The 57,671-nt window shown below is 42.5% G+C and carries 35 protein-coding genes and 1 tRNA gene (2 of these 36 only partly in view); 14 read left to right on the top strand and 22 right to left on the bottom strand.

What is annotated here, in order from left to right:
- The 4 genes from VCM39_RS20760 to VCM39_RS20775 all read left to right on the top strand — a co-directional run.
- Positions 1–1,342 carry the end of a SusC/RagA family TonB-linked outer membrane protein gene (locus VCM39_RS20760; protein ID WP_289291549.1) on the top strand. Its footprint begins 1,847 nt before the window's first position, so 1,342 of the gene's 3,189 nt are visible here — the last part of the coding sequence; its start codon lies off the left edge, out of view; its stop codon occupies positions 1,340–1,342.
- Positions 1,343–1,364: 22 nt separating this feature from the next.
- Positions 1,365–3,014, top strand: a complete 1,650-nt coding sequence (locus VCM39_RS20765) for a RagB/SusD family nutrient uptake outer membrane protein (protein WP_221651514.1) — start codon at positions 1,365–1,367, stop codon at positions 3,012–3,014.
- Positions 3,015–3,160: 146 nt separating this feature from the next.
- Positions 3,161–6,568: a sulfatase-like hydrolase/transferase gene (locus VCM39_RS20770; protein WP_322933873.1), complete on the top strand. Its 3,408-nt coding sequence runs from the start codon at positions 3,161–3,163 to the stop codon at positions 6,566–6,568.
- Between the two features lie 488 nt (positions 6,569–7,056).
- Positions 7,057–8,208, top strand: coding sequence for an ISAs1 family transposase (locus VCM39_RS20775; RefSeq protein WP_007482973.1), 1,152 nt, complete (start codon positions 7,057–7,059; stop codon positions 8,206–8,208).
- 274 nt (positions 8,209–8,482) lie between these two features.
- On the opposite strand, the gene recO is transcribed toward VCM39_RS20775, so the two are convergent.
- The gene (gene recO / locus VCM39_RS20780) at positions 8,483–9,211 is read right to left on the bottom strand and encodes a DNA repair protein RecO (protein WP_221650666.1); all 729 of its coding nucleotides are present in this window, start codon (positions 9,209–9,211) and stop codon (positions 8,483–8,485) included.
- Between the two features lie 287 nt (positions 9,212–9,498).
- Between recO and VCM39_RS20785 the strand changes: the two genes are divergently transcribed.
- From VCM39_RS20785 to gyrB, 3 genes are all read left to right on the top strand, one after another.
- Positions 9,499–9,570 (top strand) — tRNA-Glu (locus tag VCM39_RS20785).
- Positions 9,571–9,609: 39 nt separating this feature from the next.
- Complete coding sequence (gene rpsT / locus VCM39_RS20790) at positions 9,610–9,864, top strand: 30S ribosomal protein S20 (protein ID WP_221650667.1); 255 nt, start codon at positions 9,610–9,612, stop codon at positions 9,862–9,864.
- Between the two features lie 201 nt (positions 9,865–10,065).
- Complete coding sequence (gyrB, locus tag VCM39_RS20795) at positions 10,066–12,033, top strand: DNA topoisomerase (ATP-hydrolyzing) subunit B (protein ID WP_221650668.1); 1,968 nt, start codon at positions 10,066–10,068, stop codon at positions 12,031–12,033.
- 121 nt (positions 12,034–12,154) lie between these two features.
- On the opposite strand, the gene VCM39_RS20800 is transcribed toward gyrB, so the two are convergent.
- A complete protein-coding gene (locus tag VCM39_RS20800; RefSeq protein WP_221650669.1) occupies positions 12,155–12,736 on the bottom strand; it encodes a DUF3109 family protein in 582 nt (193 codons plus the stop codon).
- A gap of 118 nt (positions 12,737–12,854) precedes the next feature.
- Positions 12,855–14,369 (bottom strand): 2,3-bisphosphoglycerate-independent phosphoglycerate mutase, encoded by a 1,515-nt coding sequence (gene gpmI, locus VCM39_RS20805; protein WP_221650670.1) that lies wholly within the window; start codon positions 14,367–14,369, stop codon positions 12,855–12,857.
- 264 nt (positions 14,370–14,633) lie between these two features.
- Here gpmI and VCM39_RS20810 point away from each other — a divergent pair, with 264 nt between their 5' ends.
- The 3 genes from VCM39_RS20810 (at position 14,634) to VCM39_RS20820 (ending at position 19,136) form a co-directional block, all read left to right on the top strand.
- Entirely contained in the window at positions 14,634–15,560 is a 927-nt protein-coding gene (locus tag VCM39_RS20810; protein ID WP_221650671.1) for a magnesium transporter CorA family protein, read from the top strand.
- Between the two features lie 292 nt (positions 15,561–15,852).
- Positions 15,853–17,637: a hypothetical protein gene (locus VCM39_RS20815; protein WP_322933330.1), complete on the top strand. Its 1,785-nt coding sequence runs from the start codon at positions 15,853–15,855 to the stop codon at positions 17,635–17,637.
- 29 nt (positions 17,638–17,666) lie between these two features.
- Positions 17,667–19,136, top strand: a complete 1,470-nt coding sequence (locus VCM39_RS20820; RefSeq protein WP_289291540.1) for a DUF5723 family protein — start codon at positions 17,667–17,669, stop codon at positions 19,134–19,136.
- Here the strand turns inward: VCM39_RS20820 and VCM39_RS20825 are convergent.
- Together VCM39_RS20825 and VCM39_RS20830 are read right to left on the bottom strand one after the other, a co-directional pair.
- Complete coding sequence (locus VCM39_RS20825) at positions 19,125–19,727, bottom strand: ribonuclease HII (RefSeq protein ID WP_289291539.1); 603 nt, start codon at positions 19,725–19,727, stop codon at positions 19,125–19,127. The genes VCM39_RS20820 and VCM39_RS20825 overlap by 12 nt on opposite strands.
- 202 nt (positions 19,728–19,929) lie before the next feature.
- On the bottom strand, positions 19,930–22,134 hold the full coding sequence (locus VCM39_RS20830; RefSeq protein ID WP_221650675.1) for a sodium-translocating pyrophosphatase: 2,205 nt from the start codon (positions 22,132–22,134) through the stop codon (positions 19,930–19,932).
- 481 nt (positions 22,135–22,615) lie between these two features.
- Between VCM39_RS20830 and VCM39_RS20835 the strand changes: the two genes are divergently transcribed.
- The 4 genes from VCM39_RS20835 to VCM39_RS20850 all read left to right on the top strand — a co-directional run bounded on the left by VCM39_RS20835 (position 22,616) and on the right by VCM39_RS20850 (position 26,549).
- Positions 22,616–24,538 carry a heavy metal translocating P-type ATPase gene (locus VCM39_RS20835; protein WP_322933331.1) on the top strand — a complete coding sequence of 641 codons (1,923 nt, stop codon included), beginning with the start codon at positions 22,616–22,618 and terminating at the stop codon, positions 24,536–24,538.
- Between the two features lie 38 nt (positions 24,539–24,576).
- Positions 24,577–24,993 (top strand): Fur family transcriptional regulator, encoded by a 417-nt coding sequence (locus VCM39_RS20840; RefSeq protein ID WP_025866617.1) that lies wholly within the window; start codon positions 24,577–24,579, stop codon positions 24,991–24,993.
- Positions 24,994–25,070: 77 nt separating this feature from the next.
- Complete coding sequence (locus VCM39_RS20845) at positions 25,071–26,129, top strand: PDDEXK nuclease domain-containing protein (protein ID WP_322933332.1); 1,059 nt, start codon at positions 25,071–25,073, stop codon at positions 26,127–26,129.
- 15 nt (positions 26,130–26,144) lie between these two features.
- The gene (locus VCM39_RS20850; protein WP_002558750.1) at positions 26,145–26,549 is read left to right on the top strand and encodes a serine hydrolase; all 405 of its coding nucleotides are present in this window, start codon (positions 26,145–26,147) and stop codon (positions 26,547–26,549) included.
- A 103-nt stretch (positions 26,550–26,652) separates the two neighbouring features.
- Here VCM39_RS20850 and VCM39_RS20855 read toward each other — a convergent pair whose 3' ends face one another.
- The 17 genes from VCM39_RS20855 to VCM39_RS20935 all read right to left on the bottom strand — a co-directional run.
- The gene (locus VCM39_RS20855) at positions 26,653–26,973 is read right to left on the bottom strand and encodes a heavy metal-binding domain-containing protein (RefSeq protein ID WP_002558749.1); all 321 of its coding nucleotides are present in this window, start codon (positions 26,971–26,973) and stop codon (positions 26,653–26,655) included.
- A gap of 88 nt (positions 26,974–27,061) precedes the next feature.
- Positions 27,062–29,272 (bottom strand): RagB/SusD family nutrient uptake outer membrane protein, encoded by a 2,211-nt coding sequence (locus VCM39_RS20860; RefSeq protein WP_322933333.1) that lies wholly within the window; start codon positions 29,270–29,272, stop codon positions 27,062–27,064.
- 36 nt (positions 29,273–29,308) lie between these two features.
- The gene (locus tag VCM39_RS20865) at positions 29,309–30,520 is read right to left on the bottom strand and encodes an aminotransferase class V-fold PLP-dependent enzyme (RefSeq protein ID WP_002558747.1); all 1,212 of its coding nucleotides are present in this window, start codon (positions 30,518–30,520) and stop codon (positions 29,309–29,311) included.
- A gap of 152 nt (positions 30,521–30,672) precedes the next feature.
- Positions 30,673–32,016, bottom strand: a complete 1,344-nt coding sequence (sufD, locus tag VCM39_RS20870; protein WP_322933334.1) for a Fe-S cluster assembly protein SufD — start codon at positions 32,014–32,016, stop codon at positions 30,673–30,675.
- A 114-nt stretch (positions 32,017–32,130) separates the two neighbouring features.
- Entirely contained in the window at positions 32,131–32,883 is a 753-nt protein-coding gene (gene sufC / locus VCM39_RS20875) for a Fe-S cluster assembly ATPase SufC (RefSeq protein ID WP_002558745.1), read from the bottom strand.
- Between the two features lie 110 nt (positions 32,884–32,993).
- Positions 32,994–34,448 carry a Fe-S cluster assembly protein SufB gene (sufB, locus tag VCM39_RS20880; protein WP_002558744.1) on the bottom strand — a complete coding sequence of 485 codons (1,455 nt, stop codon included), beginning with the start codon at positions 34,446–34,448 and terminating at the stop codon, positions 32,994–32,996.
- Positions 34,448–34,948, bottom strand: coding sequence for a CvpA family protein (locus tag VCM39_RS20885; protein ID WP_002558743.1), 501 nt, complete (start codon positions 34,946–34,948; stop codon positions 34,448–34,450). The genes sufB and VCM39_RS20885 overlap by 1 nt, the downstream gene beginning before the upstream one ends.
- A gap of 140 nt (positions 34,949–35,088) precedes the next feature.
- On the bottom strand, positions 35,089–38,148 hold the full coding sequence (gene infB / locus VCM39_RS20890; RefSeq protein WP_289291526.1) for a translation initiation factor IF-2: 3,060 nt from the start codon (positions 38,146–38,148) through the stop codon (positions 35,089–35,091).
- A gap of 145 nt (positions 38,149–38,293) precedes the next feature.
- Complete coding sequence (gene nusA / locus VCM39_RS20895; RefSeq protein ID WP_221650683.1) at positions 38,294–39,556, bottom strand: transcription termination factor NusA; 1,263 nt, start codon at positions 39,554–39,556, stop codon at positions 38,294–38,296.
- Between the two features lie 2 nt (positions 39,557–39,558).
- The gene (gene rimP / locus VCM39_RS20900; RefSeq protein ID WP_221650684.1) at positions 39,559–40,026 is read right to left on the bottom strand and encodes a ribosome assembly cofactor RimP; all 468 of its coding nucleotides are present in this window, start codon (positions 40,024–40,026) and stop codon (positions 39,559–39,561) included.
- A gap of 1,089 nt (positions 40,027–41,115) precedes the next feature.
- Positions 41,116–43,365, bottom strand: a complete 2,250-nt coding sequence (locus tag VCM39_RS20905) for a family 20 glycosylhydrolase (RefSeq protein ID WP_322933335.1) — start codon at positions 43,363–43,365, stop codon at positions 41,116–41,118.
- Positions 43,366–43,405: 40 nt separating this feature from the next.
- Entirely contained in the window at positions 43,406–45,985 is a 2,580-nt protein-coding gene (locus VCM39_RS20910) for a glycoside hydrolase family 3 N-terminal domain-containing protein (protein WP_322933336.1), read from the bottom strand.
- Positions 45,966–48,353 carry a polysaccharide lyase family 8 super-sandwich domain-containing protein gene (locus VCM39_RS20915; protein ID WP_322933337.1) on the bottom strand — a complete coding sequence of 796 codons (2,388 nt, stop codon included), beginning with the start codon at positions 48,351–48,353 and terminating at the stop codon, positions 45,966–45,968. The genes VCM39_RS20910 and VCM39_RS20915 overlap by 20 nt, the downstream gene beginning before the upstream one ends.
- A 10-nt stretch (positions 48,354–48,363) precedes the next feature.
- Positions 48,364–50,640 (bottom strand): glycosyl hydrolase family 95 catalytic domain-containing protein, encoded by a 2,277-nt coding sequence (locus tag VCM39_RS20920; protein ID WP_322933338.1) that lies wholly within the window; start codon positions 50,638–50,640, stop codon positions 48,364–48,366.
- Positions 50,641–50,756: 116 nt separating this feature from the next.
- Positions 50,757–51,755 carry a glycoside hydrolase family 16 protein gene (locus tag VCM39_RS20925; RefSeq protein WP_289291518.1) on the bottom strand — a complete coding sequence of 333 codons (999 nt, stop codon included), beginning with the start codon at positions 51,753–51,755 and terminating at the stop codon, positions 50,757–50,759.
- Between the two features lie 111 nt (positions 51,756–51,866).
- Positions 51,867–57,110 (bottom strand): RagB/SusD family nutrient uptake outer membrane protein, encoded by a 5,244-nt coding sequence (locus VCM39_RS20930; RefSeq protein ID WP_322933339.1) that lies wholly within the window; start codon positions 57,108–57,110, stop codon positions 51,867–51,869.
- A 110-nt stretch (positions 57,111–57,220) separates the two neighbouring features.
- Positions 57,221–57,671, bottom strand: the end of a protein-coding gene (locus VCM39_RS20935) for a RagB/SusD family nutrient uptake outer membrane protein (RefSeq protein WP_221650690.1). The gene runs 1,064 nt beyond the window's last position; only the last 451 of its 1,515 coding nucleotides appear in the window; its start codon lies beyond the right edge, outside the window; its stop codon occupies positions 57,221–57,223.

The raw sequence follows: 57,671 nt of genomic DNA on the forward strand, positions 1-57,671 counted from the left end.
CTCTGCCTCTTTTGCATGGAGAGCTTCCGAAGAGGAATTTATTAAACGCTGGAATGTATTTTCTAATCTGAAGGTAAGACTCAGTTACGGTGCTGCCGGCAACAATCACATCGATAACTACCTTTCACTTTCAAAAATAGGTTCGGTATGGATCCCCTATGGTACAGGTACTCAAAGTGGCTTTGTTAGTAAACAGCTATACAATCCCGACTTGAAATGGGAAACCAATATCACTGCCAACCTGGGACTGGATATGGGATTCTTCGATCAACGCCTGCAACTGACTGTAGATATCTATAACGTAGAAACCAAAGGTTTGCTACTGGACGCTCCTATCCCTCAATTATCCGGCTTTAAAAACATGATGATTAATGCGGGAAAAACCAATAACAAAGGTGTAGAAGTATCTATTACGTCACATAACATCCATACCCGGGACTTTACCTGGACTACCAACATCAACCTTGCACACAACAAAAACAAGGTGAAAGAGCTGTACATGTCCGACTATATGGAAATCGTATCAGGATGGGCACAAACCTCTGAATTCAATAAGAGTGACTACATGATCCGGGTGGGACAGTCGTTGGGACAAATGTATGGCTATCGCCTGAAAGGCATTTATACGATGGATGACTTTACATACGATGCCAATCAACAAAAATATATATTAAAAGAAGGTATACCCTATGATAAGAGCCGTTATCCCAAACCCGGTTATTGGAAGTTTGAAGATATAGATAAAAACGGAGAAATCACCGATAAAGATCGTGAAGTTATCGGGAATGCCAATCCCAAACTCTATGGTGGTATGACCAATACATTGACCTGGAAAGGCTTTGACCTGAGTATCTTCTTGAATTTCTCCATAGGAAACAAGGTATACAGCGCCAATAAAATGTATTATACAAAGTTCAATAACCAGTGGCGCAACACACTGAAAGACGAAGCCCTGAGCCGTTTTACCGTAATGAATGCCAAAGGTGAATATATCTTCAACGATCCGGCACAACTGGCAGAAGTGAACAGAAACAGAAACTACGTATCCATTGAAGGAAGTTCTGATCTTTATTTCCACTCCGGTTATGTAGAAGACGGCTCGTTCCTGAAGATTAACAATATCTCATTGGGATATACCCTTCCACGTGAACTGACAAAGAAAATCAAACTGTCAACAGTACGTTTCTATGCCACCGGATACAATCTTCATACATTCACAAAATACTCCGGTTATGACCCGGAAGTAAACACATACCCTAACAACGGTCTGACTCCGGGAATCGATTGGGGAGCTTACCCTTCTTCTATCTCCTTCGTATTTGGTGCAAACATCGCTTTTTAAACTTAAAAAAAGAACATGTATTATGAGAACAACAACGATTAAGCATATAGTAACCCTGCCACTTATTGTTTTGGGTATGGGCATATTTACTTCCTGCGAAGATTTCCTTACAGAAAAGAAATATGACTTCATTGACGAAGCTGACTTTTATACCAATAATACCGAATTAGAACTTGCCGTAAACGGAGCTTATGAAGTGCTGAGTGAGAAGATGACTTACGGACATTTTATGCTCGTCAACGACTGCGATACTGACCTGAGCCATATCAAAGGTTCGGGTACAGGACAAGCTGCACGAGATATTGGCCACTATAATATCTATGCCGCACATACCTGGCTGGAAGAATCATGGGGGCTTTACTATACAGGTATTGACCGTGTAAACCGTATCATGGACAATAAAGAGAAAGTGGAATTACCGGATGAAGCAAGTAAAGCCACTTTCAAACGCCTGATTGCCGAAGCTCGCCTTCTGCGTGGACTTTGTTACTTTGATCTTGTACGTATGTGGGGCGATGTACCGATGAAACTAACCTCATCCAAGAAGAGCGAAAACTTCCTAATCCCCCGCACTGATCGTGAAAAAGTATATGACCAGATTATAGAGGATATGGAAGCTGCTGTTGCCGACCTGCCCTGGCATGACGAAGTTTCTTATACGGGACGTCCTTCCAAAGGAGCGGCTATGGGATTACTAGCACGTGCTTATCTCTTTCGTGCCGGATACTCCTTGCACCAGGATGGAAAGATGAAACGCCCGGACAATTACAAAGAGTATTACAAACGGGCCAAAGAAGTTTGTAACGAACTGATCACTTCGCATCACCACTCACTGAATCCAAGTTATGAACGGGTATTCCGCAATGTATGCGAGTATAAACTGGAACCGAAAGAGGTGATGTACGAAGTACAGTTCTATAACCCGACAGGAGGTACGGAACATACCGGTAAAATCGGCTCATACAACTCACCTGAGATTGACAGAAACTCTTCTTATGGGTTAGGAAATTCATTTATCAAAACTACTCACATCTTCTATAATTATTTTGATGAAGATGATCCACGCCTCCCAACCGCTATTGCTACATTCAAAATAGACAAAAATGATAAAGTAATCGCTGTTCCCCTTAACGAGAGTTATAATTGGGCACCAGGCAAATGGCGTCGCAACTGGGTAGCAGGTTCTCCAAAAGACCTCGAAAACACAGATGTAAACTTCATCCTGCTACGCTACTCTGACGTACTGCTGATGTATGCTGAAGCTGTAAATGAATACGACGGGCAGCTGGACGATCTGGCTATTGAATGTTTGAATCAGGTACGTCGCCGGGCTTATGAAGCCGACCCTACAACCCCGAATGCAGAGCTGGACTTCACAAAAGCAGACTTTCCCACACAGCAAACCGTCCGTGATTATCTATATATGGAACGTGCACGCGAACTTTGCTTTGAAGGTTTTCGCAGATTTGATCTTATCCGATGGAATTTATTGGGTAGTACGATTGCCGATTTTGCCGTGAAGTTCAAAGCAGCCGTAGCTGACGGTACACTGAAAGCCTATACCTGGGCAGCAGGAAATCGTTTCGAAGCGGGCAAACATGAATTATATCCGATACCAACTTACGAAATACGGGAGACGAAGGGTATCGTGACCCAGAATCCGAAATATTGATAAAACCCCGGGCCGCAGGTTGTATGAACCTATACAAATTATAAACTCTTAAGTCCATAACAATTAGTGTGATTATCTTTTGTTCCGGGTTTGTATAATCTGCGGTCTAAGGGGAAAGCTGATACAGATTTTTATCCCTGACAATTATGAAATACAAGTTATTATCAGCCCTGCCGGGCCTCATCTTACCTCTGGCACACAGTAACGCTACCGGGCAAAAACAGCCCGAACGGCCAAACATTCTCTGCATCGTTTGCGAAGATATCAGTCCTTACCTGGGATGTTATGGCGACGCTGTAGCCGTTACCCCCAACCTGGATAATTTCTCACGCGAGAGTATACGCTACACGGGTATGTACACCACGATCGGAGTCTCTTCTCCAAGTCGTGCAGCACTTATTACCGGGATGTATCCAACCTCCATTGGTGCCAACAATATGCGTACAGCACAAAACAAGTCGAAACCGGCCGGCATACATCCATACGATGTAGTACTTCCGGCAGGTATCAAATGCTATACGGAACAGATGCGTGCCGCAGGTTACTTCTGCACTAATAACTCAAAAACAGATTATCAGTTTGCCGCTCCTCTAACCGCCTGGGATGAACAAGGAGATCGGGCACATTGGAAACATGCTCCCGAAGGAATGCCCTTCTTCTCCATCTTCAATCTCAATGTGACACATGAGTTTCAGGTAATGAAACGTGCAGACCAGCCTTTGAGTGTTCAGCCGGAAGATATCATTCTTCCTCCCTATTATCCGGACGATCCTGTTGTACGCAAAGACATGGCCATTCTTTATAGCAATATCACCGAAATGGACCGTCAGTTTCAGATACTGGTAGACGAGCTTAAAGCATCGGGTAAACTGGACAATACAATTATCATATGGTACTCAGACAACGGTGGCCCCATGCCCAGACAAAAAAGAGAACTATATGAATCAGGGGCACTTGTGCCGTTTATGATACGTTTTCCCGACGGATACAAAGCGGGGACGGTAGACCAGGGGTTGCACATGTTTGTTGATATCCCTGCAACAATCCTTTCACTGGCCGGACTACCTGTACCTGAATATATGCACGGTCGTGCTTTTTTAGGTCAATACAAGCAGAAACCGCGTAAGTATGTTTATGGTGCGCGCGACCGCCTCGATACTTTCTATGAAAAACAAGGCTGTGTACGTGATGAGCGCTATCGTTATATACGCAACTATCGTACTGAACAACCCGACTATCTACCCATCATCTCCCGCGCCGCTATGCCTATGATGGCCCGTATGGCAGAGCTCCATGAAGCCGGAAAACTAAATGCCGATCAGGAGAAATGGTTCAAATATCCTCGTCCCGAAATAGAATTCTATGACGTACAAGCTGATCCGCATGAACTAAACAATCTGGCGGATGACCCTAAATATAAGAAAAAGATAAAAGAACTGAGTGATGAATTTGACCGTTGGATATCAACTTATAATAAGATGTGGAAATACACCGAACCGGAACTCATTGAAATGTTTCGCCCGGGAGGGGTACAACCTGTAGTAGCCCGCCCTGAAGTAAAGATAGAAAACGGAACGGCTACCCTGACTTGCAGTACCGAAGGAGCTTCCATTGCTTACCAGATAAACGGTCGCGGATTGAACGAACATCACTGGTTCCTCTACACAGGTCCGTTCAACGTAAATCCGGGAGATAAAATTTCGGCTATTGGTGTACGTGCCGGATACAAAGACAGCTCTATACAAGCCGAAGCCGATGAGCTACTTACCGAATGGGTGGAAACACTCCTTACCTATCAAGTCAGCCACAAAAATGCCTCATTGAACGGAGGCCTTCTTTGTCCGGCCTGTGCCCGCGTACATGGGCGCTGTGGTGATGCTGTGTTACCTTTAATGTATATTGCCGAGAAAACGTGTAATGAGAAATATGTAACAGCAGCCAAAAACCTGATGCACTGGATGGGCAACGTTCATCAACCGGATGGTTCATGGATGAATGACGTGAACGTGTCGGACTGGAACGGAACAACCGTATTCGCTGCCATCGCTCTTTATGAAGCATTGCATCATCACGGCCATTTACTGGACGACTCGACCCGCAATGCCTGGCGTGAACAACTCTTGCAGGCCGGAGAATTTATCTATGGTGATAAATTCATCTACAGCCGTCGTCGTGAAGGGATGCGCAATATGAATGTAAACTACTCCGCCTCGGCAATCTATGCCCTCTTTGCTATTGGCACAGAATTCAACCGGCAGGACTTCATCGCCCGTGCCCGCGAAACGGCCGGAGATTTAAAAGCCTTCTTCACCACCAATGAATATTTCCTTTTTGGTGAAGGTCCCGAAATAAAGAACAAAACACGCAATGGTTGCCTCCCGGTAGACCTTCTATATAATGTAGAAGAGTCACTTCCCAATATGGTTTACTATGCCCGTATGGCAGATGATAAGGAGCTAATGGCACTCCTGGAAAAATCAATGGATACCCATCTTGAATTTATGCTCCCCGACGGAGCATGGGACAACAGTTGGGGAACCCGCAGCTTTAAATGGACGTATTGGGGAGGACGTACCAGTGACGGTTTCATGGGAGGATACTATACACTTGCCGACCGACATCCGGAATATGCAGAAGCCATACACCGCAACATCGCCTTACTGAAAAAGGCAACCCACAACGGACTATTACATGGAGGTATGAATTATCACGACTGCGGTGTAGAAGCCTGCATTCATCATACCTTCGGACATGCCAAAGCACTGGCTTCTTTTCTCAACCAACCGGTAGTTACTCCGGCCCCCGTTCTACTCCCACGAGATAAGACTTATGGAGTGAAACGTTTCAAGGATATCAACACCTGGCTGGTGAGCGAAGGCGAATGGCGGGCTACCGTCACCGGATTCGATTCGGAGTACAAAGTGAAAGGGACACATCCGATGGGAGGAGTTCTTTCTATGTTATGGAACAAACAGATCGGGCCGGTATTTGCCGCCACCATGAATCTCTACACGCTGATCGAAGCTCCTAATATGCAGGCCTATACACAGCCACACCGTATGGCTGGCAGCCCTCGTATAGAATTAATTGAAAATGGAACGATGTATAGTAACCTCGACGATCTGGACACCAAAATAACTTATCAGAAAAAGGGGAACGCCCATCAGTTTCATATTGTAACACATCTGGTAGATAGCAAACAACAATTTTCTTCTGCCGGAAAAGAAGCTGTGGAGATTGATTATATCTTCCAGGAGAAAGAGATCGGCATTCACTGCTCTATCCCGGAACCACTAAGAAAAGCCGGTGTGCAACTAACGCTGCCCATCATTGCCGCGCCGCAGGAAAAAGAAAATATAACCGAACATTCTGTTCAAGTAAATAAGGAAGGAGGAGTTTTAGTACTCAATAGCCCGCAAACGCTTACAATCGCTCCAACAGATGAAAACGGACGTATTTTCAACCCTGTCCCCGGATTTTGTTTTATCCCTGTGATTGTACAACCCAATGAAAAAGGGGAAGTAGAAATAAGTATCCGTATTACAGCACCTTAAAAATCCCTACTTATGCGAATCAGTTCACCACAGAGTAGCACAGAATTCCACAGAGTACTATTTATCTGATAAAACGCGGATTAACACAGATAAATGCAGATTAAAAGACTGTAGCTCTTTATCATACATTTGTTTCCCTTTGCGAAAATCTGCGTTCATTTGCGTTTCAATAAAGATTTAAACTCTGTGGAACTCCGTGTTACTCTGTGGTGAAATAGATTCATATCCATATAAGAACAAAGATTATGGCCCTATCCTTTCGGTAGCGGAAGTGCCCCTAAACGGCATCGCCACCGTTGCCCGGTGTTGTACTTTGTCTTTCTCAGAAAGGAACGTTCCTTTCCCCGGTGCAGGGCCGACGCATTAAATAATTTACTATTGCATATGTACTTTTCTTATTGTTATTTAATTGAATATTAATTATTTAGTATTATTTTATTTCGTTTATATTTCGTATATTTACATGGTAATATTAAACAGTAATTGACATGAAAATAGGTATAATTGACATTTGTAAGCAAATAGAGGACCCTCGGATGGATCGTAAAAAGTTACATAAAATGGAAACGATCATATATGTATCCATTGCTGCTGTCATCTGTGGTGCTCAGTCTTGGAATGAGATTGAAGAATTTGGCCATGCTAAATTCGATTTTTTTAAAAGTAGAATACCCGATTTAGAAGTTATCCCCAGCCATGATACTTTTAATCGTTTCTTCAGCATTATAAAACCATCCTATTTTGAGTTGATTTTCCGCAATTGGGTGAAACAAGTGTGTCAGGAGATTAAAGGTGTTGTAGCCATCGATGGAAAACTAATGCGTGGTCCTAGCAAATGTAATGATGAACATACTACCGGCAAAGAAGGCTTTAAGCTCTGGATGGTTTCAGCATGGTCTGCAGCTAACGGTATTTCTCTGGGTCAGGTAAAAGTGGATGATAAAAGTAATGAAATCACAGCTGTTCCTCTGCTAATCCATGCCTTGGATCTGGATGATTGTATCGTCACTATTGATGCCATGGGCTGTCAGTTGGAAATAACAAAAGCCATTATTGAACGGAATTCAAACTATATAATAGCTTTAAAGAAAAATCAAAAGAGCAGTTATGAATTAGCCAAGAAAATAATTGATGGGTATGAAAACAGAAATGTGATTCTCAATAGGGTTACCCGGCATACCAGCGAAAGTACAGGACATGGCAGGCTTGAAACAAGAGTCTGTACTGTAGTCAGTTATGGTCCGGTCATGGAGCCGATGTTTAAGGACAAATTTGCGGGATTGAGGTCAATAGTGGGCATGAAATCCGAAAGGATAATTTTGGCAACGGGGGAACGTACTGAAGAAACGAGGTATTATATAACTTCACTTGAAAATACTAACCCGGAGGAAATAGCCAATGCCATTAGGCAGCATTGGTCCATTGAAAACAATCTGCATTGGCAACTGGATGTTACCTTCAGGGAAGACTACAGCAAGAAAGTGCAGAATGCAGCAAGAAATTTCTCGGCAGTTACAAAAATGGCGCTCACCATTTTGAAGAATGATAAAGTCACAAAAGGAAGCATGAATCTCAAAAGGCTGAAAGCAGGATGGGATGAAAAATACCTGTCAACACTTTTACAGGACAGCGCATTTTAATGCGTCGGCCCTGTTCCCCGGTGAGCAGTCTTGTTTTACATGTACATGTTTCACTGCACCACATGCACATGTCGTACTGCACCACATGCACATGTCGTACCGCTTTACATGTACATCTAAAACAACGCTACACACCGAGGCTTCCTACGTTACTCTACGAGATAGGGCTTTATCGATACCGGAGAGATAAATAGATGGTAATGGCAGACAACATTTAGCGTAAAACTGATTAATAATAAATCAGCTCACCGCAAAGGACATAGAGACGAAGCAACTAATCGAATAACTCTTTCAGCACATCTAAAGATTTCAATAGCGGAAAATCGGGTAAGTGCAACCGATAATACTCATTAATAATTGTGAGGCAACGTGCCCGTTCTGTACGGTTCATACCGAAAATATGCATCGTATCATAATTCATTCGCATCAAACCAATAAGACGGAATGCCTCCTGCGGACCAATATACGACGAATGCAACTGCGGACGAAGCGAGGTAAAACAAGCATTCAACATATCAAAATAATCCCCTTCATGATAATCCTCCAAATTGGGATATAACCCCAAAAAGCGGGAAAGACGCATTAAAAACACCAAATGGAAATTGGCAAAACTCTCCCGGCATTCATCCAGCCAGGTAATGGAGTGAATCAGATAAGCAAACAACGGACGGTTTTCCGCTTCTTCACGAATGGCACGGTAAAGAAATTCCGCCAGAAAAAGAGCGATAGCTGACTTATATGGATCGTAAGGTATTGAAGAGAAAGGAAAAAAGGATTTTGCCTCTTTTATCTTATAAAGAGTAGTATTGGGTCGGAAATCTGCCTCAAACTCTATCAAAGAAAGTGGTTGAAACAATACGGACTTTACTGCCGCTTTTCTCGAACGTGGTACCGAAACTAAAAAAGAGGCGCGCCCCAACAACTCAGTATACATCTCAACAATATTAGATGTATCATTATATTTCAGTGTATGAAGAACTATCCCAACCGTTTTTTGTAACATTTCTCTTCTAATTCTAATTCAACACAAAACTACAAAAAAAAGCGGAATGTTAGTAGTTCATCTTCTACTACCTAAAAAAAAGAATATCTATATGACATTTTTTTTGCTGCATTATTTTATTGATAATCAGAAGAAAATCAGGTATAATACAAGATACAGGGTAACTTCTTATAAAAAAAATCTTGCGAAATATTTGCTAATTCAAAAAAAGTATCTACCTTTGCATCCGCAATCGAGAAACAAACACTCGAAAAGCAAAAGAAACGGAAACGCTTCAAAGAAATGATGGCCCGTTCGTCTATCGGTTAGGACGCAAGATTTTCATTCTTGAAAGGGGGGTTCGACTCCCCCACGGGCTACAATTAAAAAAATAAACGAATTAAAACAGATTAGTCGAGATGGCAAATCACAAATCATCACTAAAGAGAATCAGACAAGAAGAAACAAGAAGACTTCATAACAGATATTATGGTAAAACCATGAGAAACGCTGTTAGAAAACTTCGTTCGACTACTGACAAAGCAGAAGCAACTGCTATGTATCCAGGCATCACAAAATTGCTTGATAAGTTGGCTAAAGTGAATATTATTCACAAGAACAAAGCTAACAACTTGAAGTCTAAATTGGCTATCTACATTAATAAGCTTGCTTAATATAAGAAATTAGCACTACTTCATACAACACAGAGACTGGACTTTTTAGTTCGGTCTTTTGTGCGTTAGGATCCATCTAATCAGATAAACCTTCTTCTTTTTCACTACTTATCAGTATTCTTGTTTTTTCACCCTTTATTCTTCCTCAATCCATTTTTTTTTGCTATTTTTGCTCTGTTATTATAACTTAGAAAGGCAATTATGAGCGAAGACTTATTCTCCCAAGTTCCCCAGGACAACGGATCGTATTCAGCCGACAGCATTCAGGTTCTAGAAGGTCTGGAAGCTGTGCGCAAGCGCCCCGCGATGTACATCGGCGACATCAGTGTAAAGGGACTTCATCACTTGGTATATGAAATCGTTGATAACTCTATCGACGAAGCGTTGGCAGGTTATTGCGACCACATTGAAGTCACAATCAACGAAGATAATTCAGTTACCGTACAGGACAATGGACGTGGTATTCCTGTAGACTTCCACGAAAAAGAACAGAAATCAGCACTTGAAGTAGCGATGACGGTACTTCATGCAGGTGGTAAATTCGACAAAGGTTCGTACAAAGTTTCAGGTGGTCTGCATGGTGTAGGTATGTCTTGCGTGAACGCGCTGTCTGCCCACATGATCAGTCAGGTTTACCGTAATGGTAAAATCTACCAGCAGGAGTATGAAATAGGAAAACCGCTTTATCCCGTAAAGGAAGTAGGCGAGTCGGAACATACCGGAACAAAACAACAATTCTGGCCGGATGCTACCATCTTCACAGAAACGGTTTACAAGTATGAAATTCTTGCCGGACGTATGCGCGAACTTGCTTACCTGAATGCAGGTATCAGAATTACATTGACAGATCGCCGTGTAGTTAATGATGAAGGCAAATTCAAACAAGAAGTATTCTATTCAGAAGAAGGCTTAAAGGAGTTTGTTCGTTATCTGGAATCCTCACGTGATCACCTGATTAATGATGTGATCTATCTGGACACGGAGAAGCAGGGTATCCCCATTGAACTGGCTATCATGTATAATACCGGATTCTCTGAAAACGTCCACTCTTATGTAAATAATATTAATACAATAGAAGGTGGTACACACCTGGCCGGTTTCCGTCGTGCACTGACGCGTACGCTGAAGAAATATGCCGAAGACAGCAAAATGCTGGAAAAGGTAAAGGTAGAAATCTCCGGTGATGACTTCCGCGAAGGTTTGACTGCTGTTATTTCTGTTAAAGTGGCTGAACCACAGTTTGAAGGACAGACCAAAACGAAATTGGGTAACAACGAAGTAATGGGAGCTGTAGACCAAGCAGTAGGTGAAGCATTGGCTTATTATCTGGAAGAACATCCGAAAGAAGCCAAGCTGATCGTTGACAAGGTGGTACTTGCTGCAACAGCTCGTCACGCTGCCCGTAAAGCACGTGAAATGGTACAACGTAAATCTCCGATGTCCGGTGGCGGACTTCCGGGTAAACTGGCTGACTGTTCGGACAAAGATCCACAAAAATGTGAATTATTCCTCGTTGAGGGAGATTCAGCAGGTGGTACAGCCAAACAGGGTCGTAACCGTGCATTCCAGGCTATCCTACCCTTACGTGGTAAGATTTTGAATGTAGAGAAAGCAATGTACCACAAAGCGCTTGAAAGCGAAGAAATCCGTAATATATATACAGCATTAGGTGTTACTATCGGAACAGAAGAAGATAGCAAGGCTGCCAACATTGACAAGTTGCGCTATCATAAGATTATCATTATGACCGATGCCGATGTCGATGGTTCTCACATCGACACACTGATCATGACATTCTTCTTCCGTTATATGCCACAGATTATCCAGAATGGTTATCTGTACATCGCTACGCCTCCGCTCTATCTGTGTAAGAAAGGTAAAGTAGAAGAATATTGCTGGACAGATGCGCAACGCCAGAAGTTTATCGATACCTATGGCGGTGGTTCGGAAAACGCGGTTCATACACAACGCTATAAAGGTTTGGGTGAAATGAACGCCCAGCAATTGTGGGAAACAACGATGGACCCGGAAAACCGTATGCTAAAACAAGTAAATATTGAAAACGCAGCAGAAGCTGATTTCATCTTCTCCATGTTAATGGGTGAAGACGTAGGACCGCGCCGCGAATTCATTGAAGAAAATGCAACGTATGCAAATATCGATGCATAATACGTAATTATATCACCAACCTCACATCTTACAACGAAGAAGCGCCGGTAAACAAAGGAAAATCCTTTGTACCGGCGCTTTTCTTTTTAAAAAGAAAGGCTGGAATACTACCTTGTTCCAATCAAATAAAACGTTGTTTCTTTAATTCTTCTGCAGTAACCTCTAACTCTCTATACCACTCTTCTCCGAATTTACGAATAAGTGGTTCTTTCAGAAATTTATATACCGGTACATCTTCTTTCTTGCCCAATAGCACAGCTGCCTTACAAATATCCCAACGGCTGTAATTAACAGCTTTATAAGGACCATAATCGCCCACACGAATAGGATAGAGATGACAAGACACAGGTTTGTAAAAATTCACTTTCCCTTCGCGGTAAGCTTTTTCAATGGCACAATAGCAGTAGCCTTTTTCATCGTAGCAAGTAAATACACAATCCTTATTATTTACAATAGAAGTCACAATATCTCCCTCTTGGTCAGTATACACCACTCCTTGTTTGTCAATAACGGCACGAGCCTCCGGAGAAAGTTCCTCCCAAATCACAGGAAGCACCTCTTCCAGCTTCGCAATCTCATCGAGTTCAACCGGAGCACCGGCATCTCCTTCGATGCAACATTCACCTTTACAAGCCTTCAGGTTGCAAATGAATTTTTCGCGAAACACATCTAAACTTACTACAACATCTCCTATTTGAATCATTCACTCAATCTATTAAAAGCAGAAACGCATTGAATACACCTTGTACCCTTATAAACATTTCATTCGTGTTTGCAAAGCTACAAGACGCATGCAGTGCGTCTCTACCATAAATTATATATTACTTAATCAGTACATTACCATTCATTTCCGCCGGTGCTTCAAGTCCCATAATCTTCAGGATTGTAGGAGCAACATCAGCAAGACGTCCATTCTCTACTTTAGCATCCTTATTTTCTGTAACATACACACAAGGAACCGGATTCAGGGAGTGTGCTGTATTCGGAGTACCATCTTCATTCAAAGCGTGATCGGCATTACCATGATCGGCAATAATGATAGCTTCATAGCCCTGCGCCTTAGCTGCTTCAACTGTTTCTTTTACACAAGCATCTACGGCAACAACCGCTTTCTCAATTGCATCATAAATACCGGTATGTCCTACCATATCGCCATTGGCATAGTTCACAACGATAAAATCATATTTATTCTCGTTGATGGCAGCCACCAGTTTATCTTTCACTTCGTAAGCACTCATCTCCGGCTTCAAGTCATAAGTAGCTACTTTGGGAGACGGAACCAAGATACGGTCTTCATTATTATATGGAGTTTCACGTCCACCGTTAAAGAAGAATGTTACATGTGCATATTTCTCTGTTTCAGCAATATGAAGCTGTTGCAAACCTTTGGCAGCCAGATATTCACCTAAAGTATTCATCACATTTTCTTTATCGAATAAGATATGAACACCTTTAAAAGAAGCATCATATGGAGTCATACAATAATACTGCAACCCCGGAATAGTATGCATACCTGCTTCCGGCATATCCTGCTGAGTCAGTACTACAGTCAGCTCTTTCGCGCGGTCATTACGATAATTAAAGAAGATAACAACATCGCCTTCTTTAATTGTACCGTCAACGTTCGCATTAACAATCGGTTTTATAAATTCGTCAGTAATACCTTCATCATAAGACTGCTGCATTGCCTGAACCATATCTGTAGCTTTTGTACCAATGCCATTTACCAGCAAATCATATGCTTCTTTCACACGCTCCCAACGTTTATCGCGATCCATTGCATAATAGCGACCAATGATAGAAGCAATCTTGCCGGCTGATTTTGCACAATGCGCTTCCAATTGTTCGATAAATCCTTTACCGCTCTTCGGGTCTGTATCACGACCATCCATGAAACAATGAATGTATGTATTCTCAACACCATATTCTTTGGATATATCACAAAGCTTGTACAGATGATCCAATGAACTGTGTACACCACCATCAGAAGTCAATCCCATGAAATGAATATTCTTTCCGTTTTCTTTAGCATAAGTAAAAGCAGAAACAATTTCGGGGTTCTTCATGATGCTGTTATCACGACATGCCAGATTGATTTTTACCAAATCCTGATAAACGACACGTCCGGCACCAATATTAAGGTGTCCTACTTCTGAGTTACCCATCTGTCCATCGGGCAAACCCACGTTCTCACCACTTGCCTGAAGCTGAGAATGAGGATACGTTTTTAGCAAATAATCCCAATAAGGAGTGGGAGTATTAAAAATTACGTCATCTTTTCCGTGGTCGCCTATTCCCCAACCATCAAGGATCATTAAAAGGGCTTTCTTACTCATAATATTTAAAATTAATTAATTGGCTTTCTTTAATTCGGGTGCAAAGGTACGAAAAAGATTATTTTAATCACAAAAAAGGAGAATAAGGTGCACTCTTATAAGAAATATTCCGTACTTTTGCCCCGCTTTTAAAAATATTAAGAATATAAATATGGACGATTCAAACCCGCGAACGTGCAACAGTATTAACTAAAAGCGAACAGAGCCATACAAGCGTCATGATGCCTCTGTTCGGATTAAAAACAAACGAAAGGAGGCAATAAGATGAGAAAATATCTTTATTGTGAGGCTGGCTTTGTGGAAAAATCACAATGGCTACCCAATAGCTGGGTGAATGTAGTATGCCCCGATGCAAATGATTTTGAGTTTCTGACTCAGGAATTACAAGTCCCAGAATCTTTTTTGAATGATATTGCCGATACCGACGAACGCCCTCGTACAGATACGGAGGGAAATTGGTTATTGACTATTCTTCGCATACCCGTACAAAGTAATCAGAACGCCATCCCATTCAGTACCGTCCCCATTGGTATCATTACCAACAATGAAATCATTGTTTCCGTATGTTATCACAACACGGAATTACTACCGGATTTTATTGAACATACCCGCCGTAAAGGGATCATAGTACGCAATAAATTAGACTTGATTTTACGGCTTATCTATTCATCGGCAGTATGGTTTCTGAAATACCTGAAACAAATTAATATTGACATCACCGCAGCAGAAAAAGAGCTGGAAAAAAGTATCCGCAACGAAGATCTCCTGCGCCTGATGAAATTACAAAAAACACTCGTTTACTTCAACACCTCTATTCGTGGTAATGAGGTGATGATAGGTAAGCTGAAAAGTATTTTTCAAGATACCGACTATCTGGACCAGGAATTAGTGGAAGATGTTATAATCGAATTAAAACAAGCATTCAATACCGTGAATATCTATAGTGATATCCTTACGGGAACCATGGACGCATTTGCCTCTATCATTTCCAACAATGTGAATGCGATCATGAAACGCATGACAAGCCTGTCTATTACATTGATGATACCTACACTGATTGCCAGTTTCTATGGAATGAATGTAGATATACACATTGATGAAGTGCCACATGCTTTTGCATTAATCGTATTATCCTCAGTAGTGCTTTCTGCAATGGCGTTCATCATATTCAGAAAGATTAAATGGTTCTAAAGAAGGGGAAGGAAAAAAGGAGAGTAGAGAAGGGAGAAGTACTATGCAGCGTGACAGGGCAACAACTTTCAACTTTTCATTAAATAACTTTCTTCATTTTCAATTTTCAATTAAATCAGGTCCAAACAGACATAAAGAATGCTTAAGTGGTTTAAATAGCTGCTTAAGTGTTCTTTTTGTTGTAAAACAAAGAATATCTGCAAGATGCATTTCTTACACAAAGTTTGTGCCGTTTGATTTATTTGTTTATTTTTGCAAAAAGTACTACTATCGTGTTAAAAAGGAATGCATTATGAAGAAAAAACACTTAAAACTCGGCTCATGTGCCCTCATGGCCTCATTACTCACGCTATCCTCTTGTGTGGATAACGATTATGATCTTACTAAAGACATCGACTTAACCATTCAGGTGGGTGGAAGCGAATTCGCTATTCCCGGAGGAGAGACTGAGCCGATAAAGTTGAGTAAGATACTGGATATTGAAGAAGATGGCGTTGTAAAGATCGACAATGAAGGCAATTATTATCTGCTACAGGAAGGATCGGAAAGTAACACAAACATCTCAGTAAATGGCTTTCAGGTAGAAGCCCCCAATATCACCCCGATAAGACCAGAATTAAACTTTACCATACCGCCTCTGACCGGTCTTCCTCCAACTGATATCTCAGCACCACTTCCAATAGAGAGTACAAATTTCGAATTGAAGGGTGAAAACCTTCCGACAGATATCACAAGCCTCTCTTCTATCGATATGGATATGGAAGCTGTGATTCGCTTTTCTATACCGGCAACAATCATCAGTAAACTCACTTTAAAGAGTGTTGAACTGAGCTTCCCGAAGTTTATCAAATCACCGAAACTCACAAATGGAGTATTACACCTGACAGGAGAAGAAGCTACTGCCGCAAATGGACTGACAATTACAATTCCCGTTGACGGAATTAACTGTAATAATCAAGAAGGGGTCACGTTTATCAAAGGCGATGAATATTCTCAACTTCTGATGAAAGGAACTATCTCTCTGGAAGGAGAAGTCAGTATCAATACCGGCGATGTACAACAAGGAGTTGAAGGCCCTGTTAGTATCAATCTGACAGTGGAAATCACACTACAGGACAAACAGTCCAAACAACCTATTATCAGCATAAAGTCAGTTACAGGTATTGTACAACCAAAGATAGATATCAACATTGATCCGGTTACTCTGTCCGGGTTGCCCGACTTTCTGGATGATGAAAAAGTAACCTTGTCTGTACAGAATCCAATGGTATTCTTCACAGCTAAGAACAATACCCCGGTTGCAGCAAACGTAAATGGTATAATCACTTCTTTCATAAACAAGGGTAGTGAAGAAATACCGGTAGGAGATCCTAATAAGCCTGTAACATTCAGCTTCAAACTGAACAAAGAAGAAGATCAGAAATTCTGTCTTTCACCGTTAGCACCTACAAATATGGAAGGAATAACCCATGTGGCAGTGCCCAATTTGCCTACACTTATCAACAAGATTCCTGACATATTTAAGTTCGACGTAAAAACCAACGCTACTACTGACGAAACTACTGTCGAATTAGGGCGTACTTACAATATTACTACCGATTATGACGTGAACGTACCTTTCGTATTTGGTAAAAACATCACAACGATTGTTTACAAAGACAGTGTAGACGGTTGGTATGATGACTTGAAAGACTATGAAATACAACAGGTAAACGCTACCGCTACTGCTTTCAACACAATCCCGTTAGGATTGAACCTCACAGCTAAGGCACTGACAGTAGATAATCAAGGAAAAGCCGAAGAACTGAAAGGTGTAGCTGTCACAGTAATAGTTGATGGTAAAAAAGACGGTACCATCAAAGCCGGTAAGGACAATATAGCCGTTGAAAGTACATTAGTCATTGAAATAAAAGAAACTACTTCCGGAGCTGTCAAGAGACTGGACGGACTTGCTTTCGAAATCGTAGCAGCATCAGCAGAAGGTGCCGAGGGACAACAACTGAACGAAAACCAAACGTTGCAATTGAAGAATGTACGACTGAAAGTACCCAATGGTGTAATTATAGATTTGAACTAATTTAGATGTATCAAAAAACGAATAGAACAATGAAACACTATAAATTAAAAGCCACACTGGCTTCACTCTTTATTCTCTGTACTACAGGCGTAGGGGCACAAAGCCTCAACTCGAGCTATTTTATGGAAGGTATGACTTATCGTCATCAGCTCAACCCGGCATTTATGAATGAAAGTAATTATATCAATTTACCCTTCTTCGTATTAGGTAATTTCAATGTAGGACTTCAGGGTAATATCGGGGTGAATGATTTCCTTTATAAATATAATCAGAACGGATATAAACTGACTACGTTTATGAACCCGACCGTTGGCAGTCAAGAGTTTCTAAGCAACCTGCATACTAACAACCACCTCAGTGTAAATCTTCGTATGCCTATTATTGCATTTGGTTTCCGTGGTTTCGGAGGTTTCAATACATTTGAAATTGCATTCCGCTCTAATACTTCTGTCAACTTGCCATACGGACTTTTTGACTTTATGAAAACAGGAATGAGCGACGAAGGCGGAACTCATTATAGAGTAAAAGATCTCACCGTACGCTCCAACAATTATGCAGAAGTAGCTTTGGGACATTCGCATGAGATCATTAAAGATCGCCTGACAATAGGTGCCAAAGTTAAATTCCTGGTAGGAGGAGCTAATGCAGAAGCGCAAATCAAGAGAATGGACATCACAATGGGACAAGACGAATGGCTCATAGATGCTGAAGGACAGGTAGAAGGTTCATTGAAGGGGGGGTATTTCGAAAGTAAAGAGCCCGATGAACACGGTAAACCCGGAGAAATTGACGGTTTTGACATCGATGGTCCAGGTATAGGTGGTTACGGAGTTGGATTTGATTTGGGAGCTGTATACAAAATGGACGATTACGTAGAAGGACTTACCCTTTCGGCTGCTCTGCTTGACCTGGGGTTCATTAAATGGAACAACGGACTGAAAGCTAAAATGCAACATAACTACACCTTCAAGGGATTTGAAAATCCAATTGCAGTAAAACCAGGAGAAGGTGAACCGGGAGATATAGACGACGAGTTGGATAACCTGGGAGATCAGTTTGAAGAATTCATCAAGTTCTATGATGACGGAACAGTTAAGAGCCGTACTACCAAACTGGCCACTACCATGAATATCGGTGCCGAATACGTGCTTCCTTATTATAAGAACCTGAAATTCGGTTTGCTTTCATCCACACATTTCAATAAGCCTTTCACATGGTCGGAAGCACGCCTTTCAGCCAATGTAGCCCCGGTAAGATGGTTTGAGGCTTCTGTAAACTATGCAATAAGCAGTTTCGGTTCGTCATTGGGATGGGTACTGAATTTCCACCCGAGTGGTTTCAACTTCTTTATTGGAACAGACCACATGATAACCAAAGTAACCCCACAATATGTTCCGGTAGGCAATGCTAATGCAAACGTAAGTATGGGATTCAACATTACCTGGGGAAAGAAGAAAACCAAAAAAGTGGTAACAACAACTACGACATCAGAATTCTAAAGATAACTGACCGTCACCCAACAGGTTGAAGGTCATCCGATGATAAGGAGAAACACCGTGTTCGGCAATAGCTGCACGGTGTTTTTTTGTGGGATACCCTTTGTTATGATCCCAATCGTAATAAGAGAATTCTTCATGCAGCCGGTTCATGTAATCATCGCGATAAGTTTTCGCCAGGATAGAAGCAGCAGCAATAGACAGATACTTCCCGTCCCCTTTAATCACCGTTGTATGAGGGATATCAGCATACTTTTTAAAACGATTACCATCAATGAGAAGATGTTCCGGTCGTACCTTGAGCTGATCTACTGCCCGGTGCATGGCAAGAAAAGAGGCGTTCAGAATATTTATATCGTCTATCTCTTCGGGAGATACAATCCCAACAGCCCAGGCAATAGCTTCCCGCTCAATAACCTCACGCAAAGCATAACGTTGTTTTTCGGTGAGCTGTTTGGAATCATTTAAGAGTTCATTCTTAAAATCTACCGGAAGAATAACGGCAGCAGCATAAACAGAACCGGCCAAACAACCGCGTCCGGCTTCATCACAACCAGCCTCCACAAGACCTTCATTCAAATAAGGTAATAGCATAATCGCTTTATTTAGTTGAAAATTGAAAGTTGAAAATTAACTGCGCGATCATGCTACGTAACAACTTTCAACTAATAGCACAATCATCCTTACATTTAAAAAACGGCACAAAGATAATTATTTAGTTGAAAATTGAAAGTTGAAAATTGGCTACGCTATAACGCTGCATAGTAATTTTCAACTTTCAATTTTCAACTTTCAACTAAAACAAGCTCCAGGCAACAGTCAGACCTGCCATAACAATGGCGACCATGCTCATAAGTTTTATCAGGATATTCAAACTCGGACCGGATGTATCTTTAAACGGATCGCCAACGGTATCGCCTACAACAGTTGCTTTGTGTACTTCGCCACCTTTGCCACCCAAATTGCCTTCTTCCACATATTTCTTTGCATTATCCCAAGCACCACCGGCATTAGCCATAAAAATAGCAAGTACGAAACCACTGCTCAAACCACCGATAAGCAACCCAACAACTCCAGTCACTCCAAAAACAACTCCGGTAAGAATAGGAGCAACAATGGCTATAAGTGAAGGAATAACCATCTCACGCTGAGCACCTTTGGTGGAGATAGCCACACAACGTTCGTAATCGGGTTCCGCCTCTCCGGTCAGGATACCTTTTATCTCACGGAACTGACGACGTACTTCATCCACCATATGACCGGCAGCGCGCCCAACGGCATTCATTGTCAATCCACAGAAAAGGAAAGCCATCATAGAACCAATAAAAATACCGGAAAGCACCTTTGGGTTCATCAGAGTGACATCATAGTAATTCATAAAATCCACAAAGGTAGCATTGGCAGTTGCTATAATATCGCCATTGGGCATCGTCAGTTCTACTGTTCCCAGACGGGTCAACCCGATACGGATTTCCTCAATGTAAGAAGCAAGCAAGGCAAGCCCCGTTAGTGCAGCAGAGCCAATGGCAAATCCTTTACCTGTAGCAGCTGTTGTATTACCCAATGAGTCGAGGGCATCCGTACGCTTACGTACTTCCTCACCCAAACCGGACATTTCAGCATTACCACCAGCATTGTCGGCAATCGGTCCATAAGCATCCGTAGCAAGGGTTATTCCTAATGTAGAAAGCATACCTACGGCAGCAATGCCAATACCATAAAGTCCCATACCAACATTATTGAAGTCGAAGCCGGAAGCAAACAGGAAAGAGGCTATAATACCCACTACCACAGCTAATACAGGAATGGCTGTAGAGATCATACCCAAACCGATACCGGAGATAATAACTGTAGCCGGACCAGTCTTACCGCTCTCGCTCAACTTCTGAGTAGGCCGATAGGACTGGGATGTATAATACTCGGTAGAACGGCCGATGATAATACCAACAACCAATCCAACTACCACGGCACAAGAAATCCACATCCAATTTTCAAGCTGCAATAACCAAAGAATAAAGAAAGTAGCCGCTACTATCAATACCGAACTCAGATTTGTACCGAAAGCAAGCGAGTTCAACAAGTCTTTCATCTTAGCATTTTCTTTGGTACGTACCGAGAAGATACCAATGATAGAAAGCAGAATACCCACAGCAGCAATCAGCATTGGGGCAATAACGGCTTTAAACTGCATCACGGTGTCACCTGTATGAATAAAGGCAGCTGCCCCCAATGCAGCGGTAGCAAGGATAGAGCCACAATAGGACTCATAAAGATCGGCTCCCATACCAGCCACATCACCTACATTGTCACCTACATTATCGGCAATGGTAGCCGGATTTCGCGGATCATCCTCCGGTATGCCTGCTTCTACCTTCCCCACAAGGTCGGCACCCACATCGGCTGCTTTGGTATAAATACCGCCACCTACGCGGGCAAACAATGCCTGTGTGGAAGCTCCCATACCGAAAGTCAGCATCGTAGTAGTGATAATACAAAGTTTATGAGTAGGACTCAGCACATCAGCCGGAATGGCCCAGTTCAACAATAAATACCAGAAAGATATATCAAGAAGTCCAAGGCCTACTACTACCAGTCCCATCACCGCACCACTACGGAAAGCGATCCTCAGTCCGGCATTTAAAGAAGTACGCGCAGCATTGGCGGTACGTGCAGAAGCGTAAGTGGCCGTCTTCATACCAAGAAATCCCGAAAGTCCGGAGAAGAAACCACCGGTCAGAAACGCAATAGGTACCCAGGCATTCTGTACCTGAAAACCGTAGGCCATAATAGAGAACAAGACTACCAGACCGAAAAATACCCATCCCACAATCTTATACTGTTGTTTCAGATAAGACATGGCACCTTTGCGCACTGCTGCAGCAATCTTAATCATTTGAGGAGTACCTTCACTCTCTTTCATCATTTGCTTGTGGAAATAATAAGCAAAGCAGAGAGCCAATACAGAGGCGGCAGGAACCAGCCAGAAAAGCAAGCTATCCATAGAATAAATTTTTAGAGGTTTACGAAAGGCTAAAAGTATTGATTCCAAACGAGATAAGCAAATAAAAAAGAAAGAAAAAAGATGTCGGATTACTTGACTTTAGCTTTTTTATATCGTATCTTTGTTAACGTAATCATAAAGTAGATTCAATTAAACTACATTAGAAGGAGAGAGCCGCAGCTTTCTCCTTTCTTCTTTTATATACGGAGGATATGCCTTCTTTCTTCGGTACTTTTTAAGTATTTCCTCGGTATATAATGAAAATTACACGGTATGTTACGGTTCATTACATACTATGTTACGATGCAAATGATACTATGTTGCGACGCAAATGACATTGTGTTGCGATGTAAATGCTACTTTCTTCCCGAATAGTTGTTTTTTTAGTTAAGAATCAATAAATCAGCTCTTGACAAGATTGCAACCCAGTTGCACATGCAAATGCCCTATATTTGCATCAGAAATCAATAATAGAATCATTATGAGCTGTAACTGTTGTCACCCTTCCGGCTGTAGCCCGGAAAAGAAAAAGAACGAATATATACCGGCTATCATCAGTTTTACCATGCTGGCAGTAGGAATGATACTCAATCATTTCAATCTGTTTACACTGCCGGGCAGTGTTCTGATATGGTATACAGTGGCCTACCTGCCCGTAGGATGGCCTGTATTGCGGGAGGCTTTCGGACGACTCCGTCACGGAGAGTTCTTCAATGAATTTATGCTGATGGGTATCGCCACCATCGGCGCATTCTGCATTGGTGAGTATCCCGAAGGAGTGGCAGTGATGCTATTCTACTCCATCGGAGAAGCTTTTCAGGATCGTGCAGTGGGGAATGCACAGCGAAATATCAAAGCACTGCTCGATGTACGTCCGGAAACGGCAACAGTCATCCGTGATAAACGTCCGGAGGCAATGCACCCTGAAAATGTTAAGGTAGGAGAAACCATCGAGATAAAAGCCGGCGAACGCGTCCCTCTTGACGGAATGATGCAAAACGATCAGGCCTCTTTCAATACAGCTGCACTAACCGGAGAAAGTCGTCCTCGAACCATACGCTTAGGAGAGACGGTGCTTGCAGGGATGATTGCTACCGACCGGGTAGTACGGCTTACAGTAACCAAACCATTTAATGAAAGTGCACTTGCCCGAATACTTGCCATGGTACAAGAAGCCAACGAGCGGAAAGCACCTGTAGAGTTATTCATACGCCGGTTTGCACGGATATATACCCCTATCGTTACGGGATTGGCAGTACTTATCGTTCTCCTCCCCTTCCTCTACTCATTGGGAGTGCCTGCATTTGATTATGTTTTCAGAGACTGGCTTTACCGGAGTCTGGTGTTTCTGGTTATTTCCTGCCCTTGCGCGCTCGTTGTCAGTATCCCTTTAGGCTATTTTGGAGGTATCGGAGCAGCTTCCCGCGCCGGAGTCCTGTTCAAGGGGGGAAACTATCTGGATGCTATTACTCAGGTCAACACCGTAGTTTTCGACAAGACCGGAACTCTCACCAAAGGAGTATTTGAAGTACAGCATCTGGAGAGCGTACTCTTTTCCGATATAGAGTTATTGCAATACGTTGCCTCTGCGGAGCAGAAAAGCACACATCCGATAGCACGTGCCATCGGTGAATATGCGATCCGAAAGGAAGTAACACTCCTCCCTGCCACAGACACAACAGAGATACCCGGACACGGACTAAGAGTTATCATAGCCGGGCACGAAGTACTGGCAGGTAATCCCCGTCTACTCTCCCGCTACAACATTGCCTGCCCGGCAGAATTGAATGTTTCGGCAGATACCATTGTAACTTGTGCAGTAGACGGAACATATGCCGGATTTCTTCTTCTGGCTGATACTCCCAAAGAGGATGCAGAGATAGCTATCCAGGCACTGAAAGCATTAAATATTGATAATATACAAATTCTTTCGGGCGATAAACAAGCAATTGTTTCTAAATTAGGAGCGCAATTGGGAATATCTCAGGCATACGGCGATCTGCTACCCGAAGGAAAGGTTGCCCATATTGAACAACTGAAGGCCAATCCTGCCCACCGCATTGCTTTCGTAGGAGACGGTATCAATGATGCACCTGTACTGGCAATGAGCAATGTAGGTATCGCTATGGGAGGCTTAGGTAGTGATGCAGCCATCGAGACGGCAGACGTAGTGATACAAAACGATCAGCCGTCTAAAGTAGCAACTGCCATACGCATCGGTCGTGCTACCCGACGGATTGTCTGGCAAAACATCATTCTTGCTTTCGGTGTAAAACTGGCCGTATTGCTATTGGGTGCCGTTGGCATGGCTACCATGTGGGAAGCTGTGTTTGCTGATGTAGGCGTAGCTTTGCTGGCTATCCTGAATGCCATACGAATACAGAAGCAAGGTGCCTCGGATTAGTTTACATCCGGCATGAACAATGAAAACAAAAAATGATTATGGAAGAGAATATCTACCTCGACAAACTAGGACAACGGGATATTAAGCCAACCGCTATGCGGTTGCTTATCCTTCGAGCCATGATGCAGTTCAACCGGGCTTTCAGTCTGCTCGACCTGGAGACGTATCTGGATACTGTGGACAAATCTACACTCTCACGCACTATTAACCTTTTTCTGAAACATCATCTCATACATGGTATAGACGATGGTTCAGGCTCACTGAAGTACGCCGTATGTGGGAATGAATGCAACTGTGACATTGATGATCTGCATGTACATTTCTATTGTACTAAGTGCCACAAGACATATTGCCTGCGGAATATACATATCCCGGCAGTCAGCCTGCCACAACATTTCACTGCAGAAAGTATCAATTACGTAATAAAGGGCTTGTGTGATCATTGTTCGCATTGACAAAAAAAGATTCGGTTAGCGTTCTCTTATATATATCTTTTGTTACCTTTGTGTCTCATCATACTATTCAACACACAATGGAACAGCTTTATGGATTGCAAGAAGACTACCGACAATGGCTCACAGAGCTTAAATCAAAAATACGTTTCAGCCAGATAAAAGCGGCAGTAGCCATTAACAGCGAACTCATCCGCCTATATTGGAACCTCGGGCAACAGATTGTAGAAAAGCAAGAGAATGCACAATGGGGAAGCGGATTCATAGAACGGCTTAGTAAAGACTTACAAATGGAATTTCCGGATATTAGTGGATTATCCGTAAGTAATCTAAGACGTTGCAGGCAGTTCTATTTATTTTATAATCAAGAAGATAAAATTCACGCGCAGCTTGTGCGTGAATTAGATGACAATAGTTTATTCAGTATCCCTTGGGGACATCATACTTTCATTATAGGAAGGATCAAATCTCCTCAGGAAGCCCTCTTCTACATCCACAAAACCATCGAAAACGGATGGAGTCGTGCCATATTAGAATATCACATCGAAAAAGACCTCTATCATACTCAAGGCAAAGCTATCAATAACTTTTCTACCACTCTCCCCGAACCTCAAAGTGAACTCGCCAACGAACTTATCAAAGATCCGTATCATTTCGATTTCCTCCAACTTTCAGACAAAGCATTGGAGCGCGACATTGAAAATGGTCTTGTACAACACATCTCACAATTTTTATTGGAGATGGGACAAGGCTTCGCTTACATGGGACGGCAATACCTGCTGAGAGTAGGTAAAAAAGAGTATAGATTGGATCTGCTATTCTATCATACAAAACTTAAGGCCTATATCATTATCGAATTAAAAGCGAAAGAGTTCGAGCCCGAATTCATAGGTAAACTCAATTTTTACGTATCAGCTATTAACGAACTGGTACGTGACTCCCAAGACCGCCCCACCATCGGTATTCTCCTCTGCAAAGGAAAAGATGACTATGAAGTGGAATTCTCGCTTCGAGACATCAACAAACCTATTGGAGTCAGTACTTATACTTATAATGAACTTCCGGAAGAAATCCGACAAGCGCTCCCCGACCTGCAAGAGCTGAAAGAGCAATTAAACGAATATGACCGTTTGCAGTAAAAAACAATCTACAATATGAAGAAATCAATAATCTCATGTATTCTCTTCTGTTTAATCCTGTTGCCAATACAGGGACAAGAAATAAACACAGCCAAAATCGATTCTTTTCTTAATCATATCGAGAAGTATAATCAAGGTATTGGTTCTGTGGCCATTTCCAAAGGAGGGAAAACGGTGTATACACGCCGTTTCGGACAAAATAATCTGAATAAGAAACAAAACGGTGAAGCATTCAAATATCGCATAGGCTCCATCACCAAACTTATGACGGCTACACTGGTTGAACAACTTGTGGAACAAGGCCGGCTCAATCTAACCGAGACATTTTTGAAACCAAGGTTCAAAGTCCAGCCCAAATGTAGAACGGGCAAGTTCAAAAAAACTTTCACGCACCAAGACCTCCTCGAGAACATGGGTTGATATTGTATAGGTAGTTCCGTTAATATTGCAATGCATATCTTCTCTTCATAGAAAAACTCCCCCAATTGTTATAACTTTACTAACAACCAGAGGAGTCCTGTTATTATTCTATCACTACCGCCGTTCCGGTAGCAGTTACCATCAACATGCTACCACTACCCCCAACGGTTTCATAATCCAGGTCAACGCCTATTACAGCATTAGCCCCGAGCCGGGCAGCCTGTTCTTCCATTTCCTTTATCGCCGTTTCTTTAGCTTGACGGAGCACTTCTTCATAAGCACCGGAACGTCCACCTACAAAATCACGAATACCAGCTAAAAAATCACGAAATACATTGGCACCGATGATCGTCTCACCAGAGACAATTCCATAATAGTGAATTATTCTTTTCCCTTCAATAATGGGAGTCGTTGTTACTAACATAATCTTTTCTTTGTTTTATTGGTTATTTGCGTTATTAGACGCACAAATAACCGGAAAAGTTGCAACTGCTGTCCAATTTAATTCACAATTATTTCCATCCCGGATTCTGAATGAGATTTTGATTAGTTTCCATCTCCTGTAAGGGAATGGGTAACAACTGTTGATAATCTTTTATCTTCAACTGCTCAACAGCCAGATTGTTGCGCCGTAAGAATGAGAAATAGCTACCAAAACCCTTCAATTCACTTTGCCAGACCGAACGTAAAGATTCGATAAAGTTAACTTCAGAAATTAAGGGTAGATTCCGTGCTTGTGTTACTTTATTCGAATAAGCCATTGCCTCAGCCCGGTTGCCTAAATGATAAGCACATTCAGCAGCAGATAACAGGACTTCGGTATAAGTCACAAAAGGTACATAAGCATTGCCTTTCAAAACAGATTCAGATGATTGCTGCTGTGAATCAGTATGCAATCCCCAGACGATTTCACGGGAGTTCAATCCCAGCGAAGTTTCCGAAGAGGACTCCAAGGCGTATACCCCACTGTCAATAATCCGTTTCAGATAATTATAAGCTTGTGCATAGGATTTCTGATGCAGATACATCTTAGCCAATAACGCTAACGAAGCACCTTTCGAAGGATACAAAACGCCCTCAGGAGTATCAAACCCACCCGGTTCCAGCTTACTATGCTCCACACAATAATTCAAATCATCTATAAAATTCGCAAACAAATTCTCACTACCCAGTTGTTGAGAGCCCCCAAGCGGATCATCATAATTTATCACATAAGGAACATTCTCCCACCAGGATGCTAACTGGAAATACTGAACGGCGGCTAACTGATGAATATAGGCCATAAAGGACGGAGCTTCAACGAGTCCACCTTTTTCAAGTATATAATCTAACATCCTGATTCTGGAAATAGCATTATATGCCTTCCTCCAAATATTCAGTATTTCACTGTCACGGGGAGTCAATGTATGCTCATAAATGGCATGATAAGGCGCATTCCTGCCATCAAAGCTTTGTGTATAGTAACCATCCAAATTGGAAAAATCCTGCATGGAAATCATCATTTGATTGGCTATACCCGCAACAACTGCTTGTCCATCCTCTCCAAACTCGATCTGCTTAGAAGGATCTCCGTTTTGTGTAATCCTCAGTTCTGCAGAAAGTTTTCCACTTGTAGTATAGACAGTAATAGATTCTCCTTTTATCAAAGCTCCATCAGCAGGCCGGGCAACGATAATCAGTTCATTCCCCTCAATCGTTTTCGTGTAATTAATATCAGTATATTTAAAAACCTTCAGACTCTCCTCAAAGACAGGTTCATCCGGTATCCCAGCCGGTCTCTCTAAAGTTACCGGCACTTTACACTCTATCTTAATACGGAAAGTTCCTCCCTCCGCAGGAATAGACAACTCTTTTTTATCAAGCGTCAGTGTCATATCTCCTCCGGCATCGGGTTCATTACCGGCAATACCATCACCATCCCAGTCAATAAAATAATTCAGGTTTGGGACAGTAACATCCATATTCAACTTCTTATAGCGGCTGATGATGTTATCTGATATGTCATTTACATCCAACATCATGGCATCCTCCCGGAGTTGTTTTTTTGTATTATCCGTAAATGTACCTTCCGCTTTGAATTCGGCACTCAGTTTGGCTAAGTATTCCGTTAATTCAGCATCCGTACGATCTCTCAATAAAGTAGAAGATACAACAATTAATGCACCGGCTTCATCAGTACCGGAAGCAATAGAGTAGTTACAAACGTCTTTCTCGGCATAACGTTCCAGACCAAAACTTTTCAAAACTTCCTTTTGGACTTTTGCATCAGCTTCATTGAAATCCGGCTTATTATTCCTAAGAAGCTGCATCATACGTTGCGTTTTCAGGTGGGTAAGAATGTTGATATTAGCCTGTTTATTATCAGCCAAATTGACTATTGACTGCAGAGATATCTGCCCGGTAGACAATTCCCCGTCTACTTCATTAAAATAATATCCGTCAGCTGTTAATAACACGTAAGACGAATTCAATTTAATCTCTCCCAGATTAAAAGAACCGTCATCATCAACAATAATACCCTGGTAAACCTCACCAGTCAGATTATAATCTTTATCCAATGCTTGCGCAGTAATTTTGGAACCATTTATAAAAGGTCCTTTTTCTACTTTACCCGTTACTTTATAGAGGTTCGGGGTAAAATCATCCTTATTATCTTCTTCACATCCGGTTACGAATGCCAAAAGAAAAAGTAAACAGAAATAGTTTAGCAGTTTATGTTTCATAGTTTATGTTATTGTGCCTTACGGCATATTACTCAATCAGAACATTTTACTAACGCGCTCCACACCGGCTACAAGGGCATCAATCTCCTCTTTTGTGTTATAAACGGCAAAAGAAGCACGAACCGTACCCTCAATACCAAGGCGCTGCATCAACGGTTGTGCACAATGATGTCCGGTACGGACAGCAATACCCAGTCTGTCGAGCAAAGTACCCATATCAAAGTGGTGAATATTACCTACCAGAAAAGAGATAACACTGCTCTTGTGCGCTGCTTCACCGAAGATACGAATATCCGGAATCTCTTTCAAACGCTGCATAGCATAAGTAGTCAGTTCATGTTCATGGGCGGTAATATTATCCATACCAAGACCAGTCACATAATCAAGGGCTTTTGCCAGCCCGGTAGTACCAATGTAATCGGGAGTACCGGCTTCAAACTTAAAAGGAAGTTCATTGAACGTTGTTTTCTCAAAAGAAACGTGCTGTATCATTTCTCCCCCACCCTGATAAGGCGGCAGGCGGTCGAGCCATTCTTCTTTTCCATAAAGAACACCCACACCGGTAGGACCATAGATTTTATGTGCAGAGAAGGCAAAGAAGTCAGCATCCATGTCCTGCATATCAACTTTCATATGAGGTACGGACTGTGCACCGTCTATCAATACAGGTACCCCGTGAGCATGAGCAGTAGCAATCATCTCTTTGACGGGATTAACCGTTCCCAATACATTGGAAACCTGCGTTACACTCACTATCTTTGTCCGGTCTGAAAAAAGCTTCTCGTATTCGTCCAGCAACAGTTCACCTTTATCATTCATAGGTATCACTTTTATTGCAATACCTTTACGGGCAGCTAAAAGTTGCCAGGGCACAATGTTACTGTGATGCTCCATCACGGAGAGAATAACCTCATCTCCCTCTTCCATGAACTCCTCACCGAAACTGGAAACAAGAAGATTAATAGCCTCTGTTGTACCACGGGTAAAGATAATCTCATTTATACTACGGGCATTGATAAACTCACGCACTGTAGCACGGGAAGCTTCATGTAACTCTGTAGCTTGCTGAGAAAGATAGTGTACTCCCCGATGCACATTGGCATTAACAGAATAGTATTCATCTACCAGCGAATCAATCACCAGACGTGGTTTCTGAGTCGTTGCACCATTATCGAAATAAATCAAAGGCTTCCCATACACCGTACGGCTAAGAATGGGAAAGTCTTCACGTATCTTCTTTATATCCATTTTATTAGTGATTAGTTGGTTAATGATTAGTGGTTAGTGATTAGTGATTAGTGATTAGTGGTTAGTGATTAGTGATTAGTGATTAGTGGTTAGTGATTAGTGGGCTGCGCTATTATGCTGCATGGCACTAATCACTAACCACTAATCACTAATCACTTACATATCGCACATCCCTGGCACTTGTTCAGTTCACCCCGGAAACGTTTCTCCACCAACAGATGTAAACGGTCTTTTAAAGCATCCAGACGGATGGTATCTATTACTTCATTTACAAAAGCAAACATAAGCAGCAAACGGGCTTCTTTCTCTGCAATACCACGGGTACGCATATAGAACAAAGCAGTTTCATCCAATTGACCAACGGTAGCACCGTGAGAGCATTTCACATCGTCTGCATAGATTTCCAACTGAGGCTGGGTATACATACGGGCATCACGGGTGGCACAAAGATTACGGTTCGTTTGTTGAGAACTTGTATGCTGTGCATCAGGACGCACCAGTACCAAACCGGCAAAAGCGCCAACAGACTGGTCATCGAGTACATATTTAAACAATTCATTACTGGTGCAATTTGGCACAACATGGTCAATGGTCGTATTATTGTCTACATGCTGGTTCTTATCGGCAATAGCCATGCCACAAAGATTGATTTCGGCACCTTCTCCTGCAAGAGTTACCTCTGTTGTATTACGGGTAGTACCGTTATGAAGAGTCATACCGTTAAGCAATACGTTGCTGTTTGCCTCCTGTTTTACATAGAGATTACTGATACGCACCGTACTGGTATGTGTCTCCTCCAATTCATACAAATCGAATACGGAGTTCGCTCCGGCAAACACTTCAACCACTTGCGTAGCCAGGAAATTTACACCATCCATAGCATGGTCACACATCAATAAACGTGCCTGCGCACCTTCTTCAAGAATAATCAATACACGACGATTTACCATGAAATTGACATCTGCACGTAATATATTAATCAACTGAATAGGGCGTTCTACCACTACATTTTTCGGAACATACATCAGTACACCATCCTGTGCAAAGGCGGTATTAAAAGCAGTCACTCCATCTTTAGAAGTATCAGCCAGCTTACCATAGTATTTCTTTACTAAATCGGGATGTTGCTCTGCTACCTCTTTCAGACTTCCAAAGATAACTCCTTCCGGCAGATGCGACTTTGGCAATGCCTTATTATAAAACGCATCGTTCACTACAAAGAACAAAGAGGTACTCATGTTGGGCACATCGCACTTGAACACCTCATAGGGATTCACCGGAATATCCAGACGATTCAGATTAAGTCCGTAATCGGGTGCGAAGAATTTGCTGATATCGGTATATTTATACTTCTCCTGCTTACGCGTAGGAAAGCCCATCCGTTCAAAATCGGCAAAAGCAGTAGCACGCGGAGCATTCATGACCTCAGTACTATGCCGGCAAATCATTGCTTCACATTGTGAGAAGAGATCTATATATTGTTGTTCTACACTCATCTTTTTGATTTATGATTTATCATTTATGAATTATGCATGATGATGTATGGATTATGAGTTATGGTGTATAAGCAATGCCATGCTGCACAGTCTTCATTACTCATAATTCATAAGTCAATCCTCCACCTCTTTCTTAATCCAGTCGTATCCTTTCTCTTCCAGTTCGAGAGCCAGTTCCGGTCCGGCAGTTTTCACGATACGGCCTTTATAGAGCACATGTACGATATCCGGTTTGATATAGTCCAGCAGACGTTGATAATGGGTAATAACAATATAACTTGTATCAGGAGTCTTCAATTTATTAACTCCCTCGGCTACAATGCGAAGTGCATCAATATCAAGGCCAGAATCGGTTTCATCAAGAATGCTGAGACGTGGTTCCAGCATAGCCATCTGAAAAATCTCATTCCGCTTCTTCTCACCACCAGAGAAGCCTTCGTTCACCGAACGGTTAGCTAACTTATTATCCAGTTCTACCACCGCACGCTTCTCACGCATCAGTTTAAGAAACTCACTGGCTGTTAATGCAGGAAGTCCTTTGTATTTGCGTTGCTCATTTACCGCAGCACGCATAAAGTTTACCATACTTACTCCGGGGATCTCTACCGGATACTGGAAACTCAGAAAAAGACCTTCATGGCTACGATCTTCAGGGCTCAGGTCTAACAGATTCTTTCCATCAAAGGTTACGCTACCCTTGGTTACCTCAAAAGCAGGATTTCCCACCAAAACAGAAGAAAGCGTACTCTTTCCGGATCCGTTAGGTCCCATGATAGCATGTACCTCGCCCGGTTTCACTGTTAAGTTAATACCTTTCAATATCTCTTTGCCATTGATGCTGGCATGTAAGTCTTTTATCTCTAACATGATTATATTTACAATTTACGATTTACAATTTACGATTGAAATTACTTTTAAGACGGTCTACATTTACAATCAAACTTCAATCGTAAATCGTAAATCGTCTAATCGTCCAATCATCCCACGCTTCCCTCTAATGAGATCGTCAGCAATTTTTGCGCTTCAACGGCAAATTCCATCGGAAGTTTATTCAATACTTCTTTGGCATATCCGTTTACAATAAGTCCGATAGCATCTTCGGTTGGGATACCACGCTGGTTACAATAGAATATCTGGTCTTCACTGATCTTGCTGGTAGTAGCTTCGTGTTCTACTACAGCCGTCTCGTTATGAATATCCATGTAAGGGAAAGTATGTGCACCACATTTATCACCGAGCAAGAGTGAATCACACTGGCTATAGTTACGTGCATTATCAGCTCTTTCAGAAACACGTACCAGACCCCGGTAGGAGTTTTCGCTCTTTCCGGCAGAAATACCTTTACTTACAATTGTACTACGGGTATTCTTCCCGAGATGTATCATCTTTGTACCCGTATCCGCCTGCTGATAGTTGTTCGTTACAGCTACAGAGTAGAATTCCGCTGTAGAGTTATCACCGGTAAGAATACAGGAAGGATATTTCCATGTAATGGCCGAACCGGTTTCTACCTGCGTCCACGACAGTTTACTATCTACTCCTTTACAATTACCACGTTTCGTCACAAAGTTATAAACGCCCCCTTTGCCGTTAGCATCACCCGGATACCAGTTCTGAACAGTGGAGTATTTCACTTCGGCACGATCATGTACCATAATTTCCACAATAGCAGCATGCAACTGGTTTTCATCACGCATCGGTGCTGTACAACCTTCCAGATAGGAAACATACGAATCATCATCCGCCACAATCAGTGTACGTTCAAACTGCCCCGTATTAGCCGCATTAATGCGGAAGTATGTCGATAACTCCATCGGGCAACGTACGCCTTTCGGTATATAAACAAATGACCCGTCAGAGAACACTGCCGAGTTCAGCGCAGCAAAGAAGTTATCACGATAACCTACTACCGATCCTAAATACTTCTTTACCAGATCGGGATGTTCACGCACTGCTTCACTGAAAGAGCAGAATATAATCCCTTTCTCCATCAGCGTTTCTTTAAATGTTGTCTTTACCGAAACGGAGTCCATTACAGCGTCCACAGCCATTCCACTCAACGCCATCTGTTCCTCCAATGGAATACCTAACTTATTAAATGTCTTTATCAACTCCGGATCTACCTCATCCATACTCTTCGGTCCTTCTTTCTTCTTGGTAGGATCGGCATAATAAGAGATAGCCTGATAATCTATCTCAGGGATACGGAGATGTGCCCAGGTAGGCATCTCCAATGTCAGCCAGTGGCGATACGCCTTCAACCGAAACTCCAGCAACCATTCCGGCTCGCCTTTCTTCGACGAAATAAGGCGAATAACATCCTCATTAAGTCCTTTCTCAATGATATCTGTATGCACCTCCGTAGTGAAGCCATATTTATACTTCTCCTGCGTGAGTTCCTTTACATATTTATTGGGTTCTTCTTGTTGCATTATTTATTGAGTATATATTGTTGTGTCACTTCTTTTGCCGCAGGAAAGAATATTCCCGCAAACTTAGCCATAGGATAATATAACACTGATTCCTCCTTCTTTGTTTTATCAATCAATGTGTTATCTGCATCGATAAATTCTATCACACAAATTACCAGACTGGTAAGCAGCAGAAATTTCAACGCCCCCAGTCCACTGCCAAGCCAACGGTTCAGCCACCCTAAAGAAACAGCTTCCATTGCTTTTGTTAGCAGAGATGCCACCAAAGTAAAGATCAATGGCACGGCAATCCAAATGACAATGAAAGATAATATCTGTGCCACCGTCATTGAGTCTGTCACAGTAGGACAAAGTTTCTCGGCAAGAGAAGCATACAACGCTTTTGCTGCCAATAATCCTACTATCAGCCCCAGTATGGAAGCAAGCTGCCGGATAAACCCCTTCATAAAGCCTGTCACCACACCTGCACCAACGATAACCAAAATTATTATATCGATCATATATGAAGAGAGTTATAAGGTTATGGAGTCATAGGAAATCAGCGAGATAATAAGTTATCAAAAAGAAAAAGGTGGTAAGGTGGCCATTACCACATTACCACCCTATAACTTTATAACGTTATAACTCTATAACTTATCCATTACAGCGTTTGTTTTACTTCTACTTCTTCGTAAGTTTCGATCATATCCCCCACCTTGATGTCGTTGTAATTCACCAGGCTGATACCGCACTCGAAGTTCGTACCTACTTCCTTCACGTCGTCTTTGAAACGTTTCAGCGCATTAATTGCACCTGAGAAGATAACAATACCATCGCGGATAAGACGTGCTTTGTCGCTGCGTTTCACCTTTCCGGTCTTTACTACCGCACCAGCAACCGTACCAACCTTCGTAATGTTGAATACTTCGCGAACTTCGATAGTAGAAGTTACTACCTCTTTCACTTCCGGTGCTAACATACCTTCCATAGCAGCTTTCACCTCTTCGATAGCGTCATAGATAACCGAATACTTACGGATATCAACGCCTTCCTTCTCTGCCATTCTCTCAGCTGAACCTGAAGGACGTACCTGGAAACCGATAATAATAGCATCTGAAGCAGCAGCTAGAGAAACATCTGATTCGGAAATCTGTCCCACACCTTTGTGGATTACATTTACCTGAATTTGCGGAGTAGAAAGCTTAATCAATGAATCGCTCAAAGCTTCTACCGAACCGTCTACGTCACCCTTCACAATGATGTTCAATTCCTGGAAGTTACCCAATGCGATACGACGACCCAACTCATCCAATGTAAGAATCTTCTGTGTACGCAAGCCCTGTTCACGTTGCAATTGTTCACGTTTGTTAGTAATTTCACGTGCTTCCTGATCGGACTCTACAACATGGAATGTATCACCTGCTGCAGGTGCACCATTCAATCCCAGTATCAATGCGGGTTCAGAAGGTCCTGCTTGCTTGATACGCTGATTACGTTCATTAAACATTGCTTTTACACGACCATAACTGGTTCCTGCCAACACGATATCACCCACTTTCAGCGTACCATTGGATACCAATACCGTAGCCACATAGCCACGTCCTTTATCCAAAGTAGATTCAATAATAGAACCTGTTGCATTACGGTTCGGATTGGCTTTCAGCTCAAGCATTTCGGCTTCAAGCAATACCTTTTCCATCAATTCACTTACACCCATACCTTTCTTGGCAGAGATATCCTGTGATTGATACTTACCACCCCATTCTTCAACAAGGAAGTTCATGGCAGCCAGTTCTTCTTTTATCTTATCGGGATTAGCCGTTGGCTTATCCACCTTATTAATTGCAAATACAATAGGTACTCCGGCAGCCATCGCATGATTGATAGCTTCCTTTGTCTGTGGCATCACATTATCATCAGCAGCTACAATAATAATAGCAATATCTGTTACCTTAGCACCACGGGCACGCATAGCAGTAAACGCCTCATGTCCCGGAGTATCCAGGAAGGTGATCTTACGTCCATCTTCCATACTAACATGGTAAGCACCGATATGCTGTGTAATACCTCCGGCCTCACCGGCAATAACATTCGCCTTACGGATATAGTCAAGCAATGAAGTCTTACCATGGTCAACGTGTCCCATTACAGTTACAATCGGTGCACGTGGTTCAAGATCTTCCTCTGCATCTTCTTCTTCTACAATGGCCTGAGCAACTTCAGCACTTACATATTCAGTTTTGAAACCGAATTCTTCGGCCACCAGATTAATTGTTTCCGCATCAAGTCTCTGGTTGATAGAAACCATCATGCCAATGCTCATACAAGTTGCGATAACCTGATTTACAGATACATCCATCATACTTGCCAATTCATTGGCAGTCACGAACTCTGTTATTTTCAGTACTCTGCTATCTTCCATTTCCTGGTTTTCCAATTCCTGCATACGATTGGAAACCATTTCACGTTTCTCTTTACGATATTTGGAAGCCTTATTTTTGCCTTTTGTTGTCAGACGAGCTAAAGTTTCTTTTACCTGCTTAGCTACATCTTCCTCGCTCACTTCCTGTTTTACAACCGGTTTCTTGAAACGATCTTTATTATTGTTACGGTTGCGGTTTTGCCCACCACCTTGACCTGCAGGCTTCTGGCTATTAGGAGTAGGATGTGCAAAATTAGAAGCAACGTTATTAACGTCTACTTTCTCCTTATTAATACGGATACGCTTCTTCTTGGCATTCGCATCTGCATTCTCCTTCGGAGCAGATTTTGCTACCTTATTGTCATCTTTACGGATTTCCTTAATAATAGCATCTTTGATCTGTTTCCTCTGATCCTGACGAACTTTTTCCTTTTCTTCCCGTTCTTTCCGTTTTTCCTCTTTCGATTTCTTCTTGGGTCGGGTTGACTGGTTCAATGCAGCCAGGTCTATCTGACCGATTACATTAATCTTAGATACAAATTCCGGTTGGCGGATTTTAAAGACGTCATCGTCTTTCTTTTCAGACTCAGCAGCCTCCGAAACAACAGGTTTCGATTCTACCTTTTCTTCTTTTATTTCTGGAGCAGCTTCCACTTTCTGTTCTTCTTTTTTCACTTCTTCCACTTTCTTCTCTTCCACTACCGGTTTTGGCTGTTCTACAACTACAGGCTGTACTTCTTTTACCGGTTCCGGTTTTGAAGCAGGTACAACTACCTCTTCCTTTTTTGCCTCTACGACAACAGGCTTCACTACTTCTTCCACTTTCTTCTCTTCCACTACCGGTGTCGGAGTTGGCTTTGGAGCTTCTGGTTTAGTCTGCGGCTGTGCTTCCGGCTGAGGTTGCGGTTTTGTCTCACTCACTCCCCCTTTATCAGCTTTCCGGTTGAATTTATTTAAATCTATTTTTCCGACAGGTTTAAACTTCGGGCGTGCATCTTCAGGAACAACTGTCTTAATAACATCCTCCGTTTTAGGTTTTTCGGGCTGTTTTTCGTAACCATCAATAGCCACTGATGCTTTGTTACGATCCTTATTCTGACGTTCCTGGATAAAACGCTCTGATTCAATCCGAAGATTTTTGTCTGTGCTAAACTCTTTCACGAGTATAGCATATTGCTCTTCGGTAATTTTTGTATTTGGGTTTGCCTCAACGGTATACCCTTTCTTTTGCAGAAACTCAACTACCGTTGCAATTCCTACATTCAAATCTCTTGTTACTTTGTTTAACCTTATCGTCATACTTTAAATTAAAAGAATAATGGAATGAGAAGATATTTACGATTTCACGATTGACGATTAGACGACTTATAGTTCCTTTCATCTACAACCTACAATATAGAGTAGCTCCAATCGTAAATCGTAAATAGCCTAATCGTAAATGAAATTATTCATTGTCTTCAAACTCCGATTTCAAAATACGTAATACCTCGTCCACTGTCTCTTCTTCCAGATCCGTCTTTTCAATCAACATTTCGCGAGGTGCAGTCAATACAGCTTTAGCCGTATCAATACCGATAGCCTTAATAGCATCGATTACCCAACTGTCGATTTCATCTTTGAACTCGTCCAGATAGATATCTTCATCCTGCACACTTTCATCCAATTCACGGAACACATCAATAGTGTACTCAGTTAACATACTGGCAAGTTTGATATTCAAACCGCCTTTACCAATAGCCAGCGAAACTTCTTCCGGACGGAGGAAAACCTCTGCCTTACGCTCTTCTTCGTTCAATCGGATAGAAGAGATCTTTGCCGGACTCAGTGCACGCTGAATAAACAAGGAGATATTTGATGTATAGTTAATCACATCAATATTCTCATTGCGAAGCTCACGAACGATGCCATGGATACGACTTCCCTTTACACCTACACAGGCTCCTACAGGGTCGATTCTATCATCATAAGATTCCACCGCAATCTTAGCACGTTCACCGGGAATACGGGCAATCTTCTTGATAGTAATCAAGCCATCGTTAATTTCAGGTACTTCCATTTCAAACAGACGTTGCAGGAAAACGGGAGATGTACGTGAAAGAATAATCTTCGGATTATTATTTTTGTTATCTACGCGGGCCACCACTGCACGCGCAGTCTCTCCTTTACGGTAGAAATCTGCCGGAATCTGCTCTGTTTTAGGCAGTAACAGTTCATTTCCTTCATCGTCAAGCAGCAGCATTTCTTTTTTCCATATCTGATATACTTCTGCATTAATGATTGTACCTACTTTGTCTATATATTTATTGTAAATACTATCTTTCTCAAGCTCAAGAATTTTAGAAGCTAATGTCTGACGAAGGTTTAGAATAGCACGGCGACCGAATTTTGCAAAAATAACTTCGTCAGTTACTTCTTCTCCTACTTCGTAAGAAGCATCTATTTTCTGTGCTTCTGTCAACGAAATCTGCATATTCGGATTTGTCAATTCCTCGTCTGCCACTACCTCACGGTTACGCCATATTTCAAAGTCACCCTTATCCGGATTTACAATTACGTCGTAATTTTCATCAGTGCCAAACATTTTCGCGATCACACTCCGGAACGACTCTTCGAGCACGCTAACCATCGTTGTTCTATCGATATTTTTCAGTTCCTTAAATTCCGAAAATGTATCAATCAAGCTGATTGTTTCTTCTTTCTTGGCCATAATTATTTAAAACTAATTAAGTATTTAGTGTATTTTATCTCATCATAACGGAAAGTTTCATCCTCTTCCATAAGTTTGGGACGTTTTGCTCCATCAAGCTTCATTTTCTTCTGTACAGCCACTACAAACTTCTCTTCATCGGCTTCCTTCAGCACTCCTGTCAGTTTTTTACCACTTTTGGTCAATACTTCCACTTCACTGCCGATATGATTATAGTACTGCTGCACTACCTTGAATGGCTGTCCGATTCCAGCCGAGCCAACTTCCAGCTCATAATCCTCCTCTTCACGGTTTAATTTAGATTCGATGAAGCGACTCAGCTCCACACAATCTTCAATCCAAACTCCTTCTGCATGGTCTATTTCAACCACAATCTTGTCATCAGGGCTTACAGTTACTTCTACCAGAAAGTAGTCTTTTCCTTCCAGCCACTCTTCAACAATCTGACAAACAGTTTTCTTTTCTATCATTGATTAGCTATATAAGAACAAAAAAAGGAGCTTAATCGCCCCTCCACCTTTCATCCGTTTCGGGTGCAAAGATATAAATAATCTATTCGACTACAAAATATTAGAGAAAAAAAGTTTAATATAACACCAGACGCAAAGGTAACTACTCTTTATACCACTAAAAGAGATGTCAAACAGATGCTGATTTGGTAAAAAAAGAGTAGTTATCTATTTGCAACGGAATTTATTCGGATCTGAATAGAAACGAGCAAAACTCACCACAGAGTAGCACAGAGTTCCACAGAGTAGTATTTATCTGATAAAACGCGGATTAACACAGATGAACGCAAATTAAAAGACTGTAGTTCTTTATCATACATTTGTTTCCCTTTGCGAGAATCTGCGATCATCTGCCTTCCAATAAAGATTTAAACTCTGTGGAACTCCGTGTTACTTTGTGGTGAAATACATTCAAAACCATACAGTAACGAAGATTATGTCCCTATCTTTTCGGTAGCGGAAGTATCCATAGACGGCATCATTACCCTTGCCCGGTGTTGTACTCTGTCTTTCTCAGAAAGGAACACTCCTTTCCCCGGTGAGCAGCATTGTTTTACATGTACATGTTTCACTGCTCCACATGTACATGTCGTACCGTCCCACATGTGCATGTCGTACTGCTTTACATGTACATCTAAAACAACGTCACACACCGAGGCTTCATACGTTACTCTACGAGATAGAGCTTTATCGATACCGGAAAAAGAGACGGATGGCAATGACAAACACCATTAAGCTCAAAACTGAATTTATTTACTATTAGACGATTTACGATGTACGATTGAAGTAACTCTCTTTTAAAAGCCTGTTTCAACGCTGTCAGAGACAGAGTAATCCCAATCGTACATCGTAAATCGTCTAATCGTAAATAGATTCGAAATGAATCGAACTTGCACAGAGTTTTTATCTGATGAAACGCGGATGAACACAGATGACGCAAATTAAAAGACTGTAGTTCCTTGTCATCTACTTGTTTCCCTTTGCGAAAATCTGCGTCCTGCGTTTCAACTAACCATCGCCTGGCGTACCTCCCCGTGGTGCGGGAAGCACTCAGTGATAAACCTCCGGAGTAGTGAGTGTGCCATCTTCCCCGATCAACTGAAATCCACGTTTGTTCCAGTAACGATGATAACCTCCAATGTTACTATTAATATAGATAAGTTCAAATGAGTGAATTCCTTTCTTCAAAGCAACTGACTTCCGGCTCACTGAATGTCGTATCAATTTCCCGCTATTATTTATTATTTTCTCCCCGTCTATCTTCAGTTGATCCATTTCGGAAGAGATATAATAAACCCCGTCAGCAGGAACCTCGAAATATCCTTTATAAAGGAAAGCACCGTTAGCTTCTGGTTTTACATCCAGATGAAACCCCGGAACGATCATTGGCTTTTCCCAATTCGCATCAGTTAAGTCTGTGACATAATAATACTTACCGGAGATACGTTGTAGTTCTGCTCCTGCCACCAATTTTCTGTGAAGAGCTGGTCTCATTTTTTCTTTCCGGACATCTATAATTCTTGTCCGGCTCAGTTTGCCGGACGGAAGCATGGTAGCTATTCTCAGCGTCGTATTCTTCATAAATACAAGAGGGGTGGTATATAGAGTGGATTGTATTGTAGGCATCGTTCCGTCAACTGTATAAACCATGGGTAAATTGCGGCTGTTATGAAAAGTCAGAGTTGTTTTATCAACAAATGCTACATAATCGGCCTGTGGTCCTTCGGGCAATGGAATATGATAATTAATATGATGGGCATCCAGGCGCCTCAACTGATTGTCCAAACGCTGAACAAAGGCAGTATAATCCTTATTCTCTTTTTGTGTCCAGGTTAATTCTGCCATGGCCAGCATACGCGGATAAAGAAGATATTCCGTATGCTCGGCAGTCGGAGAATATTCTGTCCATAAATTGGCCTGTGCACCCAATATGTGGTGAGATTTCTCCCGGGAAATCCCTGCTGCTACCGGTTCATATTTATATGCCTTCTCGAGCGAAATACCGAAACTGATGGTGATAGGTTCCACTTCCGGTGCTCCTTGCCCGGCATCATAATAAGCAAAATTCAAAGGAGTCATAATAACATCATGCCCCATGTTGGCGGCAGTGATTCCACCTTGCTCCCCCGTCCACGACATGACAGTAGCAGATGCGGCAAGCCCTCCTTCAAGTATTTCATCCCAGCCAATCATTGCTCTGCCATGTTTTAACAGGATTTTCTCGATACGATGTACAAAATAACTCTGCAGTTCGTGTTCATTCTTCAGCCCCTCTTCTTTCATACGGTGCTGGCATTTGCGACAAGCTTCCCAATGAATCTTCGGGCATTCATCTCCACCGATGTGAAAGTATTTTCCGGGAAACAAAGGAACGACCTCACCTATCACATCTTCCAGAAAGTTGAATACACGGTCGTTTCCGGCACAATATACGTTATCTTCCACACCCCACTGGTTTCTCAACTGGAAAGGGCCTTCGATACAGGATAATTCCGGATAAGCCGTAATTGCCGCAAGGGCATGCCCCGGAAGTTCTATTTCCGGGATAACGGTGATTTTCTTTTCAGCAGCATAAGCCACAACTTCCCGAATCTGGTCTTGTGTATAGAATCCACGGTTCACACTTCCGTCCACATTGTGCCGGACAGATCCTATCTCTGTCAGCAAAGGGTATTTTTTTATCTCAATAGTCCAAAGGTGATCGTCAGTAAGATGCCAGTGAAAGTAGTTCATTTTAAACATAGCCATGATATCCAACTGTTTCTTTACGAAATCGACATCAAGAAAGTGCCGGCATACGTCCAGCATCATGCCGCGATAGGCAAAACGGGGTTCATCTTTTACAGAAACGCAGGGAAGAGTCCATGCCACATTGTCCACAACAACCGCCTCTTCTATTTCAGGAGGAAGGAGTTGCATCACTGTCTGCATGCCGTAAAACACCCCTCTGTCACTCTTTCCGGTTACTGTGATCTGTCCGGGCATCACTTCCAATAAATATCCTTCCTCATTGAGAGGCAATTGGCTGTCTATTGATAATACAATGCTGTTTTCGGTAGCAATCGTGTTTACAGGCAGTTCATATCCTGTAGAGCGCTTTATTTTAGCCCCGAAATATCCGGCAACATCTTTCAGCTCAGTAGTTTGAACAACAAAAGAGGTCTGTGGAGTAATCATAAACTCTCCCTGCCGCACATGCACTTCCTGAGGATAAGGTGTTATAGTGATTTGTCTGTTACCCGTAGCAAAAGCTGACACCACGCTAACGGCTGCCAATAAATTTAGAAAGAATCGTTTCATAATAGTATCAGTTGTTTTAATATTTATCAGTTTCCGGCCATTACCTGTCTTCACCGTATGCCAGTTTTACATTGATGTCCGTATGATGATTCACAGGTACAGTCTGTTTCAAATACCCTTTCCCGGAGAATATCAGGATATCATCCGATGCGGCTTTTATTTCATACTCTCCCTTCTTATTTGTTTTCCCAATCTCCTTTTTCTGCCCGACAGACCAGATAGAAATATTCGCGACCAAAGTGGCCTGTATATCTCTCACGATCCCTCGAACAATCCTCATTTCTCCCGTTCCTACAGGTTTGCTTTGAGTTGCAATCTCATCTCCCGAATTCTTCTTCACATTGTCACCCATCCTTATCGTTTGTTTCAGCAGGATATTATCAGATGAGTTACCCAACTGAATCTCAAACTCACCGGGTTCTACCAACCGCAGCCCGGCTTCATTTGTCAGGGCAAGTTCTGCAACCGGGAAGCGTAACAAAACCGTTCTCTGTTCTCCCGGTTGCAGTTCCACCTTCGTAAATGCTTTCAGTTGTTTTATAGGGGTAACAACTGAGCTGACAAGATCACGTACATAAAGCTGAACGACCTCTTGTCCGGCCCTTTTGCCTGTGTTAAGTATTTCTGCTTTGACAAAAACCGAATCTTCCTTTACCGATACCTGCATATCCTTCATAGAAAAAGCAGTATAGCTCAATCCGTATCCGAAAGCCCATAAAGAAGCAGGAGAAGAGAACACATAATCCCGGCCCGGCTTCTGATAACTCCCAGGGTTCTTATAAAAACCTTTATCAGAAGGCAAATAGTTATAATAAGCCGGAAGATGTCCTACGCTCTGCGGAAACGAGAAAGTCAACTTCCCGGAAGGGTTTACCTTGCCGAAAAGAATGTCTGCGATAGAGTTACCCGCTTGTTCGCCTGCGTACCACTGTACTAGAATAGCCGGAAGATGTTCCTTCTCCCAAGCGATAGTGAAAGGTTTCCCACTTACCAGCACCAGTACTACGGGTTTTCCGGTTGCATAAACTGCCTTTATCAACTCTCCCTGTGCTCCGGTAAGATTAAGATCATGCAAATCGAACCCTTCGCCACAGTTAGTATTACTATAATCTCTTGCCAAAGATGCGCTCGAACTGCCACAGAACACCAGAGCGACCTCACTTTTCTGCGCTGCTGCCACAGCTTCGGGTATCAATGAAGTATCTTCGGACATCATACTGCATCCCGGAGCATAGTGAATGGCAACTTTACTTCCCAGCAGCTTCTGTAATCCTGCCAATGGAGTAACCCCATCTTTATTATCCCGGCTCCAAGTATAGTCACCAAACTGTACCTGTGCTGCATTCGGCCCTATCACAGCAACTGAGCGTAACTTGTTTGCATCCAACGGCAACAGTCCATTCTCATTCTTCAATAATACTACAGACTCATCTGCAATTTTACGGGACAAGGCGATACTCGCAGCAGAGTGCATCACCGTTTTCTTTATCTTTTCACCAAAAGGGTCTTCAAAGAGCCCCTGTTTAAATTTAGCAGTCAGCACACGACGTACGGATTCATCCAGTATCTTTTCGTCAAACTCTCCTTGCTCAATAAGTTGCTTCAGGTGCGGATAGCATTCACTGGAAGCCTCTACATCGAGTCCGGCAGAAAGTGCTTGTACTGCACAATCAGCAGGTGTGGCAGCCGTATGATGAAAGTTCTGCAACATCTCAATTGCCCCCCAATCAGAATAAACATATCCTTTGAATCCCCATTGTTTCCGCAAAACGTCGGTCAACAAGTAGGCAGAAGCCGAATTAGGAACATGATTCCACGAATTATAGGTAGACATAACTGCCTGTACCGGCAACTGAGTAATAACCATCTCGAAAGGTTTCAGGTAGATATCATGCAAATCCCTCAAGCCACTCTCCACAGAAGCGAGATTCAAACCACCTAAAGGGTTACCATGTGCTCCGAAATGTTTCAGCATAGGAGAGATACCGTTATCCAAATACCCACGTGTCTCTGCCAGAGCCAATGTCCCGCAGAGGAAGGGGTCTTCTCCGTAGGACTCTTCAACTCTTCCCCAACGCAAGTCGCGTACCACATCAATACAAGGGGCAAGAACCTGACGCATCCCTTGGGCATGAAGATCACAGGAAGTCAGAGCCGCCTTCTGATAAGCAAGTGCCGGATTGAATGTACTTCCCAATGCTATGTTCTGAGGAAAAATGGTAGAACCCTCATGAGCGGATCCGTGCAAGGACTCGGCAACGGTAAACACCGGTATTCCCAGACGAGTATTCTTTATCATATACTCCTGAATCACCCGCATATTTTTCCGGCAGTTTTCACCGGTCAGCGGAAAACCTTCTACAAAGCCCCAACCTATATCACCCACAAAAGTGGCGAGTTTATTCTCATCGAGTTCCTGTCCGTTGAATATATTCCAGGAATGTATATGGCGTATCTGGGCTATCTTTTCTTCAAGTGTCATGCGTTGCAGCAAATCCTCTACTCTGTCTTGTACAGGTAATGCGCTGTTCCTATAAGGAAGTTGTTGTGCCACCCCTAATCCTTGCTGAGACAGCAACAAAAGCAATAAAAGTGCTAATTTATTCAACAGTCTGTTCATGATATGTCTTTTTATATATTTTGGTAACTGTATTGCCACATTCTTTTCCCTGCGGCATGTCAATTGTGATTCTATCTTCTCCTATTCTCAGAGTAATATTCTGTAAATCAGCCCTCATCATAGCATCAGTCACAGATATCTTAGTGCCCTTTGCATCCTGTTCCATCAATACAACACAAGGTTCGGAAGCCGAGATTTCGGTATTACCAACCGTTACAACCGCATCGTCCTGATAAAAAACAAGCCCTGTAAGCATGTGATCCACCGTCGAAACGGCTTGTGCAAGCGTATCATTTCTCAATACGACAAAAGGCAATTCATAAGCAGGAGTCCCTTCACCACAATAAACAACGTAGCCATATTTACCATCTTTTACCTCCCGCCCCTGATCAATCCAAAGACGAAAGACAGCAGCACTATCCGGCAAATTCGCTTTACCTTTATTGCTCAGATTCCTTTTTAACCATTCGTTAGGAAGGGTTTCGACTGAATAAAAGGCATCCGAAGAATAGGGTGGTAATACCGTATAGGCAAATCCTCCCTGCTGCATGATCCATACCGGTTTTCCATCCCGGCACAAAGTACCCGAGGCCGAAGTTACCGGAGAGATGGACTTCCCATCAAACAAAGACACTTCTCCCTGATGGGCTGTTTGCTCTATCGAAGTCCGGATCGTACCTTCCAGTTCAGGAGACAGGTTGGTTACACCGGCTCCTAAAGCAACCAGATAATCTCCCATTATAAACCAGGATTTATAAGCTTTCACTCCGAAGGCCGACGAATTACTCTCTTTTACCCGTTTTTCTTTTGCTTCGGCATCCATTTTTTCGAAGATAAAACCTGCTACTGCATTCTCTCCTCCGCTCGTAGCACCTCCGGCAAAGTTGTGTTTACTGCAAAACCCTCTCCAATTAGTCACAGGAGACAGTTTATCCATACCTTCCCGTGCGGTAATACCCGGCATAGCGGTCAAATCCATAGCACCTATTATTCTACGGTATTCGTCTCCCTGGCGTTGAAAAAAGGTTAACCCGTCATTGGTGAAAATATTAAACTCATCCGCAAAGTTTCTCGCACTTTCAAGTCCGTCACAGCGGAAAGAGGCCATATTAATAAGGATATGGTACTCTTTATTCTTCTTAATCAGATCATCATTATTGAAAAACCAGCGAGATCCGTGATACATGCCGTCCGGATAATTATCCATACGGATATCTTCCCGCCCGGCCTCGTCAATCAGTTGTTTCAACTCTTTTAATTCGGCTGAAGTAAAGGCGTCTGCATAGTCCTCCACTGTTCGCTTCAGCATTTCATAATAAGGTACGGGCTGATGCCTGCCCTCATAATATACCATCGAATACCGGTCGAGACACGGAGGAATGTATCCTTTGTAATGATAAAAGTTACTTCCCCGGTAGAAATGGAGTAGCGCTTCCGCATTCTCCCTGCTTAATGTCTGAGCCCAGGGAGCCTTCTTCAACACTTTCAGAATATTCAAGGCACTGGATGCACCGTGAATAGGATATCCCCATACCAGACATTGCTTACCATGCCCCCATCCGGCACCATCGGCTGTAAATCCTTCATTCCAGAAAGCCTCTTCATAATTGGTTTGGGACACATTGCTTAGACTCTTTTTCGCAACTTCTGCTACAACGTCTACCATCGGAATAGAGTCCATCAGCACAGCCGTCTCCAACAGAGGACGGTAAGCCAGTGCATTTCCTCCTACCCACCATACATGATGACGAAAACGGGGAATACTGACCACGTTTTTGTCCGTTTCATCCTTACGTAAGGGTTGTGTCCACGATTGCATAGCAAGGTATTTGAGCATCCGGTTTGCCTTTCCCTCCAAAGAAGAAGCGTTTTTATCCGTTTCCGTTCGCTCCATCGCATCTATCAACAGATAATAAATGCCGCAAGCCGCCTGAGGGATAGCAAAACAAGAGGCATGAAACCGATCATTCGGCTGGCGGTTCTGTTCGATAGTACCATATCTGACAATTGCTTTCCAATACTTATCAGGAATCTCTTTTCCACCCTTCTGACGGTAATAAGCAGCAAGTGACCTCAGACGGTTCATTGCTTCGGTGAGATAAAGTCCCATATGTTGTTGTTCGTCAAAACTTATACTTTCGAGCAACTTCCGTGTTCCTATCTCTCTTTCATAAGCAATCATGTCTGTAAACTGTCCGTCACGATTCAACAGGCTGATATATTTTTCACAGTCAGCTTCATTACAGGAACCATTTACATTTGCCACATAATACTCCCTAAGCATACGCATACCTTCTTTCTTCGACGGTTGTGCGAAGACACCGCAAGAAAGCAAAATCAAAATCGCGAATAAATGTGTTCTCTTCATATATCAATTCTTATTTTCCCATCGGAAACTTATTCGTAAATGTAATCGTCTCTCTGGCTTCCATTTTTCTCTCCGTTATTTGGTCCGTGAAAGGATTATTCAGCCTCATCAATCCTCCTTTTTCAGATTCAACAGTGATAGAAACAATCTTCCCTCCTTCATAAGAGGCAGATACGAGAAAAGCTCCCATCGCCCGGAGATGCCGGAAAGATACATCTTCCCATTTGGTGGATAAGGCCGGAAATACTTTTATCACTCCGGTATGACTTTGCAACAGCATTTCCTGAATAGCAGCCGCACAAGCAAAATTACCTTCCAGTGTAAACGGACGATAGGTAAATTGCGAATAGCCGGCGTTCAACTGGTCACCGTTCAGATGAAAACTGTTCGGAGAACAAAAAGCTTTAATAAAGATGTGCAAGTTTCTCACCACATCATCTCCTTCAAAAACACGGGCCTTCATATTGGCCAGCCATGCATAAGTATATCCGGTCCACCAATCCGTGCCCAGCATCTCTACATTCTTAATAGAACGCAATATCAAATCGATATTCCCATTCCCTTTACTCACGTCTATTAATCCAAAAGGATGAAAAGACAGTAAATGTGAAAAATGGCGATGCGACTCCACTTGTGCCTTTCCGGGTGCGATCATCAACCCACTCTCATTCACAGCAGGTTTAGGCCATTCGCTTAGTTGCCTTACCCAATAACCGGCTTCTTCGTTCAAGCCCAAAGCCTCCGCCATCTCCCGGGCAATGGTATACGTCAGCCGTATATTGGCAAGATCATAATTTGTTGTTTTCTGAAACCAAGCATCTATACGATTGTCATTTATCTCCGGAGAAGTAGATAAAGGAAGTTGTCGTTCTCCGTTTTCATCCCGTACTGAAATATTCTCAAAATACCGTGCTACCTCCTTTATCCATGGATAAGCGCGGTTCTTCAGGAATTCGGTATCCATACTATACTTCCATTGCAGATAGAAATGGTGCGATAACCAACCGGCTGTAGAGGGAGAGTGTGAATAAGGGCTCCATCCACCGATGGGTTCTCCTGTCAATGTAGCAATACAAGGAACATTCAGTCCTTTCACTCCATAAAACTGCCGGGTGAATGCTTCTGCATTTTCTTTTATCTTCCAGAGCCAGTCGGTAAACACGGACGACTCTTCAAGATGATTAGAGGTATATCCTGCCCAATAACTCAACTGGGTATTCAAATCGCTGTGAAAGTCTCCACGCCAGGGAGGAGTCTGACCGTTATCGGCAGTCCATACAGCTTGCAGACAGATAGGGGGTGCACCCTTTCGTGAAGCAGCGGCAAACTTGTACATTTCCAGATACCATTGTTTCTCCAGTAATGTATCGGGCAGGCTGATAGAAGATTTCATCCAATATTCCCGCCACCAACGCTTATGCATCGCCAGGCTGCTATCAAAGTCGCGACTCATAGTTTGCCTCATACATTCCAGTGCCCCCTCCTTCTCCGAATACCAGGTTCCTTTGGAAGTTACACAATACTCCCCCTCCAGCGAATGCCCGGAAACAGACTTCCAGTTTAATGCTATTTCATAAGAAACATCTCCCCACCCTTGCTGCTGATAGAGCAAAGTTCCGGGATTTATTCGTTCTACTTTTCCTCGTTTATATCCCAATGCAGTCAGCTTATTTACACCGGGCTGATAGTCCAGTTTTGCATCATTTTCTTCATATAAAGGAGTTATCAGCTCCGGAGAAAGAGTATCCGGCAGATTTTCAAATAAGAAACGCCCTCCTTTCTCATTAGCGGAAACAAAAATGCGTGCTTTGGCTCCATTCTCCCATAAAATGGTACAGACAGCAGAAGTCAGGTCCAGACTTACATTCCTTACTCTTCCTAAAGAAGCAATGTTAAACTCAATAGCTCCTGCAGGTATCTTAGTGGGAGCCGCGTCGTATTTAGTCCTGTCGTCTATCAAGCGTTGGATAGGGGCAATATCTTTTTTTCGAAGTACCTGGTCACAAATAAACTGATAAGAATGATCGGGTGATTTGAACTCTTCTACCGGACGTAAGTCCCACAGATCGGCCCGGTCTATAGCGATTCTCAGTTTCCCTTCCTTCTGCCAGATAAGAGCACCGGTTAAACCATTTCCCAATGGAAGGGCTTCGTCCCAAACCTCCGGAAGTTTCTCAAAACGAAGGTTATGATAAGGACGGGGAAGATCGGACACCTCCTCTCCCGACCGGCAGGAAAACAAGATTCCTACCACAACTATAAGTAATAAATGTTTTACACGCACCATAATCAAACAAAATTTATATAGAAACAGGGATATATCCATCTTATGACATATATCCCCGGCTACCCTGTCAACAATACAACAAACTATCGCATAAAGCCTAATATATATGCAATTTATCAGGATACACTTACCTTTACAACCTGATTACCACACTTTAAAATATAACAGCCTGTATCCTTCACAGTAATACGCGCCGAATCAACTATATCTATTCTTTCTACCAATCGACCCGAATAATCATAAATAGAAACCTTACCGGTTGTATTCTCAACGCATATTTCTTTTCCTACCACTGAGACCTTCATCGGATCTGCAAAGGTATTTGGGGAGAAACCGGTAGGAACTTTCTCATAGGCCTTTACCCAATCTATTTCCATATATCCCGGTAACTCTTCATCATTAATCACTCCGGGCCAGGTTCCTTCACCTCCTAAAGCATAATTCAAAATGAGATAGTAAGGAACATCAAACACCCATTGCTTACAAGCCTCACTTTCGGGTAACTGATTATTTCTCAGATAAGTACCCGTACTTACTCCGTTAATAAAGAAAGATAGTTCGTCCGCTGTCCAAACCAAAGTATATGTATTAAAATCATCGAGAACATACTTTCCGCCCAGACCCGATCCGCGATATTCCTCACTTCCCGGATGAACACTGTGCCATGCCATATATTCATGACTCACCTGCTCCATAATATCTATTTCTCCCCCATATCCTGTAGAATATTGCGGACTGACAGGCAATAACCAAATAGCAGGCCATCCACCCTGTACAGATTTGAATTTTGCACGAACCTCTAATTTACCATATTTAAAAGCTACCTTTCCTTTCGTCCAGATGCCTCCTGTCCGGTATCGTTTCGCCTTCTCTGCCTTCAGTACGAGTTTACCATCCTGCAGGTAAGCCTGATCATAACTTTTCGAAAGATAAATAGACCAGGGTGCACCATCCGGAACAGCAAACGACCAATATTTAGGATCGGGTTTCCCGGTATCCTGATCGAAATCATCATAAAAGACCAGTTTATAGTCCGTAGTTTCCGAAGTTTTCATCTGTGCATAAAGTAATCCGCCCAAAGATAAAGAAAGTATTAATAGAATCAGCTTTTTCATCGAATATCCGTTTTATAGGGTGAAGAGCCAGGGATATATTCGGCTCTTCACACCTTCATTTATACTATTATTTACCACCGTAAAAAATACGGTCCGGTACTCATTTTCATATCACTTTACAATAACTTTGGTTACTTCGCTACCACATCTGATAATGTAACAACCCGTCTCCTGTATTACGAACGTTACCGAACCATCGGCTTCTTTCGCATCAACAAGCTTACCTGCCACGTCATAAACAGTCACTGCTCCATTAACATTCTCAACCTGTATATGATCCTCACAAACAGTGACTTTCATGGCTTCTGCCAAGTTCATATCAGAAATACCGGTAGCATTCGGATCCTGCAATGTAAAGTAAACCGGTTCTCCTTGTTCCAGATGCAGACTTACTTGTGTATTGCCATCAGCCAAAGTACTAACAGAAACGCCATCAACAGCCTTCTGAAGTTTCCATTCACCTTTTACAACAATCGTAGCATTGGTTTCCTGTTCAATCCACTTAAACAGCTCGTGCGTTTTCGGGCGAAGGTTCGGATTAGCAACCGCAAATGAGATAGTCTTTGCTCCTGTATTGGCCTTCTCCATCAATAACAACTCCGAGTCGGAGGACTTCACATTGGCAAAGCTGAGTCCGTCTGCCGCTCCAAAGAACGTATAAGCAGTAATACCCTGCGGTTTGTAAGTCAATGCATGCAATTTCTCATTCTGTGCTTCCACTTTGAAAATATCTCCTCCGTTACCAGCAAGTTTTGCAGATAATTGCTGCATCTTCTCGGGTGTTGTCCCCGGAACAGCAACAAACAGGTATTCTTTATTTTCCGGTTTTACCCCGTGGTCAATATAAGCCTTGGCAGCCATTACCGTATTCATATCGCCTGTAACATCGCTGCCGTCTTCACGAGGAGCGGTTTGATTAGCATGTTTGATAACAATCGGGTCATTGCCTTTCGGAATAAAGTATCCCGTCGTTTGCGGAGTTACCAGCCATACATCCTGCTCTGAATTATTAGTCATATTCTCTGCTCCCGGAGCCATCACCTGCCCGTTTACGACCAAGTCACTGCTAATACCTTCATAATCGATTCCCTGGAACAAATTCGTAGCCGTAATCATATCATCTCCATAACTTCCTTTAGCACTGATACCACTGCCCATACTGATGAGCATACCATCGAATGCATAAACCGATTTCTTAAACTGCAGGTTGGTCGGAGTAAACTGTTGACCTCCCCAATCATCGCTCTGTAGGAAATCCGTTCCAAAGATACCATACTGCCCCCAAGCCAATGCTCCGGAAAAATCCTTTTTCGAATACTGGCAGTAAGTACCTTCCGTACTTTTTCGTGGCATCATCTCTTTCCATGAAGTATAATGTACAGTAGTAGCTCCCGGTACAACATTCCAGTCCCAACCTCCGGACATTTTACTACCTGTCGCATTGGGTGCTGTTTCAACAGGATAACCACATACAGCCGCCCCACCATCATACATGACTTCCAAAGTGCCATGGCTCTGGTAACGTCCGAACCGGTTACTGGTTGTATAAATTTCCGTTCCCCAGAACTGAGTAGTAGCACTACGCATGGTAGCTACCCAGTTATTCTGCCGGTAAATACCAGCCGGACTATAATTAAACTGATAGTAACCGTCTACTTTTGCCGGCTCTATATCATACTTATCCGTCATAAAGAAATAGTTATAGAATGCTGCCAGCTCCATATCATATTTGGTACCCAGAATATCACCGCCACCTTCTATCAGGCGGTCCACATACCAGGCTTCTGACGGAACAATTCCACCGCCATCTGTATACGGATGTCTTCCACAAAGACTGTTAGCTGCATAGTAGTCTGTTCTATTTGCCCCCTTTACTGCCATCAGATACATGGATACAATCGCTTTACGAATACGTTCGTAAGAGTCTTTCTTTACTTGGAAACAAGTTCCTTTCAGTGTATAAATATAATTGCACCATGCTTTATAAGCATACATATATGCATTATAGTGTGTATCGTGGTGAAAACCTGTTCCGTCCACTTTCAATACCTCCCGCCCTGCCGGAGTATAAATAGTATGCAACTCCATGAAACGAACCATATCTTTCAGATTCTGGATAGCCTCTTTCTGATCAGTAGGAGCAACAGCCAGTGCAAACAGATGTTTAAAGTAGTTACACAAATAATCCGCATTCATCCAGGAAACCAGGTAATCATTATCGGCATATACCATATTTGCTTCGAGCATCCAAGTCATAGCCTTTATCATCTCTTTTCTCTGCTCCTCCGTATATTCGGACATTGCTGCTATAAAACCTGCAGGAATATCATCTACACTACCATAATGACTATATGTAAGGCGTTCGAAATCATAGAAGATGCCTTGATCCAGAATATAATCAACATAATCTTTCAATAAATCTTTCGCTTCCTGATCTCCCTTCTTTGCATGAGCTGCCAGTGCTTGCACCCTTTGAGAAATATCAATCATAATATCGATTGTCAGTTCTTCGCTCCCTCCTAATGCAGGACCATTAATCGAACCGTCTTCATTGCGGACCAGACCGAGAGCTGACATATAAGATCGTAAAGTTTTCATCGTTACTGTTGTAGCAGGAACCGTAGCCAATGCAGTTTTCAACTTTTCAAAGTCAGTAATTTCCTGCGCTGTAGGTTCATTGATTACTTTGTTCTGACCAGCAGCATACGCTTTCAGCAATTGAACACGGTCTTTATATAAATATTCCAGATCCGGCATCATCAAATCCTGATACAGTACTTTCCAATTGGAAGATTTAGGTGCATCAAAATTCACTTTATCCAGGTATATTTTTGTATTACCTGCATTCTTTCCGGCATAAGTAAACCGTATATCGGTAATAGTAACTGCATTCTTATTCGCATAATCCGAGTAGAACCGGTTGAACTCACGCCATCCTTTAAAATTCATTGAGATATGACCGGTTTTTACCGCTTTACCGGTTTCGTCCAGATAGTCAATCGTTATCTGATCATCACACGGTTGTGAGTTATGTATCTCAAAAAATGCCGACTGACTGCCAATGGTAAACTCTCCGACAGAAACGGTCAGCGTTCCTCCATCTTTCGTATCCCAGCATAAAGCCTGATTCCCCTCACTACGATGTTCTTTACTCAATGATAGTGTACTGTTCACTGCACTCCACTGTTCCAATTCCGATACATTCTCAAAAGTAAATGCTTTCGGCTTGTTTGTTTCCAGTGTAGATAATTTATCAAAACGTACATCATCGATGTATGATTCTGCATTGTTCTGGTTATAAAACAATATACAGAAGTTAGTAAGGTCTATATCTGTAGATTCTTCCACGGGTTTCGACTCCCAGAAGTCCGGCTCCACTTTCGATAAATCAAAGTCAATTGTGTATTTAACCCAGTTATCGGTCAGTTTTAAAACAACCGATGCCTTTTTATTATCAGCCACATTATCTTGTTTCACAACAAAGAAACGACCTCCGGAAGCATCCGAGTTATCCTCTTTCGTGAGGAAAGTATATACTCTGAGCTGAGCTTCATTCATTGATTTGGCATAGAATGTCAAACGATAAATATCACGATCTGCTTTTCCTTTCATACGTTGTGCCAGGAAATCTTTATACCAGGTACCGGGCGCTCCGGTCATTTTTGCAACCTTTCCGTGCTCCGGGTCATCTACAACAGCAAACTGTACTACATTCGGCTGAGGATTATTCGTAACCCATTCATTGAAGAGATAAGGCTGTGTTTTAAAGCCCCGGGTCAAATCTGCATTGTCGAAACCATTGTCTCTAATCTGTATAGCATACTTATCATTTTCTGACGCTGGTAACGGCATCAGATAAATATCACGGTTATCGGCTGTTATGCCCCTCGCCTCATAAGAGGCCTTCACACGTGGATTATACAGATTTGCCTCGTATACTTTTTCCGTTCTCACCAATTGGAACCATCTTTTGAATTCAGCAAAAAATTCCCATCCCCGTTCATCAAATACAGCCTTGTCAAAATCGGCTTCGTTCAATCCGGCAGCAAGCTCGGTTCCTCCGGCCCGGTTACGTATCTGATTTATACATTGGTATGCTAAAGCATCCGGCCCCTTATCCGCTTTATTCTGAGCCTCAGCATAAATCAACAGTACATCTGCATAACGATAAATAGGAGTAATGCCACTTGTTTGTGCACTCAGTGGTTCTATTCCTCCATAATCACGGTATTTATTAATAGCAGGAGAACGCATTTCCGATACCTTAAAGTCTTTCGCTCGTTTCCCCTCACCGAATTTTGTTACAAAATTAAAAGCCTTACGAGTATCTTCCGGATAACGTTCATAGAAACAGGAATCGGCCAGATAATCACTCCAGGCACCTGCATTCTCTTCCATTGCCATGTAAGAGATACCATAATTACTGGATCCGACAATGGTATGATTCAATGCCAGAATATGTTCCGTATCGTCTCCGCAAGTAGCCTCTTTCCACAAATCTTCATAACGGGGCAATAGAGAGTATTTTCCACTCTCAATCACCTCTTTAGCCGTTTCTTTTGCTAATGTATATTTATCTGTCTGTTTAAGAGGCCATCCTGCCATAGTCAGATATACCTCCGCCAGACAAGTCTTTGCTGCCCACTTAGTGGGGGTAGAATTGGCTCCGGCACTTCCTAAACGTCCCTGTTCCGGTAATTTCTCTGCCGCAGCCTGTAAATTTGGAATAATCACCTGATTATAAATGTCGCTTATCGCATTACGACCGATGATTGTGCTACCCAGAATATCTTCTTTCTGCTCCGAATCTTTATAAGCCGGCACCTCTCCAAACCAACGAACCAGTTGGTAATAGGCAAACGCTTTGAAAAAATGGGCTTCTCCGGCATATTGCACTTTGTCACTTTCGGTAAGAGCGGTTGAATTTTGAACTGTTTCCATCAAAAGATCACACTCTCTTATCAACGTATACATGTCCTGCCATATGATTTTCACATCACCGTCAAATGCCGCATCTACTTTCAGCTCGTCCATAGCATAATGACGCTTAGCTACCGATCCTCCGACAATATCATCCGCTCCTAATCCTAAAATCTGCGGGCGACAATTAAATCCCCAATTACCGCCCCATAGTGTAGTGTATAACTTATTGGCTGCCGTTTCCAATTCAGCTTTAGTCATGTAAGACGAAACAGATGCTTTTAGTTCTTGTAAAGACTGGTGCTGCAAGTGTTCGGAAACAGCCTGAGCATGTGATACCTCGTTTGACTCAAACAAGTTTGCAGGGGCAAACCATGCTGCATAACCAATGCCGGCAGCCCCACATAATGTCAATGCTAATAAAATGTTTTTCATTGGATTTCTTTTTTTAAGTTAAGTTTCGCGAACTCTTATCTTCCGGTAACCGTAACAATCCGGTTATCGGCTACTGAAGACAGAGTTCACTAAACTACGTTTTTTCTATATTAATAGACTCTCGGATTAGCCTCAAAACCACAATCAACTTGTTCCTGTTCGGGAAGTGGCATCAAATAGGTACGACGCTCTTCTTTGGTTATTCCATTCTTCATCATAGATGCTTTCACACGCGGATTATATTGATTCATTTCCCATACTTTTTCCGTTCTCACCAGTTGAAACCATCTCTTAAACTCAGCGAAAAATTCCCAACCGTATTCATCAAACACGGCTTTATCAAACTCCTCTTCATTCATGTTTTCCGCTTTGTCATACACTCCGCCTCCTGCCGCACGTTTACGAATATCATTCAGACATTGGTATGCCAATGTATTGGGACCATGCTCTGCACGATTCTGGGCTTCAGCATAAATCAGTAATACTTCAGCATAACGATAAATTGGGGTAATACCCGAAGATTGCGCACTCATTTCTGCTCCATTCGCGGTAGTTGTGCCC

It is taken from the genome of Bacteroides mucinivorans, from assembly GCF_034654355.2.
GTDB lineage: Bacteria > Bacteroidota > Bacteroidia > Bacteroidales > Bacteroidaceae > Bacteroides > Bacteroides nordii.

Coding starts and splice junctions, on each gene's coding strand:
- VCM39_RS20765 (WP_221651514.1), top strand. CDS start 1,365: ATGAGAACAACAACGATTAAGCATATAGTAACCCTGCCACTTATTGTT.
- gyrB (WP_221650668.1), top strand. CDS start 10,066: ATGAGCGAAGACTTATTCTCCCAAGTTCCCCAGGACAACGGATCGTAT.
- recO (WP_221650666.1), bottom strand. CDS start 9,211: ATGTTACAAAAAACGGTTGGGATAGTTCTTCATACACTGAAATATAAT.
- sufD (WP_322933334.1), bottom strand. CDS start 32,016: ATGAGTGTAGAACAACAATATATAGATCTCTTCTCACAATGTGAAGCA.
- VCM39_RS20835 (WP_322933331.1), top strand. CDS start 22,616: ATGAGCTGTAACTGTTGTCACCCTTCCGGCTGTAGCCCGGAAAAGAAA.
- VCM39_RS20830 (WP_221650675.1), bottom strand. CDS start 22,134: ATGGATAGCTTGCTTTTCTGGCTGGTTCCTGCCGCCTCTGTATTGGCT.
- VCM39_RS20775 (WP_007482973.1), top strand. CDS start 7,057: ATGAAAATAGGTATAATTGACATTTGTAAGCAAATAGAGGACCCTCGG.
- rimP (WP_221650684.1), bottom strand. CDS start 40,026: ATGATAGAAAAGAAAACTGTTTGTCAGATTGTTGAAGAGTGGCTGGAA.
- VCM39_RS20885 (WP_002558743.1), bottom strand. CDS start 34,948: ATGATCGATATAATAATTTTGGTTATCGTTGGTGCAGGTGTGGTGACA.
- VCM39_RS20930 (WP_322933339.1), bottom strand. CDS start 57,110: ATGAAAAACATTTTATTAGCATTGACATTATGTGGGGCTGCCGGCATT.
- VCM39_RS20920 (WP_322933338.1), bottom strand. CDS start 50,640: ATGGTGCGTGTAAAACATTTATTACTTATAGTTGTGGTAGGAATCTTG.
- VCM39_RS20850 (WP_002558750.1), top strand. CDS start 26,145: ATGAAGAAATCAATAATCTCATGTATTCTCTTCTGTTTAATCCTGTTG.
- VCM39_RS20860 (WP_322933333.1), bottom strand. CDS start 29,272: ATGAAACATAAACTGCTAAACTATTTCTGTTTACTTTTTCTTTTGGCA.
- VCM39_RS20810 (WP_221650671.1), top strand. CDS start 14,634: ATGAGAAAATATCTTTATTGTGAGGCTGGCTTTGTGGAAAAATCACAA.
- VCM39_RS20855 (WP_002558749.1), bottom strand. CDS start 26,973: ATGTTAGTAACAACGACTCCCATTATTGAAGGGAAAAGAATAATTCAC.
- nusA (WP_221650683.1), bottom strand. CDS start 39,556: ATGGCCAAGAAAGAAGAAACAATCAGCTTGATTGATACATTTTCGGAA.
- VCM39_RS20800 (WP_221650669.1), bottom strand. CDS start 12,736: ATGATTCAAATAGGAGATGTTGTAGTAAGTTTAGATGTGTTTCGCGAA.
- VCM39_RS20910 (WP_322933336.1), bottom strand. CDS start 45,985: ATGAACAGACTGTTGAATAAATTAGCACTTTTATTGCTTTTGTTGCTG.
- VCM39_RS20845 (WP_322933332.1), top strand. CDS start 25,071: ATGGAACAGCTTTATGGATTGCAAGAAGACTACCGACAATGGCTCACA.
- sufC (WP_002558745.1), bottom strand. CDS start 32,883: ATGTTAGAGATAAAAGACTTACATGCCAGCATCAATGGCAAAGAGATA.
- gpmI (WP_221650670.1), bottom strand. CDS start 14,369: ATGAGTAAGAAAGCCCTTTTAATGATCCTTGATGGTTGGGGAATAGGC.
- rpsT (WP_221650667.1), top strand. CDS start 9,610: ATGGCAAATCACAAATCATCACTAAAGAGAATCAGACAAGAAGAAACA.
- infB (WP_289291526.1), bottom strand. CDS start 38,148: ATGACGATAAGGTTAAACAAAGTAACAAGAGATTTGAATGTAGGAATT.
- VCM39_RS20905 (WP_322933335.1), bottom strand. CDS start 43,365: ATGAAACGATTCTTTCTAAATTTATTGGCAGCCGTTAGCGTGGTGTCA.
- VCM39_RS20815 (WP_322933330.1), top strand. CDS start 15,853: ATGAAGAAAAAACACTTAAAACTCGGCTCATGTGCCCTCATGGCCTCA.
- VCM39_RS20820 (WP_289291540.1), top strand. CDS start 17,667: ATGAAACACTATAAATTAAAAGCCACACTGGCTTCACTCTTTATTCTC.
- VCM39_RS20825 (WP_289291539.1), bottom strand. CDS start 19,727: ATGCTATTACCTTATTTGAATGAAGGTCTTGTGGAGGCTGGTTGTGAT.
- sufB (WP_002558744.1), bottom strand. CDS start 34,448: ATGCAACAAGAAGAACCCAATAAATATGTAAAGGAACTCACGCAGGAG.
- VCM39_RS20915 (WP_322933337.1), bottom strand. CDS start 48,353: ATGAAGAGAACACATTTATTCGCGATTTTGATTTTGCTTTCTTGCGGT.
- VCM39_RS20840 (WP_025866617.1), top strand. CDS start 24,577: ATGGAAGAGAATATCTACCTCGACAAACTAGGACAACGGGATATTAAG.
- VCM39_RS20925 (WP_289291518.1), bottom strand. CDS start 51,755: ATGAAAAAGCTGATTCTATTAATACTTTCTTTATCTTTGGGCGGATTA.
- VCM39_RS20770 (WP_322933873.1), top strand. CDS start 3,161: ATGAAATACAAGTTATTATCAGCCCTGCCGGGCCTCATCTTACCTCTG.
- VCM39_RS20865 (WP_002558747.1), bottom strand. CDS start 30,520: ATGGATATAAAGAAGATACGTGAAGACTTTCCCATTCTTAGCCGTACG.